This window comes from Streptomyces diversicolor (genome assembly GCF_057537855.1).
In genome coordinates, this window is sequence record NZ_BAAJXA010000033.1 from 57672 (window position 1) to 104493 (window position 46822).

The following is a 46822-nucleotide window of genomic DNA, read 5'->3' on the forward strand; positions in this document are numbered from 1 at the left end:
GGTGTCGGAGTGCAGGCGTATGCCGGTGAGCTGCCGGCCGGTGAGCAGGGCCACCAGGCCGTGACCGCCCTCGTGCGCGATGGTGATGGCGTTGCGTGAGACGCGCCACAGCCCGTGCGGGACGACCACGGCGAGGGCCGCGGTCAGGGTGATCAGCACCACCCACTGGTCCGGTCCTGGCTGGGTGCCCCACAGCCGGTCCCAGAGGTCGGGCAGCGCGGTCGATGCGGTGCTGTCCATGGAGTGCGTCGCTCCCTCGGGTCGGGGCTCGTATGGGCCGGTCGGGTCGGGCGGGCGCAGCCGGTGGCCGGGCGGCGGCCGGGCCTGGCAGTGTGGCACGCATGTGCGGACGGTATGCAGCGAGTCGTAGGCCCGAGGATCTCGCGGGAATCTTTGAAGTGGAGATGGGGGTCCCCCCTGTCCGAGCGGAGTCGAGCGCTCGGGGGAGGGAGCCGGAGGAGAGCTTTGAGGAGGGCTTTGAGGCCGACTACAACGTGGCGCCCACCAAGGAGGTCTACGCCGTACTCGACCGTCCGGTGAAAGACGCGGGCGATCCGCGTCCGGTTCGGCAGCTGCGCAGGCTGAAGTGGGGGCTTGTGCCGTCCTGGGCCAAGTCGCCCGAGGGCGCGGCCCGGATGATCAACGCCCGCGCGGAGACCGTGCACGAGAAGCCGTCGTACCGCCGTGCCTTCGCCGCCCGGCGCTGCATCCTGCCCGCCGACGGCTACTACGAGTGGGTGACCGGCGCACAGGAGCGGGACCTGGAGGTCGATGGCCGCAAGAAGCGGCCGCGCAAGCAGCCGTACTTCGTGCTGCCCGCCGACGGCTCGGTCTTCGCGATGGCGGGCCTGTACGAGTTCTGGCGGGACCGTACCCTGCCCGACGACCATCCGCGGGCCTGGTGGGCGACCTGCTCGGTGATCACCACCGAGGCGGAGACCACCCCGCTGGCCGTGGCACCCGCCGAGGGCCCGCACAGCCTCGCCGAGATCCACCCGCGGATGCCGCTGATGCTCACCCCCGACCGCTGGGACGCCTGGCTCGATCCGGCCCGCACCGATGTCGAGGACCTGCGGTCGCTGCTGGAGCCGCCCCCGCAGGGCCTGATGCGCGCCTACCCGGTCGCCACGGCCGTCAGCAACGTCCGCAACAACGGCCCGGAGCTGCTGAAGGAGCTGGCGGGTCCGGAAGCGGGCACACTGTTCTGACGTGACCACACAGATCATCGCCACGGACGCGGGGGACGCCCGCATCACCTGGCACCCGGCACGGCGGCCCCGGTTCGTGCTGGCCGTGAGCCACGGAGCGGGCGGCGGCATCGAGGCGCGCGACCTGCGGGCGCTCGCGGCGGCGCTGCCCGCCCACGGCGTCACCGTGGCCCTGGTGGAGCAGCCCTGGCGGGTGGCGGGCCGGAAGATCGCCCCGGCCCCGAAGACCCTCGACACCGGCTGGCGCGGGGTCTGGCCCGCGCTCACCGCGCAGGGCCCGCCCGTGATCTCCGGCGGGCGCAGCGCCGGGGCCCGGGTCGCCTGCCGCACGGCGGCCGAACTGGGGGCGCACGCCGTCCTCGCCCTGAGCTTCCCGCTGCACCCGCCGGGCAGCCCCGAGAAGTCCAGGGCCGCGGAACTGCTCGGGGCGCGCGTGCCCACGCTGGTCGTGCAGGGCGGCAACGATCCCTTCGGCAGGCCGGCCGAGTTCCCGCCGGGCGCGTACCGGCTCGTCGAGGTGCCCGGCGGCGACCACGGCCTCGCCGTGCCCAAGCGCGCGGAGATCGGCCAGGAACGGGCTCTGGAGATCGTCACCGACGGCGTCGCGGAGTGGATCGCGTCACTCGGGTGACCCCCGGGAATGCCGCGCCCCGGCCCGCTGTTGTAGCGGTCAGGAGTGCTGAAGCTCCAGCACCGACGTCGTGGGAGAGGGAGTCCGCCGCATGGGTTCGACCGTTTGCCCGAGCCGCAGCAGCCGCACCGACCTGGACTGGACGGTGCTGCACGCGGCCAAGACCGCTCCGATTCGAGCGGCGGCAGGCACGGGTCGTGTTCTATCCTCCGATTCGAGTGGGACCGGACTCGGTCCTGCCCACGATCTTGAGGAGGTGGGTCCGGTCACTGGGACCGACGCAGGGACCGACAACGGCCAGGCGGAGCAGCCCGAGGGCCGGGGCGTCGGCGCGGAGTCCAGCACGGAACGCAACGCGCGCTTCGAGCGGGACGCGCTCGAATACCTCGACCAGATGTACTCGGCCGCGCTGCGCATGACGCGCAACCCGGCCGACGCGGAGGACCTGGTGCAGGAGACCTACGCCAAGGCGTACGCGTCCTTCCACCAGTTCCGCGAGGGCACCAACCTCAAGGCGTGGCTGTACCGGATCCTCACGAACACCTTCATCAACTCCTACCGCAAGAAGCAGCGCGAGCCGCAGCGCAGCGCGGCCGAGGAGATCGAGGACTGGCAGCTCGCCCGCGCCGAGTCGCACATGTCGACCGGGCTGCGCTCCGCCGAGTCGCAGGCGCTCGACCACCTGCCCGACTCGGACGTCAAGGAAGCGCTGCAGGCGATCCCCGAGGAATTCCGCATCGCCGTCTACCTCGCGGACGTAGAGGGCTTTGCCTACAAGGAGATCGCGGACATCATGGGGACACCCATCGGTACGGTGATGTCCCGGCTGCACAGGGGCCGCCGTCAACTGCGCGGCATGCTGGAGGACTACGCACGCGAGCGCGGGCTGGTCCCGGCGGGCGCCGGAGAGTCGAACGAAGCGAAAGGCTCGGGCTCATGAGCTGCGGAGAGCCGCACGAGACGGACTGCAGTGAGGTACTCGACCATCTCTACGAGTTCCTTGACAGCGAGATGCCGCCGGCCGATCGCGACAAGTTCCAGCAGCACTTCGAGGAGTGCTCGCCGTGCCTGGAGAAGTACGGCCTGGAAAAGGCGGTGAAGAAGCTGGTCAAGCGGTGCTGCGGCCATGACGACGTGCCGATCGACCTGCGAGCCAAGGTCATGGGCCGGATCGACCTGATCCGCTCCGGCCAGACCGTGCCCGAGCACGACATCACGGCGACTCCCCAGGAGTCCTGACCGGCCGGGCGGTCCGTGCTGTCCGCGGTCGCGGTCCGAGCCCGCCGCTGACTCACCGGTCATCACCCGAACGTGCTAATCCGGGCGGCCAGGCCCCCGGACCCCCCGATCCGCGCCCTAGGCTCCGGAGCCAGGACGGGCATGGTCGGGGGAGGGCTCATGGAGGCGGTTCCGGCACGGGCACGCGTCTATGTGACCTGCGTCGCCGCCCTGGCCCTGCTCGGTGTGCTGCCGCTGCCCCGGACCCACGCACCCTGGTGGGCGATCGCGCTGCTCTGCGCGGTGTACGCGGCCTGTGAGCAGATCGTCCGGCGCCGCTTCGGAGGCACCTTCCACCCCGTCCTGCTCGCCGGGGTCTTTCTGCTGCCCGCGCCCGCCGCCGCGCTCGTCCCCCTGCCCGGCGCCCTGCTGTCGCCCGCCGACCGGCCCCGCGCGCTGCGCCGGATCTGGCGCGCCGCCCAGACCTCCCTCGCCGTGGGCGTCGCGGCCCGCGTGCACTGGTTGTGCGGCGGCCGGGCCGCGGTCGTGCACTCCGACTTCCCCTACGTCCTCGTGCCGGTCGCCGCCGCCGTGCTGGCCTTCTGCCTCGTCCTGGCCGCGCTCGACGGCGGCATCCTGGCCCTGGCCGAAAGGGTGCCCGCGCGCCGGGCCTGGCGCGGACTGCTGCCCCGCTCGCTCGCGCCGATCGCCGTGCACGGACTGGCCGGACTGATGATGGCCGTGCTGTGGCGCAGCCCGCACGGGCCGGTCGTCGCGCTGCTCGTGCTGCTGCCGATGGGCGTGTCCTGGTGGGTCTTCGCGCAGTACCACCGGGAACGGGCGGCCCACCAGGCGACGATCCGCGCGCTCGTGCAGGCCGTCGACATCAAGGACGGATACACCCGCGGCCACAGCGAGCGGGTCGGGCAGGCGTCCGTGATGATCGCCCGCGAACTCGGCCTGGACGACGACCGCGTCGAGGTGCTGCGGTTCGCCGGGATCCTGCACGACGTGGGCAAACTGGGCGTGCCGACCCGGCTGCTGCGCAAGGACGGCCCACTCACCCCCGAGGAACGGCGCGTGATCGAGCTGCATCCCGAGTACGGCCATGAGATGGTCCGCGGGATCTCCTTCCTCGGCGAGGCACGGGCGGCGATCCTGCACCACCACGAACGGCTCGACGGCAGCGGTTACCCCTACGGGCTGGCGGGCGATCAGATCCCGGAGTCCGCCCGGGTGGTGGCCGTCGCCGACGCCTTCGACGCGATGACGTCCACGCGGTCCTACAGCAGGGCCCGCCCGGTGCCGACGGCCCTCAGGGAACTGGAGCGCTGCGCCGGCGCCCAGTTCGACCCCAGGATGGTCGCCGCGCTGGTCCGGGCCGTGGGGCGTCGCGGATGCACCCGGCCGGGCGAAGCCGCAGGTGGGGGCGGCTGGCATCCCGCGGTCACCGCCGACGAGCCGCGGTACGCCGACGAGCCGCGGTACCCGGTGCCGCCCTCCGAACCCGTCATGGGCCCGCGCGAGGCGCGCCGATGAGCGCGCTGCGGCTCGTCCATGCCTGCGCCGCGCTGCTCGCCGCCGTCTCCCTCGCCGTCACCCTCCTGAGCGGACTGGAGGACCGCGGCACCGCCCTCGCCTTCGGCGTGCTCATAGCCGTCGGCGAGCTGACCGTCCCGCGGCCCTCCGGCCCCGCCCGGGTGGCGGGCGCACCCGTGACCGTCACCGGCGCCGACGTCCGGGAGACCGCCTCGCTCGGCGCGGCCGGCGCGCTGTCGTACGCGCTGCTCGGCGACGGCGCCGCGCACCCGACCGCCCCGCAGGCGCTCGATGCGGCCCAGAGCGCGGGAACACCCGTCCGGGCCGCGCAGGTCGTCACCGTCGTCCTCGCCGCCTCGCTGCTCGGCAGCGCCCCGCGCATCTGGTGCGGCCGGACCCGCACGCGCGATCACCTGGCCCGCCGGGTCCTCACCGTCGGCTTCGCCGCCGTCTGCTTCCAACCCCTGCACAGCGACGGCCTGATCGGAGTCCTGGGCGGCTCCGCGCACGCCGTGCTGCTGCTCGCGCTCCTCGTGCTCACCGCCCTGTGCGACGCCGTCCTGGCCGCGGCCCTCGCCCACTCCCGCACCCGGTGGCCGTTCGGCCCGCTGCTGCGGGACGAGCTGCGGGGGCTGCTCGGCATCGGATCCGCGGTGTCCGCGACGGGCGCGGTGATGGCGCCGGCGGTCGGCGTCGTCGGGCTGTGGGCGCTGCCCGTGTTCTGTCTGCCGCTGCTGCTCACCCAGCTCACGCTGCGCCGGTACGCCGCCGTGCGCGCCACCTACCGGCAGACCATCGCCTCCCTGGCCCGGGCCACCGAGGTGGCCGGCTGCACCCCGGCCGGACACGCCCACCGGGTCGCCGCGCTCAGCCAGGCCGTCGGCCGGGACCTCGGGCTGACCGCGCCCGAGCTGACCGTCCTGGAGTACGCGGCCCTCATGCACGACATCGGCCAGCTGAGCCTGGTCGACCCGGTGCCGGCCGGGGCCACCGCCGCCCTGCCCGCCGCGGAACAGCGGCGGATCGCGCTGCTCGGCGGGGCCGTCGTACGACAGACCGGGGTGGACGCGGCGGTCGCGGTGGTCGTGGAGCGGCAGGCCGATCCCTACCGGGAGCAGCCGGTGGCCGCGCGGATCATCCGGGCCGTGAACGCGTACGAGGAGAAGACACGGGACGCCGGTCCCGGCGTCCCGCTCAAGGCCCTGGAGGAGCTGCGGCTGGGCACCGCCGGGGACTACGCGCCCGAGGTGGTGGAGTCCCTTGCGCGGGTGCTGGGCGGCCAGGGAGCGGCGCGCGAGCGCCCCGGGTGGGGCGGCGGACGCCGGACCGGACGGTCTGACCCGGCCCCGGCTGGGTAACCCATGGGTAATGAGCGCCTCTCCCGCCGTACGTGGTTGGATGCGAGGGAGAGGGTGTCCGGGGGCACAAGCCAGCCCACAGTGCGGATCTGGAACTGGCAGGCGGGAATCGTGAGGATCTTCGGCAAGGGACGGCACCGGCCCTCCGCCTCCTGGCGGCAGGCCACCGACCGGGCGTTCACGCTCATCGGCGACGGCCGGTACGAGGACGCGGGCGAGCTGCTGACACGCGCCGCCGACCTGGAGCCCTGGCTGTCCGAGTCCTGGTTCAACCTCGCCCTGCTGCACAAGTTCCGGCACGACTGGGAGCAGGCCCGCGCCGCGGGACTGCGCGCCGTGGCCCTGCTCGACCGGGAGACCGGCGCGCCCGACTGGTGGAACGTGGGCATCGCCGCCACCGCACTGCAGGACTGGCCGCTGGCCCACCGCGCCTGGCAGGCCTACGGACTGCAGGTGCCCGGGTCAGGCGCCACCGCCACCGGCGAACCGCTCGGCATGGAGCTGGGCAGCGCGGCCGTACGGCTGTCCCCGGAGGGCGAGGCCGAGGTCGTCTGGGGCAGGCGGCTCGACCCGGCGCGCATCGAGGTGCTGTCCATTCCGCTGCCCTCCTCGGGGCGGCGCTGGGGCGAGGTCGTGCTGCACGACGGCGTACCGCACGGGGAGCGCACCACGGCCGCGGGCCACGCCTACCCGGTCTTCGACGAGATCGAGTTGTGGGCCCCCTCGCCCGTGCCCACCTGGGTGGTGCTGCTGGAGGCCGCAGGCGAGGCCGACCGGGACGCGCTGGAGCAGCTGGCCGCCGACGCCGGCTTCGCCGCGGAGGACTGGTCGTCGTCCGTGCGGCTGCTGTGCCGGATGTGCTCCGAGTCGCGGATGCCCTCCGACGAGGGCGACGGGGAACACCTCGATCCGCACGATCACAGCGAGCCGGGGCATCCCGGGCCGCTCGGGCACCGCACGGACGGGCAGCTGTGGGTGCCGGAGCGGGAGTGCGGCGTCGCCGCCCCGGCGTCGCTGGTCCGGGGGCTGCTGGACGGGTGGGTCGCGGACAGCCCCGATTCCCGGGACTGGCGGGATCTCGAAGAGGTCTGTTAAGAACCGTTGCCCGGCCGCGGGTTCGGCCGGCAGGTCGGGCCCGAGCGGCGGAGCCGCCCGGCGGACACAGCCCCGCGCCGGTCGGGGCGCGCTCCCCGTACCCTGTATCAGCATCCATTCATCCACTCCCCGTTCTTGTCAGGAAGGCATACGTCGGTCATGGCGCAGCAGGACACCGATCAGCAGCACGCGGGCGTGCTCCCCGTGGACGACGAGGGCTTCGTCATCGACACCGAGGACACCGAGGAGCGCGAGGCCGCCTGGCGGGAGCGCGGCACCTCGCGGCCGATCACGGTCGTCGGCAATCCGGTGCTGCACAAGGAGTGCGCGGACGTCACCGAGTTCGGCGACGAACTCCAGCAGCTGATCGCCGACATGTTCGCCAGCCAGCGCACCGCCGAGGGCGTGGGCCTGGCCGCCAACCAGATCGGTGTCGACCTGAAGGTCTTCGTGTACGACTGCCAGGACGACGCGGGCGTACGGCACGTCGGAGTGGTCTGCAACCCCCGGCTCGTCGACCTGCCCGCCGACCGGCGCCGCCTCGACGACAGCAACGAGGGCTGCCTGTCGGTGCCGACCGCGTACGCGCCGCTGGCCCGGCCCGACTACGCCGAGGTGACCGGGCAGGACGAGCGGGGCAACCCGGTCAAGGTGCGCGGCACCGGCTACTTCGCGCGGTGTCTGCAGCACGAGACCGACCATCTGTACGGGTACCTGTACATCGACCGGCTCTCCAAGCGCGAGCGCAAGGACGCGCTGCGGCAGATGGCCGAGAACGAGCCGCGCTACCCCGTGGTCGCCAACGACTGACGCCGAGCGCTCCGCTGGAAGTGCCGCGCTGTGCCGTCGGTCGTCTGCGGCGCCGTTGTGGCTGGTCGCTCCGCCAAGTTCTCGGCGTTCTCGGCTTCGCTCGAACAGGGGGACCCCCATCGCGGCGGAGCCGCATATCGATGCAGCCCCGCGCCCCTTCGGGGCGCCGACCAACCGCAGTTGGCACACCCGTGCGGTGACGGCGCCCGCCTTGTGGGTCCGATGCGTGGTCAGGCGGCTTCGGGGCCGCGGAACGCGCGCCGGTAGGCGTGCGGGGTGGTGCCCAGCGCCCGGACGAACTGGTGGCGCAGCGCGGCGGCGGTGCCGAACCCGGTGCGCGCCGCGATCGCGTCCATCGTCTCGTCCGTGCCCTCCAGCAACTCCTGGGCCAGCAGCACCCGTTGGCGCAGGATCCAGCGGTAGGGGGTGGTGCCGGTCTCCTGCTGGAAGCGGCGGGCGAAGGTACGCGGCGCCATATGGGCGCGGGCGGCAAGCTGCTCGACGGTGACCTCCCGGTCCAGGTGCCGCTCCATCCAGGCCAGCACCTCGCCGACGGTGTCGCAGCGGTCCTTGGGCAGCGGGCGCTCGATGTACTGGGCCTGCCCGCCGTCCCGGTGCGGCGGCACCACCATGCGCCGGGCGATCTTGTTGGCGATCTCCGGGCCCTGCTCCTTGCGCACGATGTGCAGACAGGCGTCGATCCCGGAGGCGGTGCCCGCGGAGGTGATCACCGGGTCGTCGTCGACGTAGAGCACGTCCGGCTGGATGATCGCGCGCGGACAGCGCACGGCCAGCTCCGTGGCCTGCCTCCAGTGCACACTGCACCGCCGCCCGTCGAGCAGCCCGGCGGCGCCGAGCGCGAACACCCCGGAGCAGACGCTGAGCACCCGCGCCCCGCGCTCCACCGCCGCCACCAGGGCCGACAGCAGGTCGGGCGGGAAGTCGCGGGTGACGAACTCCTCGCCGGCCGGCACCGCGACCAGGTCGGCCTCCGCCAGCCGGTCAAGCCCGTACGGCGTCGAGACGGTCAGCCCGCCGACATGGGTGCGCAGCGCCGGGCCCTCCGCCGAGACCACGGCGAAGTCGTACACCGGCAGCCCCTCGTCGCTGCGGTCCAGGCCGAACACCTCGCACAGGACGCCCAGCTCGAAGGGGTGCACGCCGTCCAGCAGGACGGCCGCCACGTTTTTCAACATGCTGCCAGTGTGCCTCGTTCCTGGCAGTAATTCGAGGGTGTACGGCAGTCCTGCCACTGCCGGTAAGGAGTGTCAGAGACGACAGTGGTGTCCATGAACACGAACCAGATCGAAGGTCTGATCGGGATGCTCACGGTCCTCGGGATCCTCGTCCTCCTGGTCCTCCCGTCGGTGGTGGGCATCGTGCGCGACCGGCGCATCGACCGACAGCTACGGGAGGCCGAGGAGGCGGCGGACGAGGAGCGGGATCAGAAGTCCTCGTCCAGGTCGACGGTGCCCTCCACCGCCACCTGGTACGCCGACGGACGCCGCTCGAAGAAGTTGGTCAACTCCTGAACCCCTTGCAGCTCCATGAAGGAGAAGGGGTTCTCCGAGCCGTACACCGGGGCGAAGCCGAGGCGCGTCAGGCGCTGGTCGGCGACGCACTCCAGGTACTGCCGCATCGAGTCGGTGTTCATGCCCGGCAGGCCGTCGCCGCACAGGTCGCGCGCGAACTGCAGCTCCGCCGCGACGGCCTCCCGGAGCATGTCGGTGACCTGCTGGCGCAGCTGATCGTCGAAGAGGTCCGGCTCCTCCTTGCGGACGGTGTCGACCACGTCGAAGGCGAAGGACATGTGCATCGTCTCGTCACGGAACACCCAGTTGGTGCCGGTGGCCAGGCCGTGCAGCAGGCCCCGGCTGCGGAACCAGTAGACGTATGCGAAGGCGCCGTAGAAGAACAGGCCCTCGATGCACGCGGCGAAGCAGATCAGATTGAGCAGGAAGCGCCGGCGGTCGGCCTTCGACTCCAGGCGGTCCAGGTTCTCGACCGAGTCCATCCACCTGAAGCAGAACTCGGCCTTCTCCCGGATGGACGGGATGTTCTCCACCGCCGCGAACGCCGCCGCACGGTCCTCGGGGTCGGGCAGATAGGTGTCCAGCAGCGTCAGATAGAACTGGACGTGCACGGCCTCCTCGAACAGCTGACGGCTCAGGTACAGCCGCGCTTCGGGGGAGTTGATGTGCTTGTACAGAGTCAGCACGAGGTTGTTCGCGACGATCGAGTCGCCCGTGGCGAAGAAGGCGACCAGCCGGCCGATGAGGTGCTGTTCGGCGGGGGTCAGCCTGGCGAGGTCGGCGACGTCCGAGTGCAGGTCGACCTCCTCCACGGTCCAGGTGTTCTTGATGGCGTCCCGGTAGCGCTCGTAGAAGTCGGGGTAGCGCATGGGGCGCAGCGTCAGCTCGAAGCCCGGGTCGAGAAGGTTCTGGGAACGGTGGGACATCACTGGCAGGCCTCGCAGGACTCGGGGTTCTCAAGGGAGCAGGCGACGGCGTCGGGGTCGGCGGCCTGCTGGACGGGGACGGTGGCTCGGGGCTGCGCCTGGGCGGCGCGCGCGATGCGGGTCGCCGGGCGGGAGCGCAGGTAGTACGTCGTCTTCAGGCCCTGCTTCCAGGCGTAGGCGTACATCGAGGAGAGCTTGCCGATGGTCGGCGTCTCCATGAACAGGTTCAGGGACTGCGACTGGTCCAGGTAGGGCGTGCGGGCCGCGGCCATGTCGATCAGGCCGCGCTGCGGGATCTCCCACGCCGTGCGGTACAGGGCGCGCACATCGGCCGGGATCCACGGGAGGTCCTGCACGGAGCCGTTGGCGTCGCGCAGCGCCTCGCGGGTGCGGGCGTCCCACACGCCCAGCTCCTTGAGGTCCCGCACCAGGTACGAGTTGACCTGGAGGAATTCACCGGACAGGGTCTCGCGCTTGAAGAGGTTGGAGACCTGGGGCTCGATGCACTCGTAGACACCGGCGATGGACGCGATGGTCGCGGTGGGCGCGACGGCGAGCAGCAGGCTGTTGCGCAGGCCGGTCCTCGCGATCCGCGCCCGCAGCGCCGCCCAGCGCTCGGGCCAGGTGAACTCGACGCCGTAGTGGTCGGGGTGCAGGACACCCCGCGCCGTACGGGTCTCCTCCCAGGCGGGCAGCGGCGCGTTGCGCTCGGCGAGGTCGGCGGACGCCTCGTAGGCGGCGAGCATGATGCGCTCGGCGATCCGGGTGGACAGGGCCCGCGCCTCGGGGGAGTCGAAGGGCAGGCGCAGCTTGAAGAAGACGTCCTGGAGGCCCATCACGCCGAGGCCCACCGGCCGCCACCTGGCGTTGGAGCGGCCCGCCTGCTCGGTCGGATAGAAGTTGATGTCGACGACCCGGTCCAGGAAGGTCACGGCGGTGCGGACCGTCTCGTCCAGCCGCTCCCAGTCGATGCCCCCGCCGCTCACGAACGCGCCGAGGTTGACCGAGCCCAGGTTGCAGACCGCGGTCTCGCCGTCGTCGGTGACCTCCAGGATCTCCGTGCAGAGGTTGGAGGAGTGCACGACACGGCCCGGCTCGGCCGTCTGGTTGGCGGTGCGGTTGGCCGCGTCCTTGAAGGTCATCCAGCCGTTGCCGGTCTGCGCGAGGGTGCGCATCATACGGCCGTAGAGGTCACGGGCCGGGATGGTCTTCTTCGCGAGCCCGGCCGCCTCCGCCGCGCGGTAGGCGGCGTCGAACTCCGCGCCCCACAGGTCGACCAGCTCCGGCACGTCCGACGGGGAGAACAGTGACCACTGCTCGTCGGCGTCGACCCGGCGCATGAACTCGTCCGGGATCCAGTGGGCGAGGTTGAGGTTGTGCGTACGGCGGGCGTCCTCACCGGTGTTGTCGCGCAGCTCCAGGAACTCCTCGATGCCCGAGTGCCAGGTCTCCAGGTAGACCGCCGCGGCCCCCTTGCGCCGGCCGCCCTGGTTCACGGCGGCCACGGAGGCGTCGAGGGTCTTCAGGAAGGGCACGATGCCGTTGGAGTGCCCGTTGGTGCCGCGGATCAGCGAACCGCGGGAGCGGATGCGGGAGTAGGCGATGCCGATGCCGCCGGCGTGCTTGGAGAGGCGGGCGACCTGGTGGTAGCGGTCGTAGATGGAGTCCAGCTCGTCCTTGGGGGAGTCGAGGAGATAGCAGGACGACATCTGCGGGTGGCGGGTGCCGGAGTTGAAGAGCGTGGGGGAGGAGGGCAGATAGTCGAGGCGGCTCATCAGCCGGTAGAGCGCGGCGACCTCGTCCACGGCGTGCGTGGGGTCTGCCCCGGAGAGGGCGTCGGCATCACCGTCGGCGAGGCCGGCGGCCACGCGCAGCATGAAGTGCTGGGGCGTCTCGATGACCTGGCGGGTCAGGGGGTGCCGGAGCAGATAGCGGCTGTGCAGCGTGCGCAGCCCGAAGTAGCCGAACCGGTCGTCCGCCGCGGTGTCGATCAGCGCGTCCAGCCGCTCGGCGTGCCGCCGCACGAAGGCGGCGGTGCGGTCGGCGATGAGCCCTTCCCGGTGCCCCACGGCGACCGACCCGGTGAACGAGGTGACGCCCTGTGCGGCGGCCTCGGCGCGGATGGACAGGGTCAGCAGCCGGGCGGCCAGCCGGGAGTAGGCGGGGTCCTCCGAGATCAGGCCGGCGGCCGCCTCGGTGGCCAGTTCCCGAAGCTCCGCGGTGGCAGCGGCGTCGGACCGCGCGGACCGGCCGCGCAGCGCGGCGGCGGCGACCCGGCCGGGGTCGGCGTCGGGGAGGTCGGCGGTCAGCTCGGTCAGGGTCCGCAGCAGCGCGGCACCGGGGCCGTCGGTCTCCACCGGGGCCGCGGTCGCCTGGGCGGCTGAAGCCGGGTCGGCTGGCGCGATGGTCACGTGGGGCTCTCCCTCGCTCGGCACGGGGCCTTGCAGAGGGCAGGGGGCAGCACACGAGCGCGCACGGCGTCGCGTCCACCGGCCCATTCCACGAGGCCCGGACGTCAGAGCACCCGGGCCGGACGGCCGGGTGCGCCGTCGGCAGGTCCTCGGACTGAAGCCTGCATGCGGGTATGCGGGCATACGCGCATGAGTACACCGTTGCGGGACAGTTCCGGATTCGCACCGGATTCCCCTGCGGCGACAGCGAGCATGAGCATACATCTAGTGCCGGGCCGTGGTGGCACCCCCAGATGTTGTGTCGTACGTCAACGGGCCGCCGTTGCCGGGTTCGGCATCGGCGGCCCGTCGCAGGGCGGCGCGGTTGCTCCCGCGGGCGCCCACACGCCCGCGCGGGGCGTGCTGTCAGCGCCACAGCGCCCGTGCGGGGCGTGTTCGTGTTGTCAGTGCCCGGCGCCCGCCGTGGCGGGCGGAAGCTCCACCTGGACGCCGGCGTCGCCCGCGTCGGCCGTGTAGTCCTGCGGGCTCGTCTCGTCCACGCCCTCGGGAGCCTTCACGGCCTTCAGGACGAAGGTCAGGACGACGGTGACGAGGACGTTGAGCACGAACGCCGTCATGCCGATGTAGCCGATCTCACCGATCCCGGGGATCTCCTTGGCCGAGCCGCCGAAGTGCTTCTGCGTCGGCGAGGCCACCTCGTACGCGGCGACCGTGCCGTACACCATGCCGACCGCCCAGCCCGCGAGCAGCGCCCAGCGGTGGAACCAGCGGGTGAACAGGCCGCCGACCAGGGCCGGGAAGGTCTGCAGGATCCAGATGCCGCCCAGCAGTTGGAAGTTGATGGCGACCGTCTTGTCCATGGTCAGCACGAAGACCAGCGCGCCCACCTTCACCAGCAGCGACACGATCTTGGAGACCCGGGTCTCCTGATGGGCCGTCGCGTGCGGATTGATGAAGTCCTTGTAGATGTTGCGGGTGAACAGGTTCGCGGCCGCGATGGACATGATGGCCGCGGGCACCAGGGCGCCGATGCCGATCGCCGCGAACGCCACCCCCGCGAACCAGTCGGGGAACATGTCCTCGAACAGCTGGGGGATGGCCAGTTGGCCGTTGGAGACCTTGACCCCGGCCGCGATCGCCATGAAGCCGAGCAGCCCGAGCAGGCCGAGCATCAGGGAGTACAGCGGCAGGATCGTGGTGTTGCGGCGGATCACCTCACGGCTGCGCGAGGACAGCGTCGCGGTGATCGAGTGCGGATACATGAACAGCGCGAGCGCGGAGCCGAGGGCCAGCGTGGCGTACGTCCACTGGCCCGCCTCCGGCGGGGCGAGCGCCCCGCGCGGCGCGCCCGTGGCCGGATTGGTCTGGGCGAAGGCGTCGCCGGCCTTGGCGAAGATGTCGTCGAACCCGCCCAGCTTGATCGGGATGTAGATGATCGCCACGGCGATCACGATGTAGATCAGTGTGTCCTTGACGAACGCGATCAGCGCGGGTGCCCTCAGACCGGAGGAGTAGGTGTACGCGGCCAGCACGCCGAAGGCGAGCAGCAGCGGCAGGTCCTTGACGAACCAGTTGGTGTTCTCGCCGCCGCCCACGCCCATCACGTCGAGGACCGCCTGGATGCCGACCAGTTGGAGCGCGATGTAGGGCATCGTGGCGAGGATGCCGGTCAGCGCCACCGCCAGCGACAGCCCCTTGGAGCCGAACCGGCCGCGCACGAAGTCCGAGGTCGTCACGTAGCCGTGCCGGTGCGAGACCGACCACAGGCGGGGCAGGAAGGTGAAGATCAGCGGATAGACGAGGATCGTGTAGGGCACGGCGAAGAATCCGGACGCGCCGGCCGCGTAGATCGCCGCCGGTACGGCGACGAAGGTGTAGGCCGTATACAGGTCGCCGCCGAGCAGGAACCAGGTGATCCAGGTGCCGAACGACCGGCCGCCCAGGCCCCATTCGTCGAGGCTGTGCTCGTTCTCGGCCTTGCGCCAGCGGGCGGCCAGGAAGCCCATGACCGTGACGGCCAGGAAGAAGAAGACGAAGACGCCGAGCGCGACGCCGTTGACGCCGTCGTTCATCGCGCGTCACCTCCGCCCTGGGTCCGGCGGGCGCGCTGGTCACGCTGCCACAGCTTGTAGGCGATCATGGTCAGCGCGGTGGAGAGCAGCACCCACAGCATCTGGTACCAGTAGAAGAACGGGATCCCGATGAACGTGGGGTCGACCTTGGCGTAGGAGCCGACCCAGAGCATCGCCACGAACGGTGCGACGAGACACAGGGCGATCACCACCCGTACCGGTGTGACCACCGGTGGTTTCACTTCGGACGTGTCTGGCATGTCTGGGCTCCGTCCCCTCACCAATGACCTGTTGTAACGCGCAGGCAATGTAGGTGACGGTGCCGATGAAGCGGAAGTACCCATCCGTATTTCGGTCGCAAACGGCGCTCTCGGCGCCCGCGCACGCCCTGGCGGGGGTCCGGTTCCTGGCGGTCCGTGCGCATCCGCTCGAATTCCCGGCGGGGCGGCGCCGCCTCGGTACGCCGCTTCCGGATGTGCGCGACAGGGCGTTCGCGGGCCGGCTCGCCCGCCAACTACCGTACAGACAGGGCGGTCCGGGCGGCCTGTGCGGTCCGCCGGCCGCATGCCGTGACGTCTCCCGTCGCGGCCCGTGCGGGGATCGGCCCGTTTGGGGCGGTGATCTCCGGGGTGGCGCGGGGCGCCTCGCCCGGCGCGCCCGTCGCCGGGCGGCGGAGGTGCCGCATGCACACCCGCAACGCGTCCGGGACGGCGATCGCGACCTGCTGGGCCGGACGAGCCGGGCCGGAGGGGCCGAACCGGAAGAGCTGGGCCGGACGAGCCGGGCCGGACGAGTCGGGTCGAAGGGCCGGGCCGGCTATTCCTGCGGGCGCTTCAGCCGTGCGACGAACTTGTAGCGGTCCCCGCGGTAGACCGACCGCACCCACTCCACCGGGTTGCCGTCCTCGTCCCGCGAGTGCCGGGAGAGCATCAGCATCGGCAGGCCCACGTCCGTGCCGAGCAGGCCCGCCTCGCGCGGGGTGGCCAGCGAGGTCTCGATGGTCTCCTCGGCCTCGGCGAGACGGACGTCGTACACCTCGGCGAGGGCGGTGTACAGGGACGTGTACTTGACGAGGCTGCGGCGCAGCGCCGGGAAGCGCTTGGCGGACAGATGCGTGGTCTCGATGGCCATCGGCTCGCCGTTGGCCATGCGCAGCCGTTCGATGCGCAGCACCCGGCCGCCGGCCGTGATGTCGAGCAGTTCCGCGAGCCGGTCGTCCGCGGTGATGTACCCGATGTCCAGCAGCTGCGAGGTCGGCTCCAAGCCCTGGGCGCGCATGTCCTCGGTGTAGGAGGTGAGTTGCAGCGCCTGGGAGACCTTCGGTTTGGCGACGAAGGTGCCCTTGCCCTGGATCCGTTCCAGCCGGCCCTCGACCACCAGCTCCTGCAGGGCCTGGCGGACGGTGGTGCGCGAGGTGTCGAACTCGGCGGCGAGCGTGCGCTCCGGCGGAACCGGGGTGCCCGGCGGGAGCGTCTCCGTCATGTCGAGCAGGTGTTTCTTCAGGCGGTAGTACTTGGGCACACGCGCGGTACGGACGGTCGTCCCACCCTCGTTCTCCGCACTGCTGACGTCGGTGCTCATGTTCTGCCTTCCCGGCTCCTGGTGCCGAAAGCGACCGACATCCCATCGGCCACGGGTCACATCGTGGCACGGCTTCGTGTGACGGGAGGCCACCCGAACGGTCCGTGATCTCCTCTGTATACCGTCGCGACCCCCGTTGGTCTAGTCCATAGGGCCCCTTCGGGAGGCCCCGACGCGGCCGAAGTGGTCCGTCCGATCTGTCGCTTGCGGAATGAAAGGTCTCTGCATATCTCGGTCGCATCACGGACGCCCGGAGCCTGCGTGAACGCCTTGACAGCTCTATTGGTCTGGGCCAAGCTCCCCGTACTGGTCTACACCATTGGTCCAGGTCCCGGCCCCATGGGCGGTACACAGCGCTGACGCGCGCCGCGGGGAGGCAGGGGGGTTTGTGGCATCCCTGAGGAGGGTGGCGTGAAGCGCAGGCTGATAGCCGCGATCGGTATCGCGGGCATGGTCGTCTCCATCGCGGCGTGCGGCAGCGACAACAAGGACGACGGCGGTTCGGGCAAGGGGGCGGACGCCAAGGAACTGACCGTCTGGCTCACCGTCGACGCCCAGAACAACTGGCCCGATCTGGTGAAGGCCGCCGACGCCGCCGTGGAGAAGAAGCACCCCGGCATCAAGATCAAGCACGAGTACTACGGCTGGCCCGACAAGAACACCAAGCTGGACGCCGTCCTCGCCACGGACAAGGCCCCCGACGTGGTCGAGATGGGCAACACCGAGATGCTGGGCTACATGGTCAAGGGCGCCTTCGCCCCCGTCGACCCCGCCCAGTACAGCAACTCCGCCGCCTGGCTCGACGGCCTCAAGGCATCCGTGACGTACGAGGGCAAGTCCTACGGCGTGCCGTACTACGCCGGCGGCCGGGTCGCCAACTGGCGCAAGGACGTGGCCGCTTCGGTCGGCGTCAAGACCCCCCCGAAGACCTACGCCGAGCTGACCTCCGCCCTGGACAAGATCCAGAAGAAGCAGGGCGACAAGTTCAGCGCCTGGTACCAGCCCACCCGCGACTGGTACGCGGCCATGTCCTTCGTCTACGACGCCGGCGGCTCCATCGCCAAGGAGGAGGGCGGCCAGTGGAAGGGCAACCTCTCCTCGCCCGAGTCCGTCAAGGGCCTCACGGAGTTCAAGAACGTCGTCGACCATTACATGCATGGCGACAAGACCAAGGACGAGTCCGACCGCTACATCGTCTACGGCCAGGGCAAGTCCGGCATGATCTTCGGCGCCGCCTGGGAGGGCGCGACCGCGGCGGACCCGAAGAACGACAAGACCGGCAAGCTCAAGGACAACCTTGAGAACTTCGTGATGCCCGGCCCGTCCGGCAAGAACATGCCGGTCTTCCTCGGCGGCTCCGACCTCGCCATCCCGGTGAAGTCCAAGGCCCAGGCCGTCGCCGCCGAGTGGATCAACGCCTTCACCGGCCCCGAGGGCCAGAAGGGCCTGATGGCCAAGGGCAACCTGCCCAACAACAAGACGGACCTCGCCACCCTGAAGGACGACCCGGCGACCGCCGTACCCGCCACCGCGGCCGAGTCCAACTGGTTCGTCCCGATGGCCCCCGGCTGGGGCCAGGTCGAGAAGGCCCAGGTCCTGCAGACCATGCTGCAGAACATCGGCACCGGCAAGAAGACGGTCGAGGCCGCCGCGAAGGAAGCGGACGCCGCGATCGACAAGGTGATCAACACCAAGTGACGTGAGCGCAGGGCCCCGTGGACCCCGGGGGAGTCCGGGGGCGGGGGCCCTGCTTCTCGTACGGCCGCGCGGGTCCGGCGCCGCGCGGCCCTCCGGGACCCGGACTGCGCACCCAGACCCGCCCTCCGGGACCGGGCCTGCGTGCGGAACCCCGGCTTCCGTACGGGATGTCGGCTTCGTACGACCAGAGGGACCGCTGAGGAGCGCGCGATGAGTGCCGCAGACACGACCACCCCCGCCACGGTGCCGCCGCCGCGGCAGGCACCACCACCGGGCGGCACGCAACGGCCACGCGGAAAGCGCACGTCCGGCGGCGCGGGCACCCCCTGGCTGCTGCTCGCCCCCTGCCTGCTGATCCTCGTCCTGGTCATGGGCTATCCGCTGGTCCGCCTGGTCACCCTGTCCTTCCAGAAGTTCGGGCAGTCCCAGCTGTGGGGCTTCCAGCCGGCCGAGTCGGTCGGGTTCGACAACTTCTCCGAAGTCCTCGGCGACGGCGAGTTCTGGCAGGTCGTGCTGCGCACGATCGTCTTCGCGGCCGGCTCGGTGATCTTCACGATGGTCCTCGGCATGCTGGTCGCCCTGCTGCTGCAACGGGTCTCCGGCTGGGTGAAGACCCTGATCAACATCGCGCTGGTGGCGAGCTGGGGCATGCCCGTCATCGTCGCCACCACCGTCTTCAAATGGCTCTTCGACGCCGACTACGGCATCCTCAACGCGCTGCTGAGCAGGCTGCCCGGCGTCGATCTGATCGGCCACAACTGGTTCGCGAGCGGGCCCGAGGGCCTGGCCGTGATCATGCTGCTGGTGGTCTGGGGCGCCGTGCCGTTCGTCGTCATCACGCTCAGCGCGGGCCTCACCCAGGTGCCCAAGGAACTGGAGGAGGCCGCCCGCCTCGACGGCGCGGGCGCCTGGGGCGTCTTCCGCTATGTCACCCTGCCCATCCTCAAGCCGATCATCGTGATGCTCACGACCCTGTCGGTCATCTGGGACATGGGCGTCTTCCCGCAGGTCTTCGTGATGCGCAACGGGCACCCGGAGGCCGAGTTCCAGCTGCTCACCACCTACTCCTACGACCGCGCCTTCGTGGTCAACGACTACGCGCAGGGCTCGGCGATCGCCCTGATCACCGTGGTGCTGCTGCTCGGTGTGGTCGCCGTCTATATGCGCCAGATGCTGAAGATCGGAGAAGTCGAGTGAGCGGCATGAGCAGCACGAGCGGCCTGAGCGGCACGCCCGCGATCGCCACCGGCGGCCGGCGCAGGAACGGATCCCGGCTCGGCTGGAACCTCCTCGGCCTCCTTGTCTTCGTCATCGCCGGCTTCCCCGTCTACTGGATGCTCAACACGGCGTTCAAGCCGGCCAAGGACGCCATCGACCCGGACCCCAGTCTGCTGCCCACGGGCCTGACCCTGTCCAACTTCAGCCGCGCGCTGGACATCGCCGACTTCTGGGGCCCCGTGGGGCGCAGCCTGGTCGTGTCGCTGTCCGTCGTGGCGATCGGCGTCGTCGTCGGCATGCTGGCCGCGCTCGCCATCTCCCGGTTCGCCTTCCGCGGCCGCAAGATCGTGATCGTGGGCATCCTCGCGGTGCAGATGGTCCCGCTGGTAGCCATGATCATCCCGGTCTTCCTGCTGCTGAACGACCTGAAGCAGTACGACAAGCTCACCGGCCTCATCATCACCTACCTGACCTTCATCCTCCCCTTCACGGTGTGGACGCTGCGCGGCTTCATCGTCAACATCCCGAAGGAACTGGAGGAGGCCGCGATGGTCGACGGCTGCTCCCGCACCGGTGCCTTCGTCCGCGTCGTCTTCCCGCTCCTCGCCCCCGGCATGGTCGCCACCTCCGTATACGGCTTCATCCAGGCATGGAACGAGTACCTGTACGCCCTCATGCTGATGAGCCAGCAGCACCAGACCGCGACCGTGTGGCTCGGCAACTTCACCACCAAGCACGGCACCGAGTACGCGCCGATGATGGCCGGCGCCACCATGATGGCCGTACCGATCGTCGTGCTGTTCCTGTTCGTCCAGCGCAAGATGGCCGCGGGTCTGACCGCGGGCGCCGTGAAGGGATGACGCGCCCGATGACGACCCTGGCCGGCCGCACCGACACCCTCACCCGGGACGCCCTCACCGTCCTCCAGCCCGGCTTCCCCGGCACCACCGCCCCCGACTGGCTGCTGCGCCGGCTCGGCGAGGGCCTGGCATCGGTCGGCCTGTTCGGACGCAATGTCGTCTCCCCCGAACAACTGGCCGCCCTGACCGCCCAGTTGCGCGCCGAACGCGACGACGTCCTGGTCGCCATCGACGAGGAGGGCGGGGACGTCACCCGTCTGGAGGTGCGCACGGGCTCCAGCTTCCCCGGCAACCACGCGCTCGGTGCCGTCGACGACGTGGCGCTGACCCACGAGGTGGCCCGCGAACTCGGCCGCAGGCTCGCGGCCTGCGGGGTGAACTTCAACTGGGCCCCGGCGGCCGACGTGAACGCCGACCCCGCCAACCCGGTGATCGGCGTCCGCTCGTTCGGCGCCGACCCCGACCTGGCCGCCCGGCACACGGCCGCCTATGTCACCGGCCTCCAGTCCGCCGGAGTGGCTGCCTGCACCAAACACTTTCCCGGACACGGCGACACGGCCGTCGACTCCCACCTCGCCATGCCCCGCATCGACGCGCCGGCCGAGGTCCTGGAGACGCGCGATCTGCTCCCCTTCCGGGCGGCCATCGCGGCCGGCACCCGGGCCGTGATGAGCGCCCACATCCTGGTCCCCACCCTGGACCCGGACCGCCCCGCCACCCTCTCCCGCCGTATCCTGACCGACCTGCTCCGCGGCGAACTCGGCTACGACGGCCTGATCGTCACCGACGGCATGGAGATGCAGGCCATCGCCGCCGCCTACGGCATCGAACGCGGCAGCGTCCTCGCCTTGGCGGCCGGCGCCGACGCGATCTGCGTCGGCGGGGGCCTCAACGACGACGAGACGGTGCGCCGACTGCGGGACGCCCTGGTGTCCGCCGTCCGCTCGGGCGAACTGCCCGAAGAACGGCTCGCGGACGCGGCCGAGCGGGTGCGCCGGCTGGCCCGCTGGACCGCGCGGACGGCACCCGGCACGGACGGCCCGGCGGCCCCCGCCGGCAACGGCTTCGCGGCCGGGGCGCCCCAGGGCCAGGACGACATCGGGCTCGTCGCCGCCCGGCGCGCGCTCACCGTGACCCGCTCCGCCCCCTACGAGCCGCCGGCCTCGGCCCCCTACGTCGCCGCCTTCACCCCCGTCGCGAACATCGCCGTCGGCGACGAGACCCCCTGGGGTGTCGCGGCGGAGCTGGCACGGCTGCTGCCCGGCACCGAGACGGGCAGCTTCACCGGCGCGGACGCGGGACCGGTGGCGCTGGCCGCGGCGGGCGACCGCCGTATCGTGGCGGTCGTCCGCGACGAGCACCGCCATCCCTGGATGACGGCGGCCCTCGACACCCTGCTGGCGACCCGCCCCGACACGATCGTGGTCGAGATGGGCATCCCCGAGGCCCCGCCGCGCGGCGCCCTGCACATCGCCACCCATGGCGCGGCCCGGGTGTGCGGGCGGGCGGCGGCGGAGATCGTCGCCGGGGCGCGCCGACCGTGACGGACGAGGGCGCCTGGCGCCACGGCGGTGCCTGGCGCCACGGCTGGGCCCGGCGCCACGGCGGTGCCTGGCGCCACGGCTGGGCCCGGCTCCACGGCGGACGCCGGCGCCCCGCCGCGTGCGGCCCGGTCCGGAGCGATCCGGGGCCGGCCGGGACCGGTCAGATGCCCTGCCACTCCGGCTTGTTGACATACGTGTGCCGGAAGTAGTCGGCGAGCTTCAGCTTCGACGCCGCGGCCTCGTCCACCACGACCGTGGCATGCGGGTGCAGTTGCAGCGCCGAGGCGGGGCAGACCGCCGCCACCGGCCCCTCCACGGTCGCCGCGACCGCGTCCGCCTTGCCCTCGCCGGTCGCGAGCAGCACCAGGTGCCGGGCCTCCAGGATGGTGCCGATGCCCTGCGTGATGACGTGGTGCGGCACCTGCTCGATGTCGCCGTCGAAGAAGCGCGCGTTGTCGACGCGGGTCTGCTGGGTCAGCGTCTTGATCCGGGTGCGCGAGGCGAGCGAGGAGCACGGTTCGTTGAAGCCGATGTGCCCGTCGGTCCCGATCCCGAGCAACTGCAGATCCACGCCGCCGGCCTCGGCGAGCGCCCGGTCGTACGCCGCGCAGGCACCCAGGATGTCCTCGGCCGTGCCGTCCGGCCCCATGAACGCGTCCATGGCGATCCCGAGCGGCTCCAGGACCTCCCGGCGCAGCACCGAACGGTAGGACTCAGGGTGGTCCGCGGGCAGCCCCACGTACTCGTCGAGCTGCGCTATGCGGGCACGCGAGACGTCCGCGGCGCCCGAGCGCACCTTGGCCGTCAGCGCCTGGTAGATGGGCAGCGGGGTCGAGCCGGTGGCCACGCCGAGCACGGCGTCTGGCTTGCGCCGGAGCAGCTGGGCCATGGCCTCGGCGATCAGCTCGCCGCCGGCCGCGGCGTCCGGGACGATGACAACTTCCACGCTGGGCCTGCCGTTCTGAAGAGGGCTGGAACGTCTATGTGGTTTAGACCAATCTAGCATCGAGCCGGCGCTGGCGCCGACCCTCTCGGAGGGGACGAAGCCGGCCCTTTCGGGGGGATGAAGCCGACCTTTCAGGGGGGTGAAGGGGGCCCCTCGCGCAGGGGCGGAACGGAACTCTCGCGGAGAGGTGAAAGGGACTGTGGCGGAGGGTGAAGGGGGACTCGTCGGCCGCTGGACCCGGTGCCGGCTCAGGGGAGCGAGCCGCCCGTCGCGTCGACCCAGCTGCCCGTGACCCAGCGCCCGGCGTCGGAGACCAGAAAGGCCACCACGTCCGTGACATCCGCACTCTCGCCCACTCTGCCCAGCGCCGAGATCGCGGCGGCCCGTGCCCAGCCGTCCTCGGTGCCATGCAGCAGCTCCGCGGTGTTGTCGGTGTCGATGATGCCCGGGGCCACCGAGTTGACGGTGATGCCCCGGGGGCCGAGCACCTTGGACAGGTCCCGGGAGAAGACGTCCAGGGCGCCCTTCGTCATCGCGTAGGCGATCTGGTGCGGGAAGACCGCGGTCCGGGCGAGGCCCGAGGATATGTTCACGATCCGGCCGCCGTCGCGCAGCCGCGGCAGGCCCTGCTCGACGATGAAGAACGGCGCCTTCACGTTCACGGCGAAGACCCGGTCGAACTCGTCCTCCTTTATCTCGCCGATCGGCGGGGTGCTGCCGATCCCCGCGTTGTTCACCAGGATGTCCAGCCCGTCCGTGTGCCGGTCGAACTCCTGCCACAGTCTCGCGGCGTCGGCGTGCCGCCCCAGTTCGGCGCCGATCGCGAACGCCGAGCCCCCCGCCGCCTCGATCGCGGCGACGGTCTCCAGCGCCGCCGCCTCGCTGCGGCCGTAGTGCACCGCGACCCGCGCCCCGTCGCGTGCCAGCCGCTCGGCGATGCCGCGCCCGATGCCCCGGCCCGCGCCCGTGACCAGCGCCGTCCTGCCCGTCAACGCGCCCATGCCGCGCCCCCTTCTCCATTGTCTAATGGTCGCTACAGAAAGACCGTACAACACGGCACGGACATTTCTCTAGGGGACGCTATAAAATGCACCCCATGGTGCGCAGACAGGAGCCGAAGACGCAGGCCACGCCGCCGGCCAGGACCCGGGGCCGCCCCCGCTCCTTCGACCGCGAGACCGCGCTGGAAAAGGCGGTCCGGGCCTTCTGGGAGCACGGCTACGAGGCCACCTCGGTCTCCGACCTCACCCGCATCATGGGCATCGGCGCCCCGAGCCTGTACGCGGCCTTCGGTGACAAGCGGTCGCTGTTCGAGGAGGTCGTGCGCGTCTACGACGGCACGTACGGATCGTTCCCGCAGCGCGCCCTGCGGGAGGAACCCACCGCCCGCGCCGCCGTCGAACGGCTGCTGCGCGAGGCCGCCGCCGAGTTCACCGACCCCGACCACCCCTACGGCTGCCTGGTCGTCCACGCGGCCACCAACTGCACCACCCCCGAGGTGGAGGAGGACCTGCGCCGGCAGCGCAACGCCAACATCGCGGCCATCGAGAGCCGCATAAGAGCGGACGTGGCCGGTGGCGAACTGGCGCCGGACACCGATGCCACCGCCCTCGCCCGTCATACCGCGGCCGTCTTCCAGGGCATGTCCCACCAGGCGCGCGACGGAGCGAGCCGCGCGGAACTGGAAGCGGTCGCAGAGCTCGCCATGACCATCTGGCCCCGTTCGTGACCGGCCCGTCCGGCGAAATCCACCGCGATCCGACAGCGCCCCGGAGGGGCGCGGGGAACTGCGCGACCAGCCAAGACGGCGCCGCAGCCGGCGGACGGCGGGGCGCACCCCAAATGGGCGCGGGGCTGTACTCGACATGCGGCTCCGCCGCGATGGGGGAGCGACCTGCCAGCGCCGCCGCAGCCGACCCCCCGCACAACACGGCACACCAGCGGAGCGCCGGCGTCGAAGACGAACAGGCTCCCACACATGGACACACCCGCGTGGTCTAGTCCACAATGCGTACAGGTACCGCGTACGGCAGCACCGTACGACGTAGCCCCAGTCATCCGCCTTCCCCGCACAGGAAGGCGGACCGAGGAACCGGAGCTCTCTGCCCTGACTGCCCCGGCTCCTCATCCTTCGGCCGATCGGGACCGCACACCCCACGGCCGTTGCTGCTCCGGGCTGCGGTGCCGGGAGGGTTGAGGGTCCCTCTCAGGCGCCGCGGCCCGCGGGTGTTCCAGGGGCCGGGCAACGGCTGTTTTCAGGGCCGGACAAACCGCCGGGTACGCTCGCACATGTGCCCTCCATGAACGAACTCGTACGCCAGCACACCGCCCTCGACGACTCCGACCTTGAGTGGCTGCATCTGCTGGTCTCGGAGTGGCAACTGCTCTCCGACCTCTCCTTCGCCGACCTGGTCCTGTGGGTGCCCACCCGCGACGGCACCCGGTACGTCTCGGTCGCCCAGATGCGCCCCAACACCGGCCCGACCTCCTACCAGGACGACATGGTGGGCCATCTCGTCCCGCGCGGCCGGCGCCCCATGCTGGACGCGGCGCTGGACGAGGGCCGGATCGTGCGCGAGGGCGACCCCGAGTGGCGCGAGGAGGTCCCGGTCCGGGTCGAGTCGATCCCCGTGCGCCGGGCGGCGCGCGTCCTCGGTGTCATCGCCCGCAACACCAACCTGCTGACCGTGCGCACGCCGAGCCGCCTGGAGCTGACGTATCTGCAAAGCGCCTCCGACCTCGCGCAGATGATCGCGGCCGGCTCCTTCCCGTTCCCGGACCAGCAGGTCGACATGGACGCCTCGCCCCGCGTCGGCGACGGCCTGATCCGGCTCGACGCGGACGGCATCGTCCAGTACGCATCCCCGAACGCCCTCTCCGCCTACCACCGGCTCGGCCTCGCCGCCGACCTGCTCGGCCACCACCTCGGCCGCACCACCGCCGAACTCGCCCCGACCCGGGGGCCGGTGGACGAGGCGCTGGCCAAGGTCGCCAGCGGCTGGGCACCCCGCGAGTTCGAGATCGAGTCGGCCGACGGCGTGATCCAGTTCCGGGCGATCCCGCTCAAACCCAAGGGCACCCGCATCGGTTCGCTGGTACTGCTCCGGGACGTCACGGAACTGCGGCGCCGCGAACGCGAGTTGATGACCAAGGACGCGACGATCCGGGAGATCCACCACCGGGTGAAGAACAACCTCCAGACGGTCGCCGCCCTGTTGCGGCTGCAGGCCCGGCGCATCGAGTCGGAGCGCGGCCGGGATGCGCTGGAGGAGGCGGTGCGGCGGGTCGGCTCCATCGCGATCGTGCACGAGACGCTGTCCCAGAACCTGGACGAGCGCGTGGAGTTCGACGAGATCGCCGACCGGGTCCTCGCGATGGTCGCGGAGATCTCGCCGGGCAAGGTGACCGGGCGGCGCAGCGGACGCTTCGGCATACTCGACGCCGAGGTCGCGACCCCGTTGTCGATGGTCCTCACCGAGGTCCTGCAGAACGCCCTCGAACACGGCTTCCGCGAGGGCGAGACCGGCACCGTCGAGGTCACGGCGGTCCGCGGCGGCACCACCACGGAGGCCCGACTCCTCGTCACCGTCCAGGACGACGGCGTGGGCCTGCCCGAGGGCTTCGACCCGCACCGCTCGGGCAACCTCGGTCTGCAGATCGTACGGACGCTGGTCGAGGGCGAGTTGGGCGGTACGTTCGACATGGTGCCGGCGCCCGAACGGGGGACGCGGGTGATCCTGGACATCCCCGTGCCGGCGCAGAAGTAGCCCCGTACAGCAAAAGACCCCGGACCCGCGTCGGGTCCGAGGCCAGTGCTCGTTGCTGCGTGTTCTAAGCGCATCGGGGGTACTGCGCGCTGCGGCTCGGGGGCGGGAGATGCGCACTCGCTGTACGCGCCGCCAAGCTCAGGCCGTCGTGCAGGGGTGGGAGTGTCAGGCGGTGGCCTGACGGGCCCGGTTGCGAGCGGCGCGGCGCTTCATGGCGCGGCGCTCGTCCTCGCTGAGACCACCCCAGACGCCGGAGTCCTGACCGGACTCAAGCGCCCACTGCAGGCACTGCTCGATAACCGGGCAGCGACGGCAGACGGCCTTGGCTTCCTCGATCTGCAGCAGCGCAGGACCGGTGTTGCCGATGGGGAAGAAGAGCTCGGGGTCTTCCTCGCGGCAAACGGCGTTGTGACGCCAGTCCATGGCTGCTACCTCTCCTTGGTATTACATGCAGGTTGCTTGTGAATGTGAACGCTTTCACGAATCCCTCAACAAGTGAAGGGCCGACCGCCAGGTTCCCTGGCGTGGTCCTGTGGTTTGAAGAGGGGTTCCGGTGATCAGCGGAGGCCGGTGTTGCGGGCCGTCCCGATCGCCACGTAGAGACTCGCAAACCTCAGCGGCGGATACAACCCCTTCCGAAAAGTTTTTTTTGATTCCTCGGTGTCGACTAGGTCACAGCCGTACTTCCATGGGGTGGAGCCTGGCCTAAACGTTCGAGTGAAAGGACTTTGGGCCGTTCCGCTCACACAATCACACGCAGTGCACGGCGTACGCCTGTGAACGTCACGCTCGTACGCAGTCCGAGGTGGTCGCCGTCCATCTGGAGGGGCAGTGGCACCTTCGAATGCAAGGTGAAGCGGTCCATGTCATGCAGGGACACGACGTGCTTGCCGCGGGGTCCACGCTCGGGGGACGAAGTGAGCAACTGGGTGCCATACCGGGCAACCGCGGCCGTGGACAGGCGGCTGAGCCCGAATACGTCGATGCCCTTGTCGAACGAGGCCTTAGGCGACGTATACATCGGGCGATTGCCGAGATACGTCCAGGGAGACGTGTTCGAGACTATCGCCACGACGAGATCGTCAACCGGGTCGGCGCCCTCACGGCCAAGAGTGATCGTGCCCCGTCTGCGGTTCGGCTCACCGAGGAACTGCCTCAGGACCTGGCGGACGTACAGAGCGTGGGTCGACGTCTTGCCGAGTTCGCGCTGCTGCTCGACGCGGCCGACGACGCCGGCGTCGAAGCCCAGGCCCGCGTTGAAGGTGAACCAGCGCGCCGGGACCGACTCGTCGGCGGTGCCGGGGGTGCCCGCGGTGAGGCCGAGGCCGACGACGCGCTCGCGCTTTTCGCTCAGCGCGTCCAGCAGGGCGCCGGTGGCCTCGACCGGATCGTTCGGCAGGCCGAGCGCGCGGGCGAACACATTGGTGGAGCCGCCGGGCACCACCGCGAGGCCGGGCAGCCGGTCGGGGTCGGGGCCGCCGTGCAGCAGGCCGTTGACGACCTCGTTGACGGTGCCGTCGCCGCCGAGCGCCACGATCAGGTCTATGTCGTCGCTGTCCGCGGCCTGCCGGCCCAGGTCGCGCGCGTGCCCCCGGTACTGGGTGGTGACCGCCTCCAGCTTCATCTCGCTCGCCAGGGCGTGGATCAGTACGTCGCGCGTACGTGCGCTTGTGGTGGTTGCCGCTGGATTGACCACGAGTAGTGCACGCATGGGGTGCAGCGTACCTACTGGGTGGTACCGGGCCCAGACCGAGGGTAGGGATCCGGTAAGAGGACAGGGCGTCGGCCTGGACACCCGGGGTGGAGCGGCGGCGGCTACGCTGCTGGGGTGAGCAGTGAGCAGAACCCCTCCCCGAACCCCGCGGCGGCCGACGGCCCGCGTCCGCGCCGGCTGACCCTGGCGGCGGCGCTGGCCGCGCTGGAGGGGGCCGCGCTGGTGATCGGGGGCGTGTGGACGTTCGTCCTCGGCCTCACCGGGGCGCCGGACGACCGGCAGCAGGCCATCACGCTGGGCGTCACCCTGATCGTCCTGGCGCTGCTGCCGCTGCTTGCCGCGCGCGGTCTGCTGCTGCGGCGCAGCTGGAGCCGGGGGCCCGCCGTGATCACCCAGATCATGGCCCTGCCCGTCGCCTACAGCCTGCTCCAGGCCGACAGCGTGGCCATTCCGGCGGGCATCGTGCTCGCGGTGGTGGCGGTGGCGGCCCTGTTCCTGCTGATCAACGCGGAGACCACCCAGGCCCTGGGCATCCACACCCCGGGCCACACCCGGGAGCCCAGACGCTAGAAGACGTCGCCGGTACGGACCGCAACGGAGGCGGCGGGGACGGTCAGGCACCGAGGCGCGTCGCGTACCGGAGATCGGCTCATGGCGAGGCCGTAAGCGGCACGCAGAAAGCGCGCTAACGGGCTGGAGCCGCGTCAGCGCATCCTCGACGCCACCGTCGAGATCACCGAAGAACGCGAGCACGAGGGAACGTCGATCGCCCCGGCCGGCGGCGGCGCGCGACGGCGGCCGGGGGGTGCCTGCGGCACCGGGATGCCCCGGAGACACCGCTCCCGACTCCCGCCGCAGCAACTCCCGGCTCCCGCCGTCGCAGGCGCCCCGGCTTCCGCCGGCGGAGCGTGCTGCCGCTGCCGGCTGGGCGTCGGCTACTCCTCCACGAGGAGCTTTTCGCGGAGCTGGGCCAGGGTTCGGGCCAGCAGGCGGGAGACGTGCATCTGGGAGATGCCGACCTCCTGGGCGATCTGCGACTGGGTCATGTTGCCGAAGAACCGCAGCAGAAGGATCCGCTTCTCGCGCGGCGGAAGGTCTTCGAGCAGCGGCTTGAGGGACTCGCGGTACTCGACGCCCTCCAGCGCCTCGTCCTCCGCGCCGAGCGTGTCGGCCACCGCCGGGGACTCGTCGTCGGTGTCGGGGACGTCCAGGGAGAGCGTGGAGTAGGCGTTGGCCGATTCCAGCCCTTCCAGGACCTCCTCTTCCGAGATGGCCAGCTTCTCGGCCAGCTCGTGCACCGTGGGGGAGCGGCCGTGCAACTGCGACAACTCGGCCGTGGCCGTGGTCAGCGCGAGCCGCAGCTCCTGTAGCCGCCGCGGGACGCGCACCGCCCAGCCCTTGTCCCGGAAGTGCCGTTTGATCTCACCGACGACCGTGGGCGTGGCGTACGTGGAGAACTCCACCCCGCGCTCCGGGTCGAACCGGTCAACGGACTTGATCAGGCCGATGGTGGCGACCTGGGTGAGGTCGTCGAGCGGTTCGCCGCGATTGCGGAACCGGCGCGCAAGGTGCTCCACGAGCGGCAGATGCATGCGGACCAGCTGATTGCGCAGCTCCGCGTACTCCGGACTGCCGTCCTTGAGCGTGCGCAGCTCGACGAACATGGCGCGTGCCCCGCTGCGGTCCTGAGGATCGTGCTGCGTGCCAGGAACGCCCTGTGCGCCCGGCGCGTCGTCCGCGGAGTATCGCTCGTGCTCGCTCATCGTCCCGCCCGTCGCCCTTCCCCGAGCCCTCGCCTCCGCTCGGACTGGGGACACGACCCCGTTCCGTCCCGCCGAAGGCGCGCTCTGCATGGCACCGTCCCGATCGGCCTGCGCGGAGTCGTCCTCCGGATGCGGCCTGGCCTGTTCGGGGATGCCGTCGATGCCGTCCGCCGGGCGCCGAGATCCGCTCGGGGCGCCCTTGCCCTCGGCGGGCAGTTCCCGTGTGCCGCGCTCTTCGTCCCGCACCGGCCCGTCCCCGTTCCTCACGCCGGCCCGGGTCCCGCGCCGCGCTGTTTGTACAGGCTGATCGACACGGTCTTGTCCTCGTCGACGGCCGAGGAGACCTTGCCCGCCAGGGCCGACAGCACGGTCCAGGCGAAGGTGTCCCGCGAGGGGGCGTGCCCGTCCGTGGTCGGCGCGGACACCGTGACCTCCAGCGAGTCGTCGACGAGGCGGAAGACACAGCTGAGCACCGAGCCCGGCACGGCCTGCTGGAGCAGGATCGCGCAGGCCTCGTCCACCGCGATGCGCAGGTCCTCGATCTCGTCCAGGGTGAAGTCCAAGCGGGCGGCGAGTCCGGCCGTGGCCGTCCGCAGCACCGACAGGTAGGCACCCGCAGCCGGCAGCCGGACTTCCACGAAGTCCTGGGTCGCGGGCTCGCCTGCGATCTGGGACACCCTCACCTCCAAGGTGGTACAAGCTCTACAGGGCCGAGGGTCGCCCCTCGGGGTAACGCGGTTCCTGGTTCAGCGGTGACGCTATCGCGCTCCGAACTTTTCTGTCCCCGGGACCCCAACCCCTGTCGTTACTCACAGTAAAACTGTGGATACGCTCCGTGTCTAGGGGTCTGCGGGCCCAAATGGGAAGAGCGCGCGCCGGTTTGACGTACCCAGGCGTCAGACGGTCGAACCGTCGGGACCGGGCGTCGTCATGCAGTGTCACACGAGGACGTGGTCGACGAAGCACCACCGCCAGTTCTCGCCCGGCTCGAAGGTCCGCATCACCGGGTGACCGGACTGCTCGTGGTGCCCCGTCGCGTGCCGGCCCGGCGAGGAGTCGCAGCAGCCGACGTGGCCACAGGTCAGGCAGAGCCGCAGTTGCACCGGGTGCGTGCCCTGTGCGAGACATTCCGGGCAGGTCTCGGTGCGCGGCTCCGGCTCGGGGTGCGGCAGCGCGTCGGCGTGCGTGCACTGTTTCATGATTGCCAGATTACGACGGGCGTGCGGTTGACCGCGCGGAAAAGAGGGTGGGCGAGGACATGGACGTGATGCCGCTGCTGTTGCTGGTGGCGGGCAGCGCGGCGGTGGCGGGGGCCGCCCGGCGCACCCCGGTGCCGGCACCGCTGCTGCTGGTCGCGGTCGGACTGGCGGTCTCGTACGTCCCCGGGGTGCCCGAGTACGCCCTCGACCCGGAGGTCGTCCTGCCGCTCCTGCTGCCGCCGCTGCTGTACACCTCGGCGAGCGACAGCTCCTATCTGGACCTGCGCGCTCAGCTGCGCCCCGTGGCGCTCCTCTCCGTGGGATACGTGCTCTTCGCGACGTTCCTCGTCGGCTGGGCGGTCTACCTGATCGTGCCAGGGATGCCGCTGACCGCCGCCCTGGTGCTGGGCGCAGTGGTGGCGCCGCCGGACGCGGTCGCGGCGACGGCGGTGGCCCGCCGGGTCGGGCTGCCCTCCCGGATCACGACCATCCTCCAGGGCGAGTCCCTGCTGAACGACGCCACCGCGATCACCGCGTACAAGGTGGCCCTCGCGGCGGCCGTGGGCGAGGGCGCCACCTGGGCCGGCGGGATCGGCGAGTTCCTGCTCGCCGCGTTCGGCGGCGTCGGCGTCGGCCTGGTGCTGATGGCACCGCTCCACTGGCTGCGCACGCATCTGAAGGAGCCCCTGCTCCAGAACACGCTCTCCTTGCTGATCCCGTTCGTCGCCTACAGCGTCGCCGAGCAGGTGCACGCCTCCGGTGTGCTCGCGGTCGTCGTCGTCGCGCTGTATCTGGGACACCGCGCGTGGGAGGTCGACTTCGCCACGCGGCTCCAGGAGGAGGCGGTCTGGAAGATGGTCGCCTTCGTCCTGGAGTCGGCGGTGTTCGCGCTGATCGGACTGCAACTGCCGGTCGTCCTCAGGGGCCTCGGATCGTACGCGGGCGCCGAGGCCGCCGGGTACGCGGTCGCCCTCTTCCTGGTGGTGGTCGCGGCCCGGTTCGTGTGGGTGTATCCGGCCACCTTCCTGCCCCGGCGGCTGTCCGCCCGGATCAGACAGCGCGAGACCGACCCCACCTGGCGGGGCGCGATGATCACTTCATGGGCCGGGATGCGGGGCGTGGTGTCGCTGGCCATCGCCTTCTCGATCCCGGTCACCACACACGGCGGAGCGCCCTTCCCGCAGCGCAACCTGATCCTCTTCCTGACGTTCACGACGGTCATCGGGACGCTGGTGGTCCAGGGCCTGTCGCTGCCTCCGCTGATCCGGGCGCTGCGCTTCCCCGGCCGCGACCCGCAGACGCAGACCCTCGCCGAGGCCAATGCCCAGGCGCAGGCGTCCCGGGCCGCCGAGGCACGCCTCGACGACCTGCTCTCCGACGAGCGCAACGCCCTGCCGCAGCCGCTCGCCGACCGCCTCCGCAACGTCCTGGAACGCCGCCGCAACGCCGTCTGGGAACGGCTCGGCGCGGTGAACCCGGTGACCGGGGAGACCGCCGACGACACCTACCGCCGGCTGTCCCGGGAGATGATCAGCGCCGAGCGCGATGTGTTCGTACGGCTGCGGGACGGCCGCTACATCGACGACGAGATGCTGCGCACGCTGCTGCGCAGACTGGACCTGGAGGAGGCGGCCGCGTACCGCGAGACCGCCTGAGCGCTCCGCTGGAAACGCCGCGACATGCCGTCGGTCGTCCACGGCGCCGTTGTGGCTGGTCGCGCGGTTCTTCGCGCCCCTTCGGGGCGCTGTCGAACCGCAGCGGACTTCGCTGGACCTGCTCAGCCGCGCTCCGGGAAGGGGCGGCCCGTGACGACGGCCGCGACGGTCGTGCCGGGTGGGAAGGCGCCCTCGTCCGCCAGGGTGACGAGGCCATAGAGCAACTTGGCGACATAGAGACGTTCCACGGGCAGGCCGTGGCGCTGTTCGAAGTCCTCGGCGAAGGCGTCGAGTTCGGGGGTGGTACGGGCGTAGCCGCCGCAGTGGAAGCGGTCGTCGAGGGACCAGGAGCCGCGCGGGGCGCCGAAGGCGCGCTCCTGGAGTGCGCGTACCTCGGCGGCCAGGAAGCCTCCCTTGAGTACCGGTATGCCGAGGGCGCGCCGGCCGGGGGCGAGGCCGGCGGCGAGACCGGCCAGGGTGCCGCCGGTGCCGCAGGCGACGGCGACGACGTCGGCCTGCCCGCGCAGTTCCTCGCCCAGGGCCCGGCAGCCGCGTACGGCTACGGCGTTGCTGCCGCCCTCCGGGATCACGTGGGCGTCCTCGGCGCCGGTCGCGCGCAGCAGGGCGGCCAGGGTCCGCGGGTCCGTCTTCTCGCGGTACGTCGACCTGTCGACGAAGTGCAGCCGCATGCCGTCGGCCGCGCACCGGGCCAGGGAGGGGTTGAGGGGGCGGTCGGCCAACTCCTCGCCGCGGACCACTCCGATGGTGGGCAGGCCGAGCAGGCGGCCCGCGGCGGCGGTGGCCCGCAGGTGGTTGGAGTACGCCCCGCCGAACGTGACGATCGTCCGCCCCGCCGCCGCGGCCAGGTTCGGCGCCAGCTTGCGCCACTTGTTGCCGATCAGCTCCGGGTGGATCAGGTCGTCCCGCTTGAGCAGCAGACGGATCCCGTGCCGGGAGAACCGCCGGTCATCGACGACTTCGGTGGGCGACGGAAGCCGAGCGGCAAGAGACCCAGAAGCGACCACGACGCCATTGTCACCCGTGACGCCCGCCGCGTGGCACCCACCGGCACCCGCCACCCGACCGCCCACCGGCACCCGCAACCGCCTGCCACCCCCTGGCCGTCCGCTGTCGCCTGGTCGCTTGTCGTCGCCTTGGTCGTAGGCCGCCTGGTCGTCTGTTGTGCGCTGTCGTCTGGTCGCTTGTCGTCGCCTTGGTCGTAGGCCGCCTGGTCGTCTGTTGTGCGCTGTCGTCTGGTCGCTTGTCGTCGCCTTGGCCGTACGCCGCCCGGCTGCTTGCCGCTCGCCGCTGCCCGACCGCCCACCGGCACCCGCAACCCTCTGCCACCCCTGGCCGTCCGCCGCCATCTGGCCACCTACCGGCAGCCGCTGTCGTCTACCGCCGTCCGGCCGTCTATAGGCAGCCGCCGCCCCGGCAGTCTGTCGCCTGCCGCCGTCCGGCATCCTGCCGCCCCTGCCTTCCGTTGCCGTCGGGCTGACTGCCGCTCGCCGGTGCCCGGCCGTTTGCCGTCCGCTGCCGCCTGGCTGCCCGCCGGCAGCCGCCGCGGTCCGGCCGTCTGCTGCCCGCCGCCGTCCGCCGCCTGGCCGCCTGCCCCCGCACCGGCCGCCTGTCGTCTGCCGTCGTCCGGCTGGCCACCGGAAGCCGCCGCTTGGCCGTCCGCCGCCCGTTGCCTGCCGCTCGCCGCCGTCCTGCCGTTTGCCGCCGCCCGGCTGCCTAACGTCCGCCGTCCGGTCGTCTATCGGCGGCCCGCAGCCTGGCTGTCCGCCGCCCGGCAAACCTCAGTCGGTCAGTCGGTCAGGCGTTCCTTGATGCGTTGTCTCAGCCAGTTCATGGTGAAGCCACGGGGGTCCACCTTTCCCGGTTGCCACTCCAGGTGGCCGATGACCGAGCGTTCCGTCCAGCCGTGGTGGCGGCAGATCGCCGCGGACACCCGCTCGATCGCCGTGAGCTGGACCGCCGGCCACGGGTCCTTGCCATCGCCCAGGTTCTCGCACTCGAAGCCGTAGAAATGCCGGTTGCCGTCGGTGTTGGCCTCGTTGTCCGGCGGAAGCGCCGTCTCGGCGATGACCGCGCGGAGCACGTCGTCGTCGCCGAGCCCGGCGTGGTTGGCCCGGCCGTGGCCGACGAGGTGGACCTTGCCGTCCTTGGTGATCACACCGTGGCACAGCGGACCCGGCAGATCGGCGTGGCCGTCCCGGCAGAGCGCCACCGTCGCCTCGCTGCCGCTGGTCACCGTGTGATGGATCATCACCCCGTGCACGGGCCCCCACGCGCCCTTGTGATTGCGATTGTGATGCTTCCAGTCGCCGACCTCCACGACCGTGACACCCTCCGCTCTCAAGGCGTCCCGAAAACGGCTCGCGGACATGGGTGAAGCCATGGACGCCTCCCTCGTGCCGGACACGATTCACCTGCTGCGATCGATCAACCACGGTAAGTGTCAATGGAATCGGACGTCTTGGCCACCTTGTTCGGGTGCCGTGCGAGTCGATCCGGACATCGCGCGCGCCCGGCGCCGTCCGGCCCGAAGGCCCCTCTTCCTGCCCAGCGGCGTGACGAGCCATTCCCGCTCTTTTGGGTAATGGTGCTATCACGCAGCGTGCTGGAAGGCTGGTCGCGAGCGAGGCCGATGCCCGGCGCGGTTCGGCGCCGGTGCAGACTGGGAGGGCAATTCTCTATGTCGGTAGGCGAAGAGGTCCGCACGGATCAGGGCAAGCCGCAGCAGTCCTTGGACACGGCGGCAGCGCGGAACCTGGCCACCACCACCAAGTCCGCGCCCCAGATGCAGGAGATCAGCTCCCGCTGGCTGCTGCGGACACTGCCCTGGGTGAACGTACAGGGCGGCACGTACCGGGTGAACCGCCGGCTGACGTACGCCGTCGGCGACGGCCGCATCACTTTCGTGAAGACCGGCGACCAGGTCGAGGTGATCCCCGCCGAACTCGGCGAACTGCCGGCCCTGCGGTCCTACGAGGACGGGGAGGTCCTCTCCGAACTCGCCCAGCGCTGCCGTCAACGCGACTTCGCCCCGGGCGAGGTGATCGCCTCGTTCGGCGGCCGGGCCGACGAGGTGTTCCTGCTGGCGCACGGCCGGGTGGAAAAGCTCGGCACGGGCCCGTACGGCGACGACGCGATCCTCGGGGTCCTCGCCGACGGCGCGTACTTCGGGGAACAGGCGCTGCTCGACCCGGACGCCATCTGGGAGTACACGGCCCGCGCGGGCACCGCGTGCACGGTGCTCATCCTGACCCGCCGGGACTTCGAACAGGTCGCGGAGCGCGCGGACTCCCTGCGCGATCATCTGCGGCGGCTGCGCGCGATCCCGGCGCAGCGCACCAACAAGTACGGCGAGAAGGCGCTCGACCTCGCGGCCGGCCACTCCGGAGAGCCGGACATCCCGCACACGTTCGTCGACTACGAGGCGAAGCCCCGTGAGTACGAGCTGAGCATCGCCCAGACCGTGCTGCGCGTCCACACGCGCGTGGCCGACCTGTACAACCAGCCGATGAACCAGACGGAGCAGCAGTTGCGGCTCACCGTCGAGGCGTTGAAGGAACGCCAGGAGCACGAGCTGGTCAACAACCGCGCGTTCGGTCTGCTGCACAACTGCGAGTACGACCAGCGGATCCAGCCGCACGACGGCGTGCCAAGCCCGGACGACATGGACGAGCTGCTGAGCCGCAGGCGCGGCACCAAGCTGTTCCTCGCCCACCCGCGTGCCATCGCCGCGTTCGGCCGCGAGCTGAACAAGCGCGGACTCGTCCCCGAGACCGTGGACATCGGCGGCAACCGCATCCCGACCTGGCGCGGGGTGCCGGTCTATCCGTGCAACAAGATCCCGATCAGCGAGGCGCGCACGACCTCGATCATCGCCATGCGTACGGGAGAGGAGGACCAGGGGGTCATCGGCCTCAGGCAGGCGGGGATCCCGGACGAGATCGAACCGAGCCTGTCCGTCCGCTTCATGGGCATCAACGAGCAGGCCGTCATCAACTACCTGGTGACCGCCTACTACTCGGCGGCGGTCCTGGTGCCGGACGCGCTCGGTGTCCTGGAGAACGTCGAGATCGGCCGGTGGAGGTGACGTTTCCGCACGTCGCAGCCGTGTTCTTGCCCACTCGGATGGGTACACCCTCGGGGTACCCGCCCAGCCGGGACGGCGACGCCACCGTCCGCGGACTCAGCGAGGGGGACCCATGGCCGAGTTCTTGACGGAGACGAAGCAGTACCCCGCCGGCCCGCCGGGGACCGGCGAGCCGGCGGTGCCGGACGAGCGGCCACGGCCCACCCGGGAGGGCGGGCCCCCGCTCGACGGGCATGAGGCCACGGCCGTCCTGGACCGGGCCCGGGCGTCGGTCGACCCGGAACTGCGGGCCGCCGTCGACTCGCTGCCGGACGCCATACGCCGGATCGTGCGCTACCACTTCGGCTGGGAGCACGCGGACGGCACCCCGGCCACGGGCAACGCGGGCAAGGCGATCCGGCCCGCGCTCGTCCTCACCGCGGCGGCGGCGCTCGGCGGCCCCCGGGCGCGCACGGCGGCCCTCCCGGCCGCCGCGGCGGTGGAACTGGTGCACAACTTCACGCTGCTGCACGACGACGTGATGGACCGGGACACCTCCCGCAGACACCGGCCCACGGCGTGGACCGTGTTCGGCGTCGCCGACGCGATCCTCGCCGGGGACGCGCTGCAGGCGCTGGCCCTGCGGCTGCTCGCCGCGGACCCGAACCCGGCGTCCCGGGCCGCGGCCGTCCGGCTCGCCGACTGCGTGCTCGAACTGTGCGAGGGCCAGCACACGGACACGGCGTTGGAGGAGCGCGCCGCCGAGGAGGTCACGCTCGACGAGGTGATCGCCATGGCCGAGGCCAAGACCGGCGCGCTGATCGGCTGTGCCTGCGCCCTCGGCGGGCTGTACGCGGGGGCGGACGAGGAGGAGGTGGCGGCGCTGGACGCCTTCGGACGGCAGGCCGGGCTCGCCTTCCAGTTGATCGACGACGTCATCGGGATATGGGGGGACCCGGACCGCACCGGCAAACCGGCCGGCGCCGACCTCGCCGCCCGCAAGAAGTCGCTGCCGGTGGTCGCGGCCCTCACCTCCGGTAGGGCTGCGGCGACCGAGCTGGCCGCACTGTACGGACGGCCGTACGACGAGCAGGACCTGGAGCGGACCGCGCTGGCCGTCGAGCGGGCGGGCGGCCGGGACTGGGCGCAGGCCCAGGCGGCGGACCGGATGTCCCGGGCGATGCAGGAACTGGCTCGCGCGGTTCCCGATCCGGAGGCGGCGGGGAGCCTCATCGCGCTGGCCGAGTTCGTCACCCGGCGCAGCAACTGAGGCCGACGGCCGGCCCCGGAAGGCCCCCGGAGCCGTCGGGGCGTGCGGTTCCTGACCCCCGCACGCCCCCGACGGCTCCGGCCCGGTGGCCCCCGCGGATCCCGCGGTGCGCGGGGCCTGCCGACGCATGCCGGACGGGGCACCTCGGCCCGCTCGCGCTGCCCAGCCATTTGGCCCGGTCTCGCTGCCCAGCCGTCTGGCCCGCTCGCGCTGCCCGGCGGTGGGGCCCGCTCGCGCTGCCCCGTAGGGCCCCTCTCGCTGGCCGGTCAAGGGGTCGGACATCGCCCCCTGCCCTCCTGTCCCGCATGGGCTGAGGGGCGCCGCCACGGCACGGGACGCGCTGTGCCACCGCACGCCCTACCCTGGGGGCATGGACAGCGAGGAACACGTCTGTCCCGCCTGCGGACAGCCCGTCGAGACGGTCGTCAAGCGGCACAAGACCCTGGGCGCCTGGGTCCCCGTGTGGGGGCCTGGCCCCTGCCGCAACCCCGACTGCACGGCCTGCGCCGACCCCGCCGCCGAGCAACAGCGGGGTGAGCCCCACGCGAGCGGCGCGAAGAAGCCCTGAGCCCGTCCCGGCACCGCCGGTGCGGCGCCCATGTTCCCGGCCACGAGCCGTGCGTCCGGCCGACGCCGTAGCGTGGCAGCATGCCGAAACTCCCGTACATCCTCCACATCACGGAACGCCCCCTGTGGGAAGCGGCTCGCGAGCGCGGCAGCTATGAGATGTCCACCCGTGGCCGCACGCTGCGGGAGGAGGGCTTCATCCACTTCTCCACCCGCGCCCAACTTCCGCGCGTGGCGGCCTTCTTGTACGGCTCGCATGACCGCCCCGAAGACCTGGTGGTCCTGGTCGTGGACCCGGCGCTGCTCGGCGTACCCGTGAAGTACGAGGCAGTGGAACCGGGCGGCGAGGAGTTCCCGCACGTGTACGGGCCGGTACCGGTCGAGGCTGTGGTGGACGTCGAGCACTGGGGGTGACGGCGGCCGGGGGACGTCGCGGAGTATGGCGCTGGCGGGTGGCCGACGGGGGAGGGCGCACGCCGTGGTCGCGGGCCGGGGCGGAGCCCCGGGAGCCGTACGTGGGGCAGCGGCCCCACGACACACCCCGAACGCCGCCCGCGGCGAACGGGAACGGCCACGCGGGCCCGGGCTTCCCCCTGTGTGGGGTCACGGGCGTGCGTCGTCGGGCGCCGACGCCGGCAGGCCGCCCGTCTCCGGGTCACGGCCGGTCAGGCAGTAGGTGCCGCCCGCCGGGTCGTGCAGCACCGTCCAGTGCGGGCCGTGGGCCACGACGGCGGCCCCGAGGTCCTGGTGGCGGGCCCGGGTCGCCGCGATGTCCGCACAGGCCACGTCGAGGTGCGCGGCGGCGGGCCGCTCCTCGCCCAGCCGTTGCAGCAGGATCCGGACGGGCAGGCCCGGCGGCGGCCGCAGCACCCGGAACTCGGGGAGCGAGCCGGTCAGCTGCTCCCAGCCGGTCAACTCGGCCCAGAACGCGGCCTCGGCGTCGTACGCGGACGGCGCGATGTCCAGGCACACCTGGTCCAGCCTGCTGCCCGCCACCACCGGGGGCCGGACCGACTCCCCGTGCCACGGCACGACACAGAACGGCTGCCCGGCCGGGGAGCGCAGCACGCACCAGTCGCCGTGCTCGGCGACGGGAACCGCGCCGAGTGCTCGCGCGGACGCCACGAACGCCTCGACGTCGTCCACGCAGAAGTCGAGATGGGCGCCGCCCGGACCGGCGGCGACGCCCTGCACCTTCACGCAGGCGTCGGCGTCCGCCGGCACAAGGGTCACGAACTCGCCGTGCTCGCCGCGCGGTTCGGAGAGCCGGGTCCCGGTGACGGCCGTCCAGAACGCCCCAGCAGCCGAGACCTGCTCAGCGGGCCGGTCGACGAAGGCATGGGCCCAGCGAATGCTCATCCGGCGATCGTAGCCAGGCCCGCTTCGCTCAGGCGGGCCTCCAGGACGTTCCGGGGTCCGCCCCGGTGTCCGTACCCGCACCGTTCCGCGGATCCCAGTCGGTCTCCTCGATCTCCTTCGGCAGCGCCCTACGCCGCCGGCGGGACAGGGAGTCCCCGTTGACGCTGTGCATGCCCCAGGGGACGTGACAGGGCCCCTCGTGCTCCGGATCGGGGCACAGCACGTCGGCCAGGCGGTCCATCAGCTCCTCGTGCTGGGCCGGTGTGGCGAGCAACGCGATCTTCACCTGCCGCAGCCCGGGCGGCTCCGCGCCACCCTCAGCGGGGTCGGACACGACGACCGTCCTTGTCTGCGACACCGGGCGGACCTGCGCCCGTGGCCGCGGGAAAAAGACCGCACCCGGTCCGTCCGGGGCGCCGGGTTTGGCGGGCAGGGAGACGCTGCAATCAAGGAAACCGCAGGTCAGAAGGCGCAAAGAAGATCAGGCCTTCTTGGTCTCCTAGGAGCGCGCTGGCGGTGGTGTCCACGAAGTTTTCGGGGATTGCGGCGGCGTCGACCCAGCGGACCTGGGAGTGCTTGCGGGGTTCACGGTTCTCGGGCTCGCCAGTCCAGTCGTGGGCGGCGAAGACGACGGTGAGGAAGCCGTTGGGGGCCTCGACGCCCCAGGCGCCGTGAATGATGTGGGCGACCTTGAGGGAAGCGGGCTTCACGGTCAGGCCCGTCTCTTCGTAGAGCTCGCGGACCGCGGTTTCGGTGATGGGCTCGCCCGGTTCGCTCTTGTCGACGGGGAGGTCCCACATTCCCTGGCCGAACTTGGCGTTCTCGCCGCGCCGGAGGAGGACGACGCGGTTGGTGGCCTTGTCGTGGACGATGACGGCGGCGACCAGCAGGGTCATCGATTCGACCGCCGGCTTGAGGGCCTTCGGCTGGTCGTCGGACTGCTGGACCACTGGGTTCCCTTCGTCGGACGGATTGTCGGACATGTGAGGGCGATGGCCTCGTCGACACTGGCCTGGACGGCGAGGCTGCCGCCGAGGTTCTGATTGCCGGCGATGGGGCGCGGCGGTCTTGATCGGTTTGCGCTTCGGACTGCCGCGCGGCGTTCCGCCGCTGGAGTGACGAGGGGCCTATTGCCGGAGCGGGGTGTTCGTCCAGAAGGAGTGGGCCTTCTTCAGAAGCTCCTCGGCGGCGTCGCCGTACGATGTCGCACGGCTCAGCACGGTGAAGGCTTTGTTGTAGAGGTCGAGTTCGCTCTGTTCCGTGATGTCCACGGAGGAGGAGACGAGTTCGACGTGGGCCCGGTCGCCATCGCCGTAGATGTTGAACGCGTGGACGGGGAACAGGTCCACCCGTGCGGTGGAGGGAAGGATCCCGAGGGTGAGCGAGGCCAGGCCGAGCTCTCGCAGGAGGCGCTCGATCTGTTCTCGCATGACCTCGGGCCCACCGATGTTCGTGTAGAGCGCCTGCTCCCCGAGGATGACGTCGTAATGGTGCTTGCCGTCGTACAACACCTGCTGCCGTTGCATGCGCTTGGCGACGCCCGCCGGCACGTCGTTCGGGATGCCGAGGAAGTCGACGACCTGGCCGAGGATTACGGTGGCGTACGCCTCGGTCTGGAGCGTGCCCCAGATCATCGTGGGCACGTAGGCCCTGCCCTCGCGCGTGCTCTGGTACCAGCGCACCACGTCGTCCTGAGTCGCTTCTGTACCGGTGGACAGACGATCTGTCCAGGGAACTGAACTGGTCACCGCGCCCCCTCCTGAGTGGTGCCGTCGGGGCGGCCTCGATAGGCTTTGCCGTTCCGGTTGAGGATGGCTCCGAGTGACCGATCTTGTAAGAGCGGGAATCAGTCAGTCCATGCGCTTCATCTCGATGGCGAGGGCTCCGAGGGCTTCCTTCTCGGGGCCGTAGATCGTGCGGATGTTGGCGAGCTGCTGGTCGCGGGTGGCAGTCGGGTTGATGTTGGACGGACCTTCGCCGTCGAGGAGGGCCTCGAAGTTGGGGTACTCGGTGACGCGGAGGACTGTCACGTCGCAGGTCTCGTCGGTGTCCTTGATGCGGAAGCGGATGGTGTCGCCGGCGGCGAGGTCCGCGAGGTGCGGGTACTTGACCCGCACCTCGATGGTCTTGGTGCCCGCGGCGACGAGCTCGAAGTACTGGCGGTAGAGGTTGAGCTCGCGGACGCGGGCGGTGCGGTCGGTCATCGGGAGGGAACGCTCCTGGGGGACGGTACGGTGATCATGCGGCCGATTTCGGCGGCCGAGTACGAACGGAAGAAGTGGCGGGGGTCGGAGAGCAAGGTCTCGGCCATGGCGAGCAGTTGGTCGGCGTACTCGGTGACGGTGCCGGGCCACTGCCGGGTGTCGAGCATCCAAGGGGCAGCGCCTTCGGGCAAGGGGGCACGGCCTTCTCGTACGAGGGATTTCGACAGCTTGGCGCCGGTGTCGGTGACGACCTGGGGGCAGAACAGGCGGGCCGGGAGCTGGGTGCGCGTGAGGCCCACAGCCTGGAGGGCCTCGTCGACGAGGTGGGAGCCGAAGACCCAGTCGCCGCCCTTGACCATGACGTGCAGCGTGCCGTTGGGACTCGTCAGGGCGAGTTCCTTGACCAGGTTGCGGTACAGGGTGGCCAGGTCCAGGTACGCGCCGGCGGTGGGCGTGATCGCGGCCTCGTACGGGCCGTGGTGGATGCAGACGGCGGAGACCACCGCCGACTCGGGCCCGGTGAGGCGGACCCGGGTGCGTTCGGCGTGCTTCTCAGCCCAGCCACAGCCGGGGTGAGGGCAGGGGACGCGGAGGTGAGGAGTGCCGGTGGAGGGGGCGAGCCACCAGCGGGCGGCGTCGACGCGGGGGAGCAGGCGGAGCCAGGTGCGGCGGTAGTGCTCGCCGGCCTGCTGCTGGGTGTACGTCTCGATGTGGTGCGGGATGCCCAGGTACCTGGACAGGGCGGTGAAGAGGGGCTGGTAGAGGGCGGTGACGAGGTCGAGCAGGGCCTGCTCGCCGAGGGCCTGGGCGTAGGCGCGCTGGTAGCGGTTGCCGCTGGCCGGGTCGGTGGCCAGCTAGTACGGGGCGTTGTCGAGGGCGCTGAAGAGCACCTCGGTGGGGAGACCGAAGCGGTCGCGCAGGCGGGCGGCCATGGCGAAGGCCAGGGACTGCACGAGCGAGGTGCCGATGTGCGGGGCGCCGTTGATCTGGGTGCCGACGACCAGCACGATCCGCTCGGGCGGGGTAGCCAGGATGCGCGGGGTCAGGACGTCCTCGGCGTGGTGGAGGGCGTTGGCGAGAACAGTGTTCGGCGAGACGGGGTGCGTGGTCACGAGGTGCCTCCCTGGGGGCCGGTGGTGTGGGGCGGCAGGGGAGCGGCCCCGTTCTTGGCACGGTCGAATGCGGCCCAGACGCACTTTCCGGGGCCCGTGCGCTCCTTCACGCCCCAGCCGTCCGCCGTAGCCGAGACGATCAGCAGGCCACGGCCGTCGACGGCGGACTCCCCGGGATCGCGCTGGATCCGAGTGTCGTCGCCGGCGTGGTGGACCTCGATGCGCAGTTGGTCATCGAGGGAGCCGACACGCACGAGCACGAGGCGTCCCACGGGTGCTCCATGAAGCACGGCGTTCGTGACGAGCTCCGAGGCGCACAGCCGCATGTCGTCGAGGCGACTGGTCTCGCCCCATTCGGTCAGCGTGGCGACGACGAAGTTGCGAGCGGTAAGCGGTGTGGTCCTGCGGCGGGGGAAGAACATGGTGCGGTGCCGGCCCGTGACCGGAAGGAGATCCGGTGTGGCGTCGGTTGTCTCGTTGGCGAGTCTGCTTGCCATGGTCAACAGCAAAGCGACTTAACTCATCTGGGTCGGGAGCCAGTACGGGGCCAAAGTGGGGGCCACTATGGGGGCCAGAGGTCACGTGTTCCTGGGCGACGGCATGCGCGACACCGGGATCGGCGCCTTGCTCGTCCGGCTGCGCACCGCGCGCGGCTGGAGCCAGCAGAGGGTCGCCGACGAGTACAACGCCATGGAGGGGCGCTCCGCGAAGACCGGCAAGGAGATCGGGCGGTACGAGCGCGAGGTACGGATTCCGATTCCGTACGCCCGGAAGCACCTGGCGCGGGTCTTCAACGTCGATGTCGCCCAGCTCGACCAGGCTGTGGCAGTCAGCAAGGGCAGGCGGGACGGGGGCGCCGCTGACGAGGTCGAGATCGCGCTGCCCGCGCTGTCGCCCGGGGCTTCTCGCGCCTGTGGGGCTCCGCTGTCGGAGGATGCAGCGCGGTCGGCGGAGTTCGCTCGGTTCATCGCGCAGCGCAATGTCGACGAGCTCGTCGTCGAGCAGTTGGAGGCGGATGTCGGCCAGCTCGCGCGAACCTACGTCAGCCACCCGTTGATGGAGCAGTATGTCGAGATCAAGCGGTTACGGGACGGGGTGTTCGAGCTGCTGCGCGGACGGCAACACCCCCGGCAGACCACCGACCTCTACCTCTCAGCCTCTCGTCTCTGCGGCCTGTCCGCTCACGTCTGCCTGGACCTCGGCGACTACGGCTCGGCTGCCACCCACGCCCGTACCGCACGGGCTTGTGCCGAGGCGGCCGGGCATGAGGGGATGCTGGCCTGGGTGCGGGCCGTGGAGTCACTGATCGCGTATTGGACCGGGCAGTACGAGCGGGCGGCCCAGCTCGCCCAGGTCGGTCGTCAGCACAGGGAGGGCGGCAGCATCGGGGCACGGCTGGCGAGCCTGGAGGCGCGGGCGCTGGCGATAGTCGGCGACTCGGCAGGAGCGCTCGCCGCCCTGTCGGATGCCGAACGATCTCGCGAGGCGATCTCGGGTCGGGACGAGGCACTGGGAGTCTTCGACTTCCCTGCGGCCAAGCAGTTCGCGTACGCCGGAACGACCCTTCTGGCCGTAGGCGGGCAGGAGCACGTCCAGCGGGCGATCGTCAGCGCGGAGACGGCGATCCGCCTCTATCGCAGCGCGGACGGAGATGACCAGTCGGTTGGTGACCTGTTCGCCGCGCACCTCGACCTCGCCAGCGGGCACCTGCTCCTGGGCGACCTGGACGGCACGGAAAAGATGCTCGGTTTCGTTTTCCAATCCTCGCCGGAACGCATGTCGGCCAGTATCGTGCGTCGGCTCACCGTTCTCGGGCGGGAGCTGGGAGGGCCGCAGTACGGTGGAGCCGCGCAAGCGGTGCACCTGCGCGACCGGCTCCAGCACACGGTTGTCCGTGCGTCCCTGCCTGCCACCCATCCTCCGGAGTTGCCGACGTGACCGACTTGTCCGCCGCCCACGACGCCGCTGTGACCGACCGGGCCCGCCTGGCGGGCAGCGCCTACAACGGAGACCGGGACCTGGCCGCCCGGCAGTCGCTCTACCAGTGGCAGACGCCTCGGTACGACCTGCCGGGTCTCGTCGTCGAGCAGTTGGGCGACGTACGCGGGCGCGTCGTCGACATCGGTTGCGGCAACGGCAAGTTCATCCAGCGGCTCCGTCAGGACCGTGGGGACCTGTTCTTGCTCGGCCTCGACATCGCCCCCGGCATCCTCGCCGACGTCCCCGGCCCCGTCGCCGTGGCGGATGCCACGAGACTTCCGCTCGCGGCGGGCAGCGTCGACGCCGCCCTTGCGCTCCACATGCTCTACCACGTGCCCGATATCCCCCAGTCGGTCAGGGAACTGGCCAGGATCGTGGCCGGTGACGGGCTGATGATCGCCTCCACCAACAGCGACCGCGACAAGGCCGAACTCGACGACCTCTGGCAGCGGGCCGCCGGCGACGTCCTCGGCATCGACCGGGGCCCGGCTCGCATCTCGCTCAGCGCTCGCTTCTCCCTGGAGAAGGCGCCCGCCTTCCTCGGCGAGGAGTTCGGCCGTGTGGAGGTCGTCGAACTGCCGGGAACCATCACTGTCCACGACCCTGAGCCTGTGGTTGCCCATATGGCTTCGTACCGTGCCTGGGCGGACCAGCACGACGTGCCCTTCGACGCGACTATCGACCGTGCCCGCACGTTGGTGGCCGATCACATCGCCCAGCACGGGGCGTACGAGATCACCTGCCTTGGTGGCCTTCTTGTCTGCCGTCGCTGAGAGCCGACGCGCTATCGGTGACGACCGCGCTCCGTAAGCTGCTTGCTCATCGTGGGTGTAGGTGTAGGTGTAGGTGTGGGCTGCGGCGTAGGCGGGGTCGTGCGCGTGCTCCTCATGCGAGCGGCTTGCGTCCGCCGGCTCGGTTGAGCGGTGATGCGCCAGTTGAGGACCTCGGCGGGATGCTCGGCGCTGTCGAGTTCTCGCTGGGTGCCTACCTCGGCCAGGAGACGTCGGGGGTTGTGGCCGACGGTTTCGGCGTGGGCGAGGGTTGCGGTCAGGGCGGTCCAAGCGGGGTCGGCGAGGATCCGGTCGGCGTGGTCGGGGAGGGCCGCACGTACGTCCTGCTCGAAGCGGCGGGCGGTTGCGGCTCGTGGTGCGCCGCGGGCCAGGCCCGCCACGGCGGGTGCGGCGGCCTGCTGGTAGCCCGCCTGGAGGTGGCGGAGGGCTGCTTCGGCCGCAGCGGCCTGTTGTTCGTGGCCGCGCTGTTCGTGCCGCTTGGCGGCGGCGCGGGCCAGGTGCACGGTGGCGAAGAGCAGGGCGACGGCGAGTCCGCCCGGCTCGTTGGAGGCGTAGGCGAGTTCCTTGGCGGCCATGTGCAGGGCGGTGGCGGCTTGGTGGTCGGCACGGATAGCGGAGCGGCGGGTGCGGCTGAACGACATTGCCGCCGCTCGTAGTTCTGCCCGGTGTGGGCCGGTCGTGGCGCTGGCGATGTTGTACAGGGTGTCGCC

At 71.2% G+C, this 46822-nt stretch carries 45 protein-coding genes, 2 pseudogenes and 1 riboswitch (1 of these 48 running past the window's edge); of the genes and pseudogenes, 23 read left to right on the forward strand and 24 right to left on the reverse strand.

The window, feature by feature from the left end; genetic code table 11:
- Positions 1-240 carry the beginning of a M50 family metallopeptidase gene (locus AC27LF_RS32145; RefSeq protein WP_479656200.1) on the reverse strand. Its footprint begins 483 nt before the window's first position, so the window shows 240 of its 723 coding nt (coding positions 1-240); the start codon lies at positions 238-240; its stop codon lies off the left edge, out of view.
- A gap of 101 nt (positions 241-341) precedes the next feature.
- Here AC27LF_RS32145 and AC27LF_RS32150 point away from each other — a divergent pair, with 101 nt between their 5' ends.
- The 8 genes from AC27LF_RS32150 (at position 342) to def (ending at position 7859) form a co-directional block, all read left to right on the forward strand.
- Positions 342-1208 carry an SOS response-associated peptidase gene (locus tag AC27LF_RS32150; protein ID WP_479656199.1) on the forward strand — a complete coding sequence of 289 codons (867 nt, stop codon included), beginning with the start codon at positions 342-344 and terminating at the stop codon, positions 1206-1208.
- A gap of 1 nt (position 1209) precedes the next feature.
- On the forward strand, positions 1210-1839 hold the full coding sequence (locus AC27LF_RS32155) for an alpha/beta hydrolase family protein (RefSeq protein ID WP_479656198.1): 630 nt from the start codon (positions 1210-1212) through the stop codon (positions 1837-1839).
- A 256-nt stretch (positions 1840-2095) separates the two neighbouring features.
- Positions 2096-2779 (forward strand): RNA polymerase sigma factor SigR, encoded by a 684-nt coding sequence (sigR, locus tag AC27LF_RS32160; protein ID WP_404024747.1) that lies wholly within the window; start codon positions 2096-2098, stop codon positions 2777-2779.
- A complete protein-coding gene (gene rsrA / locus AC27LF_RS32165) occupies positions 2776-3078 on the forward strand; it encodes a mycothiol system anti-sigma-R factor (protein WP_479656197.1) in 303 nt (100 codons plus the stop codon). Before sigR ends, rsrA begins: the two co-directional genes overlap by 4 nt.
- Before the next feature lie 159 nt (positions 3079-3237).
- Positions 3238-4596: an HD-GYP domain-containing protein gene (locus AC27LF_RS32170; protein ID WP_479656196.1), complete on the forward strand. Its 1359-nt coding sequence runs from the start codon at positions 3238-3240 to the stop codon at positions 4594-4596.
- Positions 4593-5954, forward strand: coding sequence for an HD-GYP domain-containing protein (locus tag AC27LF_RS32175; RefSeq protein WP_479656195.1), 1362 nt, complete (start codon positions 4593-4595; stop codon positions 5952-5954). Before AC27LF_RS32170 ends, AC27LF_RS32175 begins: the two co-directional genes overlap by 4 nt.
- 111 nt (positions 5955-6065) lie before the next feature.
- On the forward strand, positions 6066-7049 hold the full coding sequence (locus AC27LF_RS32180; protein WP_479656369.1) for a tetratricopeptide repeat protein: 984 nt from the start codon (positions 6066-6068) through the stop codon (positions 7047-7049).
- A gap of 159 nt (positions 7050-7208) precedes the next feature.
- Positions 7209-7859, forward strand: a complete 651-nt coding sequence (gene def / locus AC27LF_RS32185; protein ID WP_479656194.1) for a peptide deformylase — start codon at positions 7209-7211, stop codon at positions 7857-7859.
- Between the two features lie 230 nt (positions 7860-8089).
- Here the strand turns inward: def and AC27LF_RS32190 are convergent, their stop codons facing one another.
- Positions 8090-9055 (reverse strand): helix-turn-helix domain-containing protein, encoded by a 966-nt coding sequence (locus AC27LF_RS32190; protein ID WP_479656193.1) that lies wholly within the window; start codon positions 9053-9055, stop codon positions 8090-8092.
- Between the two features lie 93 nt (positions 9056-9148).
- Between AC27LF_RS32190 and AC27LF_RS32195 the strand changes: the two genes are divergently transcribed.
- A complete protein-coding gene (locus tag AC27LF_RS32195; RefSeq protein ID WP_479656192.1) occupies positions 9149-9391 on the forward strand; it encodes a hypothetical protein in 243 nt (80 codons plus the stop codon).
- On the opposite strand, the gene AC27LF_RS32200 is transcribed toward AC27LF_RS32195, so the two are convergent.
- From AC27LF_RS32200 to AC27LF_RS32220, 5 genes are all read right to left on the reverse strand, one after another.
- Complete coding sequence (locus AC27LF_RS32200; RefSeq protein ID WP_479656191.1) at positions 9304-10317, reverse strand: ribonucleotide-diphosphate reductase subunit beta; 1014 nt, start codon at positions 10315-10317, stop codon at positions 9304-9306. The genes AC27LF_RS32195 and AC27LF_RS32200 overlap by 88 nt on opposite strands.
- A complete protein-coding gene (locus AC27LF_RS32205; RefSeq protein ID WP_479656190.1) occupies positions 10317-12728 on the reverse strand; it encodes a ribonucleoside-diphosphate reductase subunit alpha in 2412 nt (803 codons plus the stop codon). Before AC27LF_RS32205 ends, AC27LF_RS32200 begins: the two co-directional genes overlap by 1 nt.
- 123 nt (positions 12729-12851) lie before the next feature.
- Positions 12852-13023: riboswitch (cobalamin riboswitch) on the reverse strand.
- 148 nt (positions 13024-13171) lie between these two features.
- Entirely contained in the window at positions 13172-14800 is a 1629-nt protein-coding gene (mctP, locus tag AC27LF_RS32210) for a monocarboxylate uptake permease MctP (protein ID WP_479656189.1), read from the reverse strand.
- Positions 14797-15060 carry a DUF3311 domain-containing protein gene (locus AC27LF_RS32215; protein WP_479656188.1) on the reverse strand — a complete coding sequence of 88 codons (264 nt, stop codon included), beginning with the start codon at positions 15058-15060 and terminating at the stop codon, positions 14797-14799. The genes mctP and AC27LF_RS32215 overlap by 4 nt, the downstream gene beginning before the upstream one ends.
- A 556-nt stretch (positions 15061-15616) precedes the next feature.
- Positions 15617-16381 carry a GntR family transcriptional regulator gene (locus tag AC27LF_RS32220; protein WP_479656187.1) on the reverse strand — a complete coding sequence of 255 codons (765 nt, stop codon included), beginning with the start codon at positions 16379-16381 and terminating at the stop codon, positions 15617-15619.
- 411 nt (positions 16382-16792) lie between these two features.
- On the opposite strand from AC27LF_RS32220, the gene AC27LF_RS32225 reads away from it, so the two are divergent.
- The 4 genes from AC27LF_RS32225 (at position 16793) to AC27LF_RS32240 (ending at position 21701) form a co-directional block, all read left to right on the forward strand.
- Positions 16793-18079, forward strand: a complete 1287-nt coding sequence (locus tag AC27LF_RS32225) for an extracellular solute-binding protein (protein ID WP_479656186.1) — start codon at positions 16793-16795, stop codon at positions 18077-18079.
- Positions 18080-18289: 210 nt separating this feature from the next.
- Positions 18290-19276 (forward strand): carbohydrate ABC transporter permease, encoded by a 987-nt coding sequence (locus AC27LF_RS32230; protein WP_479656185.1) that lies wholly within the window; start codon positions 18290-18292, stop codon positions 19274-19276.
- 5 nt (positions 19277-19281) lie between these two features.
- Entirely contained in the window at positions 19282-20157 is an 876-nt protein-coding gene (locus AC27LF_RS32235; RefSeq protein ID WP_479656184.1) for a carbohydrate ABC transporter permease, read from the forward strand.
- 8 nt (positions 20158-20165) lie between these two features.
- Entirely contained in the window at positions 20166-21701 is a 1536-nt protein-coding gene (locus tag AC27LF_RS32240) for a glycoside hydrolase family 3 protein (protein ID WP_479663124.1), read from the forward strand.
- Positions 21702-21861: 160 nt separating this feature from the next.
- On the opposite strand, the gene nagB is transcribed toward AC27LF_RS32240, so the two are convergent.
- Entirely contained in the window at positions 21862-22647 is a 786-nt protein-coding gene (gene nagB, locus AC27LF_RS32245) for a glucosamine-6-phosphate deaminase (protein WP_479662093.1), read from the reverse strand.
- A gap of 248 nt (positions 22648-22895) precedes the next feature.
- Complete coding sequence (locus AC27LF_RS32250; protein ID WP_479662092.1) at positions 22896-23648, reverse strand: SDR family oxidoreductase; 753 nt, start codon at positions 23646-23648, stop codon at positions 22896-22898.
- 95 nt (positions 23649-23743) lie between these two features.
- Between AC27LF_RS32250 and AC27LF_RS32255 the strand changes: the two genes are divergently transcribed.
- Positions 23744-24376: a TetR/AcrR family transcriptional regulator gene (locus AC27LF_RS32255; RefSeq protein WP_479662091.1), complete on the forward strand. Its 633-nt coding sequence runs from the start codon at positions 23744-23746 to the stop codon at positions 24374-24376.
- A gap of 571 nt (positions 24377-24947) precedes the next feature.
- Entirely contained in the window at positions 24948-26414 is a 1467-nt protein-coding gene (locus AC27LF_RS32260; RefSeq protein ID WP_479662094.1) for a sensor histidine kinase, read from the forward strand.
- Between the two features lie 165 nt (positions 26415-26579).
- Here AC27LF_RS32260 and AC27LF_RS32265 read toward each other — a convergent pair whose 3' ends face one another.
- On the reverse strand, positions 26580-26837 hold the full coding sequence (locus AC27LF_RS32265; RefSeq protein ID WP_007491230.1) for a WhiB family transcriptional regulator: 258 nt from the start codon (positions 26835-26837) through the stop codon (positions 26580-26582).
- A 319-nt stretch (positions 26838-27156) separates the two neighbouring features.
- A complete protein-coding gene (locus AC27LF_RS32270) occupies positions 27157-28125 on the reverse strand; it encodes a diacylglycerol/lipid kinase family protein (protein ID WP_479662090.1) in 969 nt (322 codons plus the stop codon).
- A 117-nt stretch (positions 28126-28242) separates the two neighbouring features.
- On the opposite strand from AC27LF_RS32270, the gene AC27LF_RS32275 reads away from it, so the two are divergent.
- The gene (locus AC27LF_RS32275) at positions 28243-28698 is read left to right on the forward strand and encodes a hypothetical protein (protein WP_479662089.1); all 456 of its coding nucleotides are present in this window, start codon (positions 28243-28245) and stop codon (positions 28696-28698) included.
- Positions 28699-29063: 365 nt separating this feature from the next.
- On the opposite strand, the gene AC27LF_RS32280 is transcribed toward AC27LF_RS32275, so the two are convergent.
- From AC27LF_RS32280 to AC27LF_RS32290, 3 genes are all read right to left on the reverse strand, one after another.
- Complete coding sequence (locus AC27LF_RS32280; RefSeq protein WP_479662088.1) at positions 29064-30137, reverse strand: RNA polymerase sigma factor SigF; 1074 nt, start codon at positions 30135-30137, stop codon at positions 29064-29066.
- A 17-nt stretch (positions 30138-30154) separates the two neighbouring features.
- Positions 30155-30568: an ATP-binding protein gene (locus AC27LF_RS32285; protein WP_004925829.1), complete on the reverse strand. Its 414-nt coding sequence runs from the start codon at positions 30566-30568 to the stop codon at positions 30155-30157.
- A gap of 261 nt (positions 30569-30829) precedes the next feature.
- Positions 30830-31090, reverse strand: coding sequence for a UBP-type zinc finger domain-containing protein (locus tag AC27LF_RS32290; protein WP_479662087.1), 261 nt, complete (start codon positions 31088-31090; stop codon positions 30830-30832).
- Between the two features lie 59 nt (positions 31091-31149).
- Here AC27LF_RS32290 and AC27LF_RS32295 point away from each other — a divergent pair, with 59 nt between their 5' ends.
- Positions 31150-32745: a Na+/H+ antiporter gene (locus AC27LF_RS32295; RefSeq protein ID WP_479662086.1), complete on the forward strand. Its 1596-nt coding sequence runs from the start codon at positions 31150-31152 to the stop codon at positions 32743-32745.
- A gap of 122 nt (positions 32746-32867) precedes the next feature.
- Here the strand turns inward: AC27LF_RS32295 and AC27LF_RS32300 are convergent, their stop codons facing one another.
- Both AC27LF_RS32300 and AC27LF_RS32305 read right to left on the reverse strand, forming a co-directional pair.
- Positions 32868-33770, reverse strand: a complete 903-nt coding sequence (locus tag AC27LF_RS32300) for a 1-aminocyclopropane-1-carboxylate deaminase/D-cysteine desulfhydrase (RefSeq protein ID WP_479662085.1) — start codon at positions 33768-33770, stop codon at positions 32868-32870.
- A 782-nt stretch (positions 33771-34552) separates the two neighbouring features.
- On the reverse strand, positions 34553-35146 hold the full coding sequence (locus AC27LF_RS32305; RefSeq protein WP_479662084.1) for an N-acetylmuramoyl-L-alanine amidase: 594 nt from the start codon (positions 35144-35146) through the stop codon (positions 34553-34555).
- 297 nt (positions 35147-35443) lie between these two features.
- Here AC27LF_RS32305 and AC27LF_RS32310 point away from each other — a divergent pair, with 297 nt between their 5' ends.
- The 4 genes from AC27LF_RS32310 (at position 35444) to AC27LF_RS32325 (ending at position 39080) form a co-directional block, all read left to right on the forward strand.
- Entirely contained in the window at positions 35444-36850 is a 1407-nt protein-coding gene (locus AC27LF_RS32310) for a family 2B encapsulin nanocompartment shell protein (protein ID WP_479662083.1), read from the forward strand.
- Between the two features lie 112 nt (positions 36851-36962).
- Positions 36963-38099, forward strand: coding sequence for a family 2 encapsulin nanocompartment cargo protein polyprenyl transferase (locus tag AC27LF_RS32315; protein WP_479662082.1), 1137 nt, complete (start codon positions 36963-36965; stop codon positions 38097-38099).
- 370 nt (positions 38100-38469) lie between these two features.
- A complete protein-coding gene (locus AC27LF_RS32320; protein ID WP_479662081.1) occupies positions 38470-38667 on the forward strand; it encodes a hypothetical protein in 198 nt (65 codons plus the stop codon).
- An 80-nt stretch (positions 38668-38747) separates the two neighbouring features.
- Positions 38748-39080, forward strand: a complete 333-nt coding sequence (locus tag AC27LF_RS32325; RefSeq protein ID WP_479662080.1) for a DUF952 domain-containing protein — start codon at positions 38748-38750, stop codon at positions 39078-39080.
- A gap of 189 nt (positions 39081-39269) precedes the next feature.
- On the opposite strand, the gene AC27LF_RS32330 is transcribed toward AC27LF_RS32325, so the two are convergent.
- From AC27LF_RS32330 to AC27LF_RS32360, 7 genes and pseudogenes are all read right to left on the reverse strand, one after another.
- A complete protein-coding gene (locus tag AC27LF_RS32330; RefSeq protein ID WP_479662079.1) occupies positions 39270-40025 on the reverse strand; it encodes a VOC family protein in 756 nt (251 codons plus the stop codon).
- Positions 40026-40053: 28 nt separating this feature from the next.
- A complete protein-coding gene (locus AC27LF_RS32335) occupies positions 40054-40359 on the reverse strand; it encodes a hypothetical protein (RefSeq protein ID WP_479662078.1) in 306 nt (101 codons plus the stop codon).
- Positions 40360-40471: 112 nt separating this feature from the next.
- A complete protein-coding gene (locus AC27LF_RS32340; protein WP_479662077.1) occupies positions 40472-41008 on the reverse strand; it encodes an NUDIX domain-containing protein in 537 nt (178 codons plus the stop codon).
- 144 nt (positions 41009-41152) lie between these two features.
- Positions 41153-41773: a DUF5753 domain-containing protein gene (locus AC27LF_RS32345; protein ID WP_479662076.1), complete on the reverse strand. Its 621-nt coding sequence runs from the start codon at positions 41771-41773 to the stop codon at positions 41153-41155.
- Between the two features lie 102 nt (positions 41774-41875).
- Positions 41876-42229, reverse strand: a complete 354-nt coding sequence (locus AC27LF_RS32350; protein WP_479662075.1) for an ASCH domain-containing protein — start codon at positions 42227-42229, stop codon at positions 41876-41878.
- Positions 42226-43341, reverse strand: a pseudogene (locus AC27LF_RS32355) (hypothetical protein). Before AC27LF_RS32355 ends, AC27LF_RS32350 begins: the two are co-directional and overlap by 4 nt.
- A complete protein-coding gene (locus AC27LF_RS32360) occupies positions 43338-43838 on the reverse strand; it encodes an ATP-binding protein (RefSeq protein ID WP_479662074.1) in 501 nt (166 codons plus the stop codon). Before AC27LF_RS32360 ends, AC27LF_RS32355 begins: the two are co-directional and overlap by 4 nt.
- Positions 43839-43923: 85 nt before the next feature.
- Between AC27LF_RS32360 and AC27LF_RS32365 the strand changes: the two genes are divergently transcribed.
- Complete coding sequence (locus AC27LF_RS32365) at positions 43924-45279, forward strand: helix-turn-helix domain-containing protein (protein ID WP_479662073.1); 1356 nt, start codon at positions 43924-43926, stop codon at positions 45277-45279.
- Positions 45276-46094 (forward strand): class I SAM-dependent methyltransferase, encoded by an 819-nt coding sequence (locus AC27LF_RS32370; RefSeq protein WP_479662072.1) that lies wholly within the window; start codon positions 45276-45278, stop codon positions 46092-46094. The genes AC27LF_RS32365 and AC27LF_RS32370 overlap by 4 nt, the downstream gene beginning before the upstream one ends.
- Positions 46095-46105: 11 nt before the next feature.
- Here AC27LF_RS32370 and AC27LF_RS32375 read toward each other — a convergent pair.
- Positions 46106-46822, reverse strand: a pseudogene (locus tag AC27LF_RS32375) (relaxase/mobilization nuclease domain-containing protein); the annotation flags it as partial.

Excerpts from the sequence above, each read along its gene's own strand:
- AC27LF_RS32150 (WP_479656199.1), top strand. The coding sequence starts at position 342 with ATGTGCGGACGGTATGCAGCGAGTCGTAGGCCCGAGGATCTCGCGGGA.
- rsrA (WP_479656197.1), top strand. The coding sequence starts at position 2,776 with ATGAGCTGCGGAGAGCCGCACGAGACGGACTGCAGTGAGGTACTCGAC.
- AC27LF_RS32170 (WP_479656196.1), top strand. The coding sequence starts at position 3,238 with ATGGAGGCGGTTCCGGCACGGGCACGCGTCTATGTGACCTGCGTCGCC.
- AC27LF_RS32175 (WP_479656195.1), top strand. The coding sequence starts at position 4,593 with ATGAGCGCGCTGCGGCTCGTCCATGCCTGCGCCGCGCTGCTCGCCGCC.
- def (WP_479656194.1), top strand. The coding sequence starts at position 7,209 with ATGGCGCAGCAGGACACCGATCAGCAGCACGCGGGCGTGCTCCCCGTG.
- AC27LF_RS32190 (WP_479656193.1), bottom strand. The coding sequence starts at position 9,055 with ATGTTGAAAAACGTGGCGGCCGTCCTGCTGGACGGCGTGCACCCCTTC.
- AC27LF_RS32195 (WP_479656192.1), top strand. The coding sequence starts at position 9,149 with ATGAACACGAACCAGATCGAAGGTCTGATCGGGATGCTCACGGTCCTC.
- AC27LF_RS32200 (WP_479656191.1), bottom strand. The coding sequence starts at position 10,317 with ATGTCCCACCGTTCCCAGAACCTTCTCGACCCGGGCTTCGAGCTGACG.
- mctP (WP_479656189.1), bottom strand. The coding sequence starts at position 14,800 with ATGAACGACGGCGTCAACGGCGTCGCGCTCGGCGTCTTCGTCTTCTTC.
- AC27LF_RS32215 (WP_479656188.1), bottom strand. The coding sequence starts at position 15,060 with ATGCCAGACACGTCCGAAGTGAAACCACCGGTGGTCACACCGGTACGG.
- AC27LF_RS32220 (WP_479656187.1), bottom strand. The coding sequence starts at position 16,381 with ATGAGCACCGACGTCAGCAGTGCGGAGAACGAGGGTGGGACGACCGTC.
- AC27LF_RS32230 (WP_479656185.1), top strand. The coding sequence starts at position 18,290 with ATGAGTGCCGCAGACACGACCACCCCCGCCACGGTGCCGCCGCCGCGG.
- AC27LF_RS32235 (WP_479656184.1), top strand. The coding sequence starts at position 19,282 with ATGAGCAGCACGAGCGGCCTGAGCGGCACGCCCGCGATCGCCACCGGC.
- AC27LF_RS32240 (WP_479663124.1), top strand. The coding sequence starts at position 20,166 with ATGACGACCCTGGCCGGCCGCACCGACACCCTCACCCGGGACGCCCTC.
- AC27LF_RS32250 (WP_479662092.1), bottom strand. The coding sequence starts at position 23,648 with ATGGGCGCGTTGACGGGCAGGACGGCGCTGGTCACGGGCGCGGGCCGG.
- AC27LF_RS32255 (WP_479662091.1), top strand. The coding sequence starts at position 23,744 with ATGGTGCGCAGACAGGAGCCGAAGACGCAGGCCACGCCGCCGGCCAGG.
- AC27LF_RS32260 (WP_479662094.1), top strand. The coding sequence starts at position 24,948 with ATGAACGAACTCGTACGCCAGCACACCGCCCTCGACGACTCCGACCTT.
- AC27LF_RS32265 (WP_007491230.1), bottom strand. The coding sequence starts at position 26,837 with ATGGACTGGCGTCACAACGCCGTTTGCCGCGAGGAAGACCCCGAGCTC.
- AC27LF_RS32270 (WP_479662090.1), bottom strand. The coding sequence starts at position 28,125 with ATGCGTGCACTACTCGTGGTCAATCCAGCGGCAACCACCACAAGCGCA.
- AC27LF_RS32290 (WP_479662087.1), bottom strand. The coding sequence starts at position 31,090 with ATGAAACAGTGCACGCACGCCGACGCGCTGCCGCACCCCGAGCCGGAG.
- AC27LF_RS32295 (WP_479662086.1), top strand. The coding sequence starts at position 31,150 with ATGGACGTGATGCCGCTGCTGTTGCTGGTGGCGGGCAGCGCGGCGGTG.
- AC27LF_RS32305 (WP_479662084.1), bottom strand. The coding sequence starts at position 35,146 with ATGGCTTCACCCATGTCCGCGAGCCGTTTTCGGGACGCCTTGAGAGCG.
- AC27LF_RS32310 (WP_479662083.1), top strand. The coding sequence starts at position 35,444 with ATGTCGGTAGGCGAAGAGGTCCGCACGGATCAGGGCAAGCCGCAGCAG.
- AC27LF_RS32315 (WP_479662082.1), top strand. The coding sequence starts at position 36,963 with ATGGCCGAGTTCTTGACGGAGACGAAGCAGTACCCCGCCGGCCCGCCG.
- AC27LF_RS32320 (WP_479662081.1), top strand. The coding sequence starts at position 38,470 with ATGGACAGCGAGGAACACGTCTGTCCCGCCTGCGGACAGCCCGTCGAG.
- AC27LF_RS32325 (WP_479662080.1), top strand. The coding sequence starts at position 38,748 with ATGCCGAAACTCCCGTACATCCTCCACATCACGGAACGCCCCCTGTGG.
- AC27LF_RS32330 (WP_479662079.1), bottom strand. The coding sequence starts at position 40,025 with ATGAGCATTCGCTGGGCCCATGCCTTCGTCGACCGGCCCGCTGAGCAG.
- AC27LF_RS32340 (WP_479662077.1), bottom strand. The coding sequence starts at position 41,008 with ATGTCCGACAATCCGTCCGACGAAGGGAACCCAGTGGTCCAGCAGTCC.
- AC27LF_RS32350 (WP_479662075.1), bottom strand. The coding sequence starts at position 42,229 with ATGACCGACCGCACCGCCCGCGTCCGCGAGCTCAACCTCTACCGCCAG.
- AC27LF_RS32360 (WP_479662074.1), bottom strand. The coding sequence starts at position 43,838 with ATGGCAAGCAGACTCGCCAACGAGACAACCGACGCCACACCGGATCTC.